General features: G+C 61.0%; 49 protein-coding genes and 1 tRNA gene (1 of these 50 running past the window's edge). 23 read left to right on the plus strand and 27 right to left on the minus strand.

Features of this window, described 5'->3' with window-relative positions:
* The 6 genes from KGJ62_11250 to KGJ62_11275 form a co-directional block, all read left to right on the plus strand.
* Positions 1–523 (plus strand): hypothetical protein (locus KGJ62_11250; protein ID MDE2127157.1); only part of this gene is annotated, 523 nt, incomplete at its 5' end.
* A gap of 30 nt (positions 524–553) precedes the next feature.
* The gene (locus KGJ62_11255) at positions 554–1492 is read left to right on the plus strand and encodes a ribokinase (protein ID MDE2127158.1); all 939 of its coding nucleotides are present in this window, start codon (positions 554–556) and stop codon (positions 1490–1492) included.
* Between the two features lie 73 nt (positions 1493–1565).
* Positions 1566–2042 (plus strand): hypothetical protein, encoded by a 477-nt coding sequence (locus tag KGJ62_11260; GenBank protein MDE2127159.1) that lies wholly within the window; start codon positions 1566–1568, stop codon positions 2040–2042.
* A complete protein-coding gene (locus KGJ62_11265; protein ID MDE2127160.1) occupies positions 2039–3034 on the plus strand; it encodes a Gfo/Idh/MocA family oxidoreductase in 996 nt (331 codons plus the stop codon). Before KGJ62_11260 ends, KGJ62_11265 begins: the two co-directional genes overlap by 4 nt.
* A gap of 140 nt (positions 3035–3174) precedes the next feature.
* Positions 3175–5841, plus strand: coding sequence for a pyruvate, phosphate dikinase (gene ppdK, locus KGJ62_11270; protein ID MDE2127161.1), 2667 nt, complete (start codon positions 3175–3177; stop codon positions 5839–5841).
* 53 nt (positions 5842–5894) lie between these two features.
* A tRNA-Arg gene (locus tag KGJ62_11275) sits at positions 5895–5967 on the plus strand.
* Between the two features lie 36 nt (positions 5968–6003).
* Here KGJ62_11275 and KGJ62_11280 read toward each other — a convergent pair.
* Positions 6004–6678 (minus strand): Bax inhibitor-1 family protein, encoded by a 675-nt coding sequence (locus tag KGJ62_11280; GenBank protein MDE2127162.1) that lies wholly within the window; start codon positions 6676–6678, stop codon positions 6004–6006.
* Between the two features lie 198 nt (positions 6679–6876).
* Between KGJ62_11280 and def the strand changes: the two genes are divergently transcribed.
* Positions 6877–7440, plus strand: coding sequence for a peptide deformylase (gene def, locus KGJ62_11285; protein MDE2127163.1), 564 nt, complete (start codon positions 6877–6879; stop codon positions 7438–7440).
* 1 nt (position 7441) lies between these two features.
* A complete protein-coding gene (fmt, locus tag KGJ62_11290) occupies positions 7442–8389 on the plus strand; it encodes a methionyl-tRNA formyltransferase (protein ID MDE2127164.1) in 948 nt (315 codons plus the stop codon).
* Here the strand turns inward: fmt and KGJ62_11295 are convergent.
* From KGJ62_11295 to KGJ62_11305, 3 genes are read right to left on the minus strand one after another with little or no spacing between them, the layout of a single operon-like run.
* Positions 8384–10396 (minus strand): ATP-dependent DNA helicase, encoded by a 2013-nt coding sequence (locus KGJ62_11295; GenBank protein MDE2127165.1) that lies wholly within the window; start codon positions 10394–10396, stop codon positions 8384–8386. The genes fmt and KGJ62_11295 overlap by 6 nt on opposite strands.
* 34 nt (positions 10397–10430) lie before the next feature.
* Positions 10431–10931: an NADH-quinone oxidoreductase subunit NuoI gene (gene nuoI / locus KGJ62_11300; protein MDE2127166.1), complete on the minus strand. Its 501-nt coding sequence runs from the start codon at positions 10929–10931 to the stop codon at positions 10431–10433.
* Between the two features lie 53 nt (positions 10932–10984).
* Positions 10985–11554, minus strand: a complete 570-nt coding sequence (locus KGJ62_11305; protein ID MDE2127167.1) for an NADH-quinone oxidoreductase subunit B — start codon at positions 11552–11554, stop codon at positions 10985–10987.
* A 74-nt stretch (positions 11555–11628) separates the two neighbouring features.
* Here KGJ62_11305 and asnB (KGJ62_11310) point away from each other — a divergent pair, with 74 nt between their 5' ends.
* The 5 genes from asnB (KGJ62_11310) (at position 11629) to queC (ending at position 17572) form a co-directional block, all read left to right on the plus strand.
* The gene (gene asnB, locus KGJ62_11310) at positions 11629–13620 is read left to right on the plus strand and encodes an asparagine synthase (glutamine-hydrolyzing) (protein MDE2127168.1); all 1992 of its coding nucleotides are present in this window, start codon (positions 11629–11631) and stop codon (positions 13618–13620) included.
* A 138-nt stretch (positions 13621–13758) separates the two neighbouring features.
* Complete coding sequence (locus tag KGJ62_11315) at positions 13759–14766, plus strand: NAD-dependent epimerase/dehydratase family protein (protein ID MDE2127169.1); 1008 nt, start codon at positions 13759–13761, stop codon at positions 14764–14766.
* Positions 14767–14884: 118 nt separating this feature from the next.
* Positions 14885–15505 carry a sugar transferase gene (locus tag KGJ62_11320; protein MDE2127170.1) on the plus strand — a complete coding sequence of 207 codons (621 nt, stop codon included), beginning with the start codon at positions 14885–14887 and terminating at the stop codon, positions 15503–15505.
* Positions 15502–16890, plus strand: a complete 1389-nt coding sequence (locus KGJ62_11325; GenBank protein MDE2127171.1) for an MFS transporter — start codon at positions 15502–15504, stop codon at positions 16888–16890. The genes KGJ62_11320 and KGJ62_11325 overlap by 4 nt, the downstream gene beginning before the upstream one ends.
* A gap of 25 nt (positions 16891–16915) precedes the next feature.
* The gene (gene queC / locus KGJ62_11330) at positions 16916–17572 is read left to right on the plus strand and encodes a 7-cyano-7-deazaguanine synthase QueC (GenBank protein MDE2127172.1); all 657 of its coding nucleotides are present in this window, start codon (positions 16916–16918) and stop codon (positions 17570–17572) included.
* A gap of 39 nt (positions 17573–17611) precedes the next feature.
* Here the strand turns inward: queC and KGJ62_11335 are convergent, their stop codons facing one another.
* The gene (locus tag KGJ62_11335; protein MDE2127173.1) at positions 17612–19579 is read right to left on the minus strand and encodes a polysaccharide biosynthesis protein; all 1968 of its coding nucleotides are present in this window, start codon (positions 19577–19579) and stop codon (positions 17612–17614) included.
* Positions 19580–19696: 117 nt separating this feature from the next.
* On the opposite strand from KGJ62_11335, the gene KGJ62_11340 reads away from it, so the two are divergent.
* On the plus strand, positions 19697–19966 hold the full coding sequence (locus tag KGJ62_11340; GenBank protein MDE2127174.1) for a hypothetical protein: 270 nt from the start codon (positions 19697–19699) through the stop codon (positions 19964–19966).
* 73 nt (positions 19967–20039) lie between these two features.
* On the opposite strand, the gene KGJ62_11345 is transcribed toward KGJ62_11340, so the two are convergent.
* The 7 genes from KGJ62_11345 to KGJ62_11375 form a co-directional block, all read right to left on the minus strand.
* A complete protein-coding gene (locus KGJ62_11345) occupies positions 20040–21293 on the minus strand; it encodes a glycosyltransferase family 4 protein (protein ID MDE2127175.1) in 1254 nt (417 codons plus the stop codon).
* Complete coding sequence (locus tag KGJ62_11350) at positions 21290–22378, minus strand: glycosyltransferase (GenBank protein ID MDE2127176.1); 1089 nt, start codon at positions 22376–22378, stop codon at positions 21290–21292. The genes KGJ62_11345 and KGJ62_11350 overlap by 4 nt, the downstream gene beginning before the upstream one ends.
* Before the next feature lie 6 nt (positions 22379–22384).
* Positions 22385–23161: a methyltransferase domain-containing protein gene (locus tag KGJ62_11355; protein MDE2127177.1), complete on the minus strand. Its 777-nt coding sequence runs from the start codon at positions 23159–23161 to the stop codon at positions 22385–22387.
* Positions 23154–23681: an acyltransferase gene (locus KGJ62_11360; protein ID MDE2127178.1), complete on the minus strand. Its 528-nt coding sequence runs from the start codon at positions 23679–23681 to the stop codon at positions 23154–23156. The genes KGJ62_11355 and KGJ62_11360 overlap by 8 nt, the downstream gene beginning before the upstream one ends.
* A gap of 59 nt (positions 23682–23740) precedes the next feature.
* Entirely contained in the window at positions 23741–24916 is a 1176-nt protein-coding gene (locus tag KGJ62_11365) for a glycosyltransferase family 4 protein (GenBank protein MDE2127179.1), read from the minus strand.
* 7 nt (positions 24917–24923) lie between these two features.
* Positions 24924–26273: a polysaccharide biosynthesis C-terminal domain-containing protein gene (locus tag KGJ62_11370; GenBank protein ID MDE2127180.1), complete on the minus strand. Its 1350-nt coding sequence runs from the start codon at positions 26271–26273 to the stop codon at positions 24924–24926.
* A gap of 236 nt (positions 26274–26509) precedes the next feature.
* On the minus strand, positions 26510–27697 hold the full coding sequence (locus KGJ62_11375) for a family 10 glycosylhydrolase (protein MDE2127181.1): 1188 nt from the start codon (positions 27695–27697) through the stop codon (positions 26510–26512).
* Positions 27698–28220: 523 nt separating this feature from the next.
* Between KGJ62_11375 and asnB (KGJ62_11380) the strand changes: the two genes are divergently transcribed.
* Positions 28221–30098, plus strand: a complete 1878-nt coding sequence (asnB, locus tag KGJ62_11380) for an asparagine synthase (glutamine-hydrolyzing) (protein ID MDE2127182.1) — start codon at positions 28221–28223, stop codon at positions 30096–30098.
* Between the two features lie 79 nt (positions 30099–30177).
* Here asnB (KGJ62_11380) and KGJ62_11385 read toward each other — a convergent pair whose 3' ends face one another.
* The gene (locus tag KGJ62_11385) at positions 30178–31584 is read right to left on the minus strand and encodes a hypothetical protein (protein ID MDE2127183.1); all 1407 of its coding nucleotides are present in this window, start codon (positions 31582–31584) and stop codon (positions 30178–30180) included.
* A 222-nt stretch (positions 31585–31806) separates the two neighbouring features.
* Between KGJ62_11385 and KGJ62_11390 the strand changes: the two genes are divergently transcribed.
* The 4 genes from KGJ62_11390 (at position 31807) to KGJ62_11405 (ending at position 35489) form a co-directional block, all read left to right on the plus strand.
* Entirely contained in the window at positions 31807–32430 is a 624-nt protein-coding gene (locus KGJ62_11390) for a 50S ribosomal protein L25 (GenBank protein MDE2127184.1), read from the plus strand.
* 184 nt (positions 32431–32614) lie between these two features.
* Positions 32615–33613, plus strand: a complete 999-nt coding sequence (locus tag KGJ62_11395; protein MDE2127185.1) for a Gfo/Idh/MocA family oxidoreductase — start codon at positions 32615–32617, stop codon at positions 33611–33613.
* Between the two features lie 17 nt (positions 33614–33630).
* A complete protein-coding gene (locus tag KGJ62_11400; GenBank protein ID MDE2127186.1) occupies positions 33631–34266 on the plus strand; it encodes an N-acetyltransferase in 636 nt (211 codons plus the stop codon).
* 17 nt (positions 34267–34283) lie between these two features.
* Positions 34284–35489, plus strand: a complete 1206-nt coding sequence (locus tag KGJ62_11405; protein MDE2127187.1) for a DegT/DnrJ/EryC1/StrS family aminotransferase — start codon at positions 34284–34286, stop codon at positions 35487–35489.
* Between the two features lie 109 nt (positions 35490–35598).
* On the opposite strand, the gene KGJ62_11410 is transcribed toward KGJ62_11405, so the two are convergent.
* The 3 genes from KGJ62_11410 to KGJ62_11420 all read right to left on the minus strand — a co-directional run bounded on the left by KGJ62_11410 (position 35599) and on the right by KGJ62_11420 (position 40376).
* Positions 35599–38373 carry an IPT/TIG domain-containing protein gene (locus KGJ62_11410; GenBank protein ID MDE2127188.1) on the minus strand — a complete coding sequence of 925 codons (2775 nt, stop codon included), beginning with the start codon at positions 38371–38373 and terminating at the stop codon, positions 35599–35601.
* Positions 38374–38645: 272 nt separating this feature from the next.
* Entirely contained in the window at positions 38646–39488 is an 843-nt protein-coding gene (locus KGJ62_11415) for a VCBS repeat-containing protein (protein ID MDE2127189.1), read from the minus strand.
* A gap of 93 nt (positions 39489–39581) precedes the next feature.
* Complete coding sequence (locus KGJ62_11420; protein ID MDE2127190.1) at positions 39582–40376, minus strand: SOS response-associated peptidase; 795 nt, start codon at positions 40374–40376, stop codon at positions 39582–39584.
* Here KGJ62_11420 and KGJ62_11425 point away from each other — a divergent pair.
* The 3 genes from KGJ62_11425 (at position 40355) to KGJ62_11435 (ending at position 45112) form a co-directional block, all read left to right on the plus strand.
* Entirely contained in the window at positions 40355–41905 is a 1551-nt protein-coding gene (locus KGJ62_11425) for an alpha-L-fucosidase (GenBank protein MDE2127191.1), read from the plus strand. The two genes, KGJ62_11420 and KGJ62_11425, sit on opposite strands and share 22 nt — an antisense overlap.
* Before the next feature lie 196 nt (positions 41906–42101).
* Positions 42102–44507, plus strand: coding sequence for a hypothetical protein (locus KGJ62_11430; protein ID MDE2127192.1), 2406 nt, complete (start codon positions 42102–42104; stop codon positions 44505–44507).
* On the plus strand, positions 44468–45112 hold the full coding sequence (locus KGJ62_11435) for a CDP-alcohol phosphatidyltransferase family protein (protein MDE2127193.1): 645 nt from the start codon (positions 44468–44470) through the stop codon (positions 45110–45112). Before KGJ62_11430 ends, KGJ62_11435 begins: the two co-directional genes overlap by 40 nt.
* Before the next feature lie 59 nt (positions 45113–45171).
* Here the strand turns inward: KGJ62_11435 and KGJ62_11440 are convergent, their stop codons facing one another.
* The 6 genes from KGJ62_11440 to KGJ62_11465 form a co-directional block, all read right to left on the minus strand.
* Entirely contained in the window at positions 45172–46308 is a 1137-nt protein-coding gene (locus KGJ62_11440; protein ID MDE2127194.1) for an aminopeptidase, read from the minus strand.
* 45 nt (positions 46309–46353) lie between these two features.
* Positions 46354–47673, minus strand: coding sequence for a hypothetical protein (locus KGJ62_11445; protein ID MDE2127195.1), 1320 nt, complete (start codon positions 47671–47673; stop codon positions 46354–46356).
* Positions 47663–48337 carry a response regulator transcription factor gene (locus KGJ62_11450; GenBank protein ID MDE2127196.1) on the minus strand — a complete coding sequence of 225 codons (675 nt, stop codon included), beginning with the start codon at positions 48335–48337 and terminating at the stop codon, positions 47663–47665. The genes KGJ62_11445 and KGJ62_11450 overlap by 11 nt, the downstream gene beginning before the upstream one ends.
* Positions 48338–48360: 23 nt before the next feature.
* Positions 48361–48771, minus strand: coding sequence for a PepSY domain-containing protein (locus KGJ62_11455; protein ID MDE2127197.1), 411 nt, complete (start codon positions 48769–48771; stop codon positions 48361–48363).
* A 257-nt stretch (positions 48772–49028) separates the two neighbouring features.
* Complete coding sequence (gene polA, locus KGJ62_11460) at positions 49029–51806, minus strand: DNA polymerase I (protein MDE2127198.1); 2778 nt, start codon at positions 51804–51806, stop codon at positions 49029–49031.
* A 34-nt stretch (positions 51807–51840) separates the two neighbouring features.
* Positions 51841–53835: a hypothetical protein gene (locus tag KGJ62_11465; protein MDE2127199.1), complete on the minus strand. Its 1995-nt coding sequence runs from the start codon at positions 53833–53835 to the stop codon at positions 51841–51843.
* 88 nt (positions 53836–53923) lie between these two features.
* On the opposite strand from KGJ62_11465, the gene KGJ62_11470 reads away from it, so the two are divergent.
* A complete protein-coding gene (locus KGJ62_11470; protein MDE2127200.1) occupies positions 53924–54175 on the plus strand; it encodes a Fe(2+)-trafficking protein in 252 nt (83 codons plus the stop codon).
* An 11-nt stretch (positions 54176–54186) separates the two neighbouring features.
* Here KGJ62_11470 and KGJ62_11475 read toward each other — a convergent pair whose 3' ends face one another.
* The 5 genes from KGJ62_11475 to KGJ62_11495 all read right to left on the minus strand — a co-directional run.
* Positions 54187–55167 carry a clan AA aspartic protease gene (locus KGJ62_11475; protein ID MDE2127201.1) on the minus strand — a complete coding sequence of 327 codons (981 nt, stop codon included), beginning with the start codon at positions 55165–55167 and terminating at the stop codon, positions 54187–54189.
* Positions 55154–55618, minus strand: coding sequence for a type II 3-dehydroquinate dehydratase (gene aroQ / locus KGJ62_11480; GenBank protein ID MDE2127202.1), 465 nt, complete (start codon positions 55616–55618; stop codon positions 55154–55156). The genes KGJ62_11475 and aroQ overlap by 14 nt, the downstream gene beginning before the upstream one ends.
* Entirely contained in the window at positions 55615–55872 is a 258-nt protein-coding gene (locus KGJ62_11485; protein MDE2127203.1) for a Trm112 family protein, read from the minus strand. Before KGJ62_11485 ends, aroQ begins: the two co-directional genes overlap by 4 nt.
* Before the next feature lie 71 nt (positions 55873–55943).
* Positions 55944–57074, minus strand: a complete 1131-nt coding sequence (locus tag KGJ62_11490) for a glycosyltransferase family 4 protein (protein MDE2127204.1) — start codon at positions 57072–57074, stop codon at positions 55944–55946.
* A protein-coding gene (locus tag KGJ62_11495; protein ID MDE2127205.1) for a glycosyltransferase family 4 protein crosses the window boundary here: on the minus strand, positions 57071–57671 show its 3' portion. 485 nt of this gene lie beyond the right edge of the window; the window shows 601 of its 1086 coding nt (coding positions 486–1086); its start codon lies off the right edge, out of view; it ends in the stop codon at positions 57071–57073. The genes KGJ62_11490 and KGJ62_11495 overlap by 4 nt, the downstream gene beginning before the upstream one ends.

Here is a 57671-nt window from a genome sequence, read left to right on the forward strand (position 1 = left end):
CGATGCCAGCCTCTACTACAAGGGAATCAAAAACCTTACACTGGGCTTGTGGGGCGGTACCAACGTCGGCCAGGTTCACCTGGCCGAGGCGCGCGACCGATTCGGCGCCACCTTTCACTGGGTCGCAGGTTCGAACGACCTGGAGGTTGAGGTCGCCGGCGCTCGCGATTACGCGGCAGGCGCACCGGCGCCGGGAAAAACGGGAACCTCGTCCGCCGGCGGCTACCTGACGTTTGGGCACCGCTTATCGCCCCTGTGGCAGTTGGGAGCTCGTTACGATATCTGGAACCCGGATTCACACGAGGGCGAGAATGGCACGTTCGACACGACGGAGGACGGCATCACACTCGCCAGTTCCAACCACAAGCTGAAGGAGTACACCTTCGGCGTCAATTACAATCTGCCGCGCGAGCACGCGCGCATCATGCTTGATCTGATCCGTGACGACGCCGAACAGAACGCCGCTCCCTTCTTCGGAAAGAGCCGCACAATCCTGCTCTCCAACTTCCAGGTGACTTTCTAAGCGGGGAGTTTGGAAGGGCGGAGGAGACCTATGAGCACCGCTGGCCGGCCAATTCTGGTGATCGGCAGCGCAAATATGGACCTCAGCGTCTGTGCGGCCGCAATTCCCGGCCCAGGAGAGACGGTACTTGGCGCCAACTTTGCAGCCTCACCGGGCGGTAAAGGCGCCAATCAGGCTGCGGCGGCTGGCCGGTTAGGCGGCGATGTCCGATTTGCCGGGCGTGTCGGCAGCGACCCGTTTGGGGCTCAACTCCGAGTGAGCTTGGAGGAGTCGGGCGTCGATTGCCGGCTGCTCGACGTTGCGCGAGACGTGGCCACGGGCGTGGCCCTGATCACCGTGAGTAACTCCGGTGAAAACGCCATCACAGTGGCTGCCGGTGCGAATGGATGCATGGATGAGGCCGCCGTAGCGCTGCTGGCTGACGAGATACTCGACTGCGGCCTGCTGTTGATGCAGCTCGAGATTCCGCTGGCCGCCGTTCGGGCCGCCGCCGGGCTTCCGCGTAGAACCGGCAGTCGGTTCATCCTCAATCCTGCGCCCTACAACGCCGGGATCGAACTCGAGTGGTTGAGCGGCGTGAGCCTTATCACACCGAACGAGCATGAAGCTGCCGCGCTCCTTAAGTGCAAGCCGGCCGATATCCTGCGGGATCCCGGCGCTGCTGCAGCCGAGCTGCGCAGACTGGTAGCGGATGCTGCGATAATCACACTGGGGTCGCTGGGATACGCCATTGCCGGACCTAATGGCGTACACCTTGGTCCGGGCATGGTCACAAACGAGGTAGACACCACCGCAGCCGGCGACTGCTTCAATGGCGCACTGGCTGTGGCTCTGAGCGAAGGCGCTGAGCTTTACGAAGCCGCACACTGGGCGAACGAAGTGGCTGCAATCTCCGTGACGCGGCACGGCGCACAGGCCTCCCTGCCATGGCGGTCAGAGGCGCCTGTGCTTGTCCGAAGGGCTAATTGACACCGCGGCTCCCGGTTGGGTAACCTCAGCGTAAATCGGGCAGACCGGCCCAGGTTCGGTCCGCAGGAGATTCGTGACGCACGCGGCAAACACAACCCAGCAGATCGTGTACCTTACCACACACGATATCACGTGGATCAACACGACCGTAACGGGCAGGCCGAACCATTTTGACTGGGTGAAACTGGAGGCCGCGATGGCGGCGCAGTACCAGTATGGCGAGACCCGCGATATTGTCGACCAGGCTGCCGGACTGCTCAACGCCCTTCTGCTCCAGCCGCCATGGCGGGTCGGACGGCGGCGGACGGCGCTTATAGCCATCACGACGTTTCTAACCGCTAACGGCGTTCAATGGACCGCTACGCCGGAGATTCTCGCAAGCCGCGTTGCCGGAGTCGCGAGCCACCAATTGGGTGCGCGACAGGCTTTGTCCCAGATACTGGAAGGCGGCACCTTTGGCCCGCCGCCGGACGAGTCGTTGCGGCAGGTGATTGCGGACCAGTGTGCGGCGCTGGCAGATAGTCTGATCTCGCTGGCGGAGGGAGATTGACCGGAATCCCTGCGACCCGCGCACACGAACTACGAGTTGCCGTTACCGGAGCCGATGATGCCATCCTTCACCACATCGGCCTATGGCAGCGCATACCCGGTGTGCACGTCGCAGCATTCTGCGACGCCGACCGTGAGCGGTTGCTGCAAGCCGTAGATCTGGCGCCCGGCGCGGCCGCATTTACCTCTAACGAAAGCCTTCTTACTTCCGGACTGTTCTCGGCACTCGATATTTGCGCACCGACCGCCGAGTACACGGCGCTGGTGGAAACAGCCCTGGCGGCCGGTTTCGATGTGCTTTGCCGCGCGCCCGTGTCAGGCGACCAGGCAGCCGCGCGCGCTTTCGCGGCCGTGACGCTTCGGGAGGGTCAGGTCTTCCTTCCCGTGCCGTCGTTGCGGTTTCACCCTGCTATCGCGTTTCTACGCGACATGGTCGAGAACGATGATCTCGGCGGAGCGCTGCACATCCAGGTCAGCGTTTCCGCGGAACAAACGCCTGCAATCGGCGAGTCGCTGGATGCGGCAGCGATCGCAGGCATCGATCTCTTTGCGTGGCTGACAGGCCATATAGGGAGCGCCCGATCGGCAATTGGGGCCGCATCGGGATTCCCGGACGCGGCGGCGATTGCGATCACGTCATGTCACGGAGCAGTCGGATCGATCCTGGCCACGTGCGGTCGACCCATGGCCGGCACCTCGGTAGCCGTATCCGGAAGTGCGGGCGCTGCCGATGCTGTTGTGGGTACGGGTCTTGTGCGATTCCGTACCGCAGAGTCGCCGGTATGGCTGACGCATGACGCTGGGGTTGGCGACCCGGATGAGGCGGCGATCCGTCACTTCGCGGCTTGCATCCACAGCCATTCGCAGCCACTTTGCACCGCGCGAGATGCTGCCACCGCGGCCGCTGTCTGGGCCGCAGTTTGTGCGCGACCCGTTGCGAGTGGCGGCTGGACCACGCTGCCCGACGGGTACAATAGTGCTAGCTACCGTTGAGGTAGATACGCACCCGTGGTAACCCAGATTCCTGTTTTTGATCCGACCCCAATCCCGCATTCGAGCCGGCAGCATAGGGCGCGGTTGCCATTGGTTGACGCGTTCACAGCGGGACATGGACGAGAAGGAGCGATTTTGAGATGACGAAGCGCGTGTACATGTTTCACGAGGGAAATGCCCGGATGCGCGACCTGCTTGGCGGCAAGGGCGCAAACCTCGCTGAAATGAGCAATATTGGGCTTCCGGTACCGCCAGGCTTTACGATCACCACGGCAACTTGCAACGAGTACTACGCAAATGGCACACAGCTGCCGACCGGCCTGATGGAGGATGTTCGAACCGCGCTAGCCGCTGTTGAGCGCCAGATGGACCGCAACTTCGGCAGCGAGAACCGACCGCTGCTGGTCTCGGTACGATCCGGTGCAAGGTTCTCCATGCCGGGCATGATGGACACGGTGCTCAATCTCGGCCTCAATCGCACTACGCTAGCTGGATTGATTGAGGAAACACAGAATCCCCGCTTTGTTTGGGACGCGTACCGGCGGTTTATCATGATGTTCGCCAACGTGGCCTTTGACATCGACAAGAAGATGTTCGATGACACGCTGCGTGATTACAAAAAGACGCGAGGCGCAGACTCGGATTTGGACCTGACGGCCGCCGATCTGGAGCACATGGCCGGTGTGTTCCTGGAGATTGTTCAGAACCGTGCCGGGCGTCCATTTCCGTCCGATCCATATGAGCAACTGCAGTTGGCCATTGAGGCGGTATTTCGCTCGTGGAACACCGACCGTGCTATTGTCTACCGACGCAAGGAACAGATCCCGGATGACCTGGGCACAGCCGTCAACGTGCAGACCATGGTGTATGGGAACGCCGGCAGCGACTGTGGTACGGGCGTAGCGTTTACTCGGGATCCCGGTACGGGCGAGCGGCGGATGTTTGGCGAGTACCTGATGAACGCCCAGGGCGAGGACGTTGTGGCCGGCGTGCGGACACCGGTTCCGATCTCGGCCCTCGAGACTCAAAGCCCCGAGATTTACCGGCAGTTTGCCGACCTGTGCGACCGGCTTGAACAGCACTATCGTGACATGCAGGATATCGAATTCACGATCGAGCACTCCAAGCTGTTCATGCTGCAGTGTCGCGCCGGCAAGCGTGCAGGTCCTGCGGCGGTCAAGATTGCCGTCGATATGGTGCGTGAAGGCACCATTACCACCGATGAAGCCATCTGCCGGATCACCGGTGAACATCTCGATCAGTTGCTCCATCCACGGCTCGATCCCGCCGGCGTCGCCAATGCGACAGCGCTGGCAAAGGGAATCGCCGCATCACCCGGCGCCGCTGTAGGCATCGCGGTGTTCGATTCGCACACTGCCGCTGAGCGTGGGGTTCACGGCGGCGCGGGTGAGAAAGTCATTCTGGTTCGCGACGAGACCAATCCGGACGACGTGGAAGGCATGCTCGCTTCGCAGGGTGTCCTGACCGCCCGTGGCGGCAAAACCTCGCATGCCGCAGTTGTGGCGCGCGGCTTCGGCATCCCCTGCGTAGCCGGAGCCGAAACGATTCGCGTGGATGATCGCAACCGGCAGTTTCAGGTTGGGGGGGTAGTCGTTCGCGAGGGGGACCTGATATCACTGGATGGAAGCACCGGCGAGGTGTTTCCAGGCGCCCTGCCATTGCTCCCGGCTGAACTGGGAGCCGACTTCCGCGAGTTGATGACGTGGGCTGATCCGAAGCGACGATTGCGCGTACGCGCCAATGCCGACAACCCGTCCGATGCGCGGACTGCGGTTGAGATGGGCGCTGAAGGCATCGGACTGTGCCGAACCGAGCATATGTTCTTCCAGGAGGATCGCCTCCCAATCGTACAGGAGATGATTCTGGCCGGCAGCGAGCCGGACCGGGAGGCGGCCCTCGCACGACTGCTGCCGATGCAGCAACTCGATTTTGAGGGCATTTTTGAGGCGATGGATGGTAAACCTGTCACCATCCGTCTCATCGATCCACCCCTCCACGAGTTTCTGCCGAGCCACGACGAGCTGCTGGAACAGGCGACTACGATGCGGGTACGCGGCGAAACCGGTCCCGAGCGTGACCGGGTGGAACACCTGCTGTCGGCAGTCAACGGTATGCGCGAGGCGAACCCCATGCTCGGACTGCGCGGTGTGCGTCTTTCGATCGTGATGCCCGGTATCGTTGCCATGCAGACGAGGGCGATTATGCAAGCGGCGGTTGCGGTGAAGAAGCGCGGAGTGGACGTGCAGCCCGAGATTATGATCCCACTCGTGGGGCACGTCAGTGAACTGAAAACGGTTCAGGAGCAGCTGGAAAGGGTGGCGCGCACCGTCCTTGCCGAAGCCGGCTCTGATATTCCTTACACGTTCGGCACCATGATCGAAGTGCCCCGAGCCGCACTGACGGCTGGAGAGCTTGCGGAGCTTGCGCAGTTCTTCAGCTTCGGAACCAACGACCTGACTCAGATGACGTTCGGCTTTTCACGCGACGACGCGGGTAAGTTCCTGGCGCCGTATGTGGAGAGCAAGATTCTGCCGGCAGATCCGTTTGAGACGATTGATCAGGCGGGCGTGGGCCGCCTGATGCGCATCTGTATCGAAGATGCGCAAAAGGTTCGACCGGAGATAAAGCTGGGCATCTGTGGCGAGCATGGTGGTGACCCGGAGTCGGTAAAGTTCTGCCACAAGCTGGGCCTCAACTATGTGTCGTGCTCGCCATTCCGAGTGCCGATAGCCCGCCTGGCTGCCGCTCAAGCCGTGGTCGAGAACGCGGCTGAGCGCGACCGGTAGCACCGCGCCATTCGTTGACAGCCGGAGCGTCGCCGGGTATAGTGCCTGTACTCGCGCCTGTAGCTCAGTGGATAGAGTGCTTGCCTCCGGAGCAAGAAGCCGCAGGTTCGAATCCTGCCAGGCGCATTTGGGTTCCCAGCGATGCCTCCCGCGCCGCCAGCCTTAATTCCGGCGGTTTGAAAGCAGGCGAAGGATGAACCAGAACAGGTTGAGAGCATCCAGGTAGAGGCTCACTGCCCCGGCAACCGCGTCGTCCGGACCAAGCCGATGTTGGATCCGTGACGTGTCGTACAGCACGAATCCGCTGAATATCAGCACCCCGGCATAGGTGTAGAGTGAGCTGAGGAACGGCAGCCGAAAGAAAAAGAGCACCACCATAACGACCAAGAGTCCAAGCAGGCCAACCGTGAGGATACCGCCCAGGAAATTGAAGTCGGTCCGGGATACCAGCGCGTAGCCGGCAAGACCGCCGAAAACGACGGTGGTGAGAACGGCCGCCTGGAGGGGCACGCCTGGTGCATGGGCGCCAACCAGGACGAGTACCGGTCCGAGTATCGCGCCCTGAATCGCAGAATACAGGTAGAGGAACGCATAGTTCACGCCCTGGACGCGGCTGAGAAAGACCATCCCGATACCCACGCCAAGCCCAACGAACAGCAAAACCATGAAGTTGTTGAGGACGGCAATCGCCAGGTTGGCCTGACCGGCAACGTAAGCTCCGGCCGCCACCGAAACGAGGACGGACGAGAAGAATATCCCAAATACCTTCCGGACAAAGGCCGCCCGTACATCCACGGGTGCGTCGATTACGCGATATCCAACGGCAGCGGTTTGCATAGGTTCTGATTTCCATTCACCCTTGTGTGGGTGGGCAAACGGTTGATTTGACACGATTCTACCCCGAAGTTTGGCACGGCGTCGCGGTACGGGGCAGCGGTTGCCTTGCGGCTGACGCGGCGGTTCGGGTAAATTACCATACGTACGAACGGCCCTTGGATGCGCCGACTCCGCCAGCGCGTTGATCGCTTGTAGACTATGCCAGACACTGTTCCCTGTACCGACCCCACCCTGCCGCCTCCTGAGCTGATTCCCGCATGGGAGCGACACCCGGAGATCGTGAAGATTGGTGATCCGGTACTGCTGGCAAAGGCGGCGCCGGTAAAGCGCGCTGACGCCAGCCTCTCCAGGCTTCTCGCTGAGCTCCGCCGTCTGATGGTCAAGGCCGACGGCGTCGGTCTGGCTGCGCCGCAGATTGGTGTGTCGCTGCGCGCGCTGGTCTACGATTCCGGCGACGGCATCCGCGCGCTGGTCAACCCCCGGATTGCCAGTTACCGCGGCGAACAGCTTGAGCCGATGGAGGGCTGTCTCTCGATTCCGGGGCTCCGGGGTACGGTGAAACGGGCGATGGAGATACGTGTGAAGGCGTTGGATGACCACGGTCGGCCGATAACTGTGCGGGCCGAGGATTTCGAGGCGCGCGTGATCCAGCACGAAATGGATCATCTGGACGGGATCCTGTTCATCGAGCGCGCTGAACCCGGCACCCTGGTATGGCTAACCGGCGTTGGCGAAGACCACGAAGAGTCTCCGGAAGAGTAGCTTGGCTAATCGCCGCCTCCGCGTCCTGTTTATGGGTACCTCGGAGTTTGCACGGCCCACTTTGGAACGGGTGACGGCGGCCGGTCACGACATTGCCGCGGTTGTTTCGCAGCCGGATCGACCATCTGGCCGCGGGCGCCGGATGCAGCCCACACCGGTTTCCGAAGCGGCCCTTCGGCTTGGTTTGCCGCTATTGCGCCCGGAGAGGGTTCGGCGAAGGGCGTTCCTGAATGAGACTCAGGCGCTCGCTCCGGAGATTATCCTCGTTGCCGCCTTTGGCCAGATCCTGCCGCAAGCCCTACTCGATATCGCATCGATCGCGCCGGTAAACGTTCACGGCTCGCTGCTCCCGGCCCTGCGAGGGGCAGCACCGATCCAGCGGGCGCTTATGCAGGGTGCAGCGGAAACCGGCGTCACTACGATGTGGATGGATGCAGGAATTGATACCGGCGACGTGCTGATGGCGGAAAGAGCAGCGATTCTGCCGGACGATGACGCGGGTTCGCTGGGTGCGCGGCTGGCAGAACTCGGCGCTGCGCTTACGCTGAAGACTCTGGACCAGTTGGCTGCGGGGACGCAGGTGCGCCTGCCGCAGGATGGAAGAGGCGCCAGCTACGCACCGAAGATCGATGCCGCAGAGCAAGAGATAGGATGGGACCGGCCCGCCGGAGAGATCATCAACCGGGTGCGTGGTCTCTCACCCCTGCCCGGAGCGTGGTTCGCGTTCCGCGGAACGCGGGTTCGCGTCCAAAGGTGCTCGCATGGCGAAATCATGCGTTCAGCGAATGCCGGTGTATGCGTGGCCGTAAACAACCGCGACGGTTGGGCAGATATCGCAACCGCCGACGACGTCGTCCGTCTTTGGGAGGTACAGCCCTCCAGCAGAAGCGCCATGCCGGCAGCGGTGTGGGCGCGTGCTGCGGGATTGCGCGCCGATATGGCGTTATGAGCTGGATCGCAGGCCGTGACAGAAGGTTTGGGCCACGGACCAATCGCTGGTAAAGCGGGCCGGAGGAAGCGAGTCGAGAAACGCCTGGCCGTAGCGGCGGTTCAAGAGACGCGTGTCGAGAATGCAGACGATGCCGGTATCGGCCGCCGTCCGGATCAGGCGACCGAAGCCTTGTTTGAGCCGCAACTGCGCTTGCGGAACGCTAAAACCCGTAAAGCTGTCGATGCCGTCGGCTTCCATAGTCCGGGTGCGCGATACAGTAACCGGAGAATCCGGCACGGCAAACGGAATGCGGTCGATAATGACGCACGACAGCGCTTCACCGCGAATATCCACGCCTTCCCAAAAGGTCTGCACACCCAGCAGCAGCCCATTGCCCGACCGTGTAAACAGTTCAATGAGCTTTTGCGGCGGCAGGTCACCCTGTCGGAAGAGCGGCAGTGAACTGAGTTGTTGCAGGCGCGGGTAAGCGGCGTTGAGCGCGGCCCGCGACGTGAACAAGGCAAACGCCCTGCCCTGCGTTGCGTCGGCGATGCGTGCGATCTCACCAGCAACCGCACTACTGTAAGCCTCATCTGCACCACGTTTCGGCTCGGGCAGGTGCCGCGGTACGTAGAGCATCGCGTTATTGCGATAGTCGAACGGGCTGCCCACAACACACTCGGCCGTGCCATACGGCAAGCCCAATTGCCGTCGCGTGTAGTCGCAGGCTTCGCCGTTGGCCAGTGTGGCAGAGAGCATGACCGCGGCGCCGCCGGCGGCTGTCAGCGGTGACCACAACTGCGACTCCAGCACACCGCCAACACTGACAGGCGTGGCGCTGAGAGTCGTAACTGCGGTATCGCGGCGACGGCTGAAACCGGCGTCTACGCTTCCCCATCGGACTGTGTTCGTGTCCTCGTCCGAATACACGGCGGCAAGGGCGGCTGCGAAGGCTTGCAGCTGCGTACTAGCCCCTGCCAGTCTGTCTGCCAGCAGTTCGTTCTCGGGGATCTGTGTCTCCACACTCCTTGCAACGGCGGTAACTGCGGCTTGTACCTCTTCAACATCCCCCTGGCGAACGAGGCACCGCTCGCGCGCGTCGCTCATAAAGAACTCGCGCCGTTCCATCGAGCCGAAGCTGGCGAAGATCCGATTGGAGAGCCGCGCCAGTTCATCAAGCGCTGCGGTGTCAAGATCTATGCCGACAAATCGCTGCAGCCGTGCTGCGAGCGCAGGTATCTGGAGCGAATTCACCGACCGGGAAAAAGCGTCGGTAGCTGCCGCTTCCAGGTGGTGCGCTTCGTCGAAGACCACGTACCGGTACTCCGGCAGCAGCTTGGCGCCCTCGTCCTCGGCCCGCATCGCCAGATCTGTGAAGAACAGCGCGTGGTTCACCACCAGTATCTGACTCTCCGCCGCGCGACGCCGCATGTTAAAGTAATGGCACCGGCTGAACCAGTCGCAGCTCATTCCGCGGCACGTCTCGGAGTTGGCTGCTACGTCGTACCAGCCGTCTACCAGGAAATCGAGGGTAGCCCGATCACCGCTCCATGCCGGATCCTCTGCCCACGCCTGCAGCCGAGCGAAACCCGGGTCGCTGCTCATGAACAGAGATCGTCGCGCCGTGTCGTAGCCTTGATGGCAGAAGTAGTGGCCGCGCCCCTTCATCAGCGTGACCTTGATTTCCGCGCCCGCATTACCAAACAGCCGCTGAACCAGCGGTATATCGTGCTCCATCAGCTGCGTTTGCAGGTTGATGGTATAGGTGCTGATGACGGTTCTCTCGCCACCGATTGCCGATTGAAACGCGGGAATGAGATACGCCAGCGATTTGCCCGTTCCCGTTCCGGCTTCGCAGAGGCAGTGCTCGCCGCGGCGGAACGCGCGTTCGACAGCCTCGGCCACGTGCAGCTGCTCGGTACGGGTCTCGTATTCAGGCAGGAGCGCGGCCAACGGACCGCCCCGGTCGAAGATTTGAGACAGCGTGAGGCCGGCCGCGTCCCGCCTGCCTTCTGGGGAAGTCATCCGCCGTTGTGATTACGCGGCCGTGAACCGGCCGTCAGCGTGAGGACCCGGACTCGCTATGTGAAGTGCTCGCGCGCTGCGCAGGCTCCAACAACATCTCTTTGGTGTAGAGGAAGTCTTTCCGCGTGTAGTCGGCCAGTTCAAAATCCTTGCGCAGGGTGATGGCGCCGGTTGGACAAGCGTCCTGGCAGTAGCCACAGAAGATACAGCGGGCCATATTGATCTCGTACCGTGCCGCGTAACGCTCACCCGGTGAGTAGCGGCGCGCGTCGGTATTCTCTGCCGCCTCAACATAGATGCAGCGGGCCGGGCATGCGCCGGCGCAAAGGCTGCATCCGATACACTTTTCCAGCCCGTTGTCGTAGCGGGTCAGCACATGCCGCCAGCGCGTTCGGGGGAACTGCTCGCGCCGCTCTTCAGGATACTGAACCGTGCCGGAAGGGCGCGTGCGCAGAACCTGCTGCGCGTAGTGCTTCAGCGTGATTCCAAGACCGGTAGCGATCGCCTGCGCTCCGCCAACCGTCTCATCACCCATTCTCTGCGGAGCGGTCAGTTTGCGAACGAGGTCGCGGGAGAGGAATGAGGGCTTCATACCTCCTCACCACGGTTCCGTGCCATTAACGGCTTCAGTTCCAGGACTTTGCCACTGCCGCCGGCCTTGATCTTCTCCTGCAGTTTCATAATCCCATAGATCAGCGCATCCGGACTAGGCGGGCATCCGGGCACGTAAACATCAACCGGCACAATCTGATCAACACCCTGGATAATCGCGTAGTTGTTATAAACGCCGCCCGTTGAAGCACAAGCTCCCATGCTGATGACCCACTTGGGATTCGGCATCTGGTCGTAGATATGCCGTAGAACCGGTCCCATCTTGGTGGAGACCCTGCCCGCGACAATCATCACATCTGCCTGACGCGGAGTGGCGCGGAACACTTCGGCGCCGAAGCGGCTGAGATCGAACCTTGTAGCCACGCTGGCCATCATCTCAATGGCGCAGCAGGCGAGTCCGAATGTGAGCGGCCACAGGCTGTTTCGCCGTGCCCAGTTCACAAGCTCCTCAAGCCTTGCGAGTACGAACGGCTCGCCGCCCGGTCCGAATGCCGGCGTAGGTGAAGCCGAATCGTGCACCGTTATCTCGGTAAATGTATTAGCCATCTTCTCCCCGGTTCCGGCGCATTGCACGCGATCGTGCGCACGCCCTATTGTACCTCGGAGAACGTGCGGCGCTCATGCCGGCAGGTACAATGGCAGGCGCGCTGCCGATCACCCACCGACGACAGCACCACGAAAGGCGACTACACCTCATGTGCGGTATCGGGGGCTGGCTCGGCTACGTTGAAGACGCATCCAGCCGGGCTGCCGTATTGGCTCGGAAGATGGAACACCGCGGCCCCGATGGAACCGGGATAAAGCTTTGGCCTGCCGCCGCGCTTACCCATAACCGTCTGCAGATTATCGACCTCTCGCCCCTCGGCGCGCAGCCGATGTCAAACGAGGATGGTACCGTCTGGATCGCCTTGAACGGCGAGATATTCAACCACCATGCCCTCCGCTCCCGCCTGGAAGCGGCGGGCCACACGTTTCGGGGACGATGCGACTCGGAGGTGGTCCCGCACCTTTACGAAGAGTACGGCGCCGGGTTTGTGGACCACCTGACGGGCCAGTTCGCGGTAGCGATCTATGATGTCCGGCATGACCTCTTGCACCTTGCCAGAGATCGATTTGGCATCAAACCACTCTTTTATTCGGTAAAGCCGCACCTGCTTGCATTCGCGAGCGAGATCGGCGCTCTGCGTACGCTTCCCGGCATTGGCGCTTCGATCAACATGCAGGCTGCGGCCGACCTGGCCGCGATGTGCTACGTGCCTGCACCCGACACGTGGTATAGAGATATTGCAGCTTTACAGCCTGGATGCCATCTGACGGCCAGGTTGAATGGCGAGCGCGTGGAGTGCCGCGACCGGCGGTACCACACCTGGTGCGTGGCGCCGAATCCGGCCGCACGGCTGGGGGCGTCGGTAGATTGTGCCTCGAGCCTGATCACCGAGGCAGTAGCCAGCCAGATGGAGAGCGACGTGCCCCTCGGCGCGCTGCTGAGCGGCGGAATCGACTCGTCACTCGTGAGCGCCGCCGCCGCGCGCGCGCTGCGCGGCGATCTGCACACGTACAATGTCCAGTTTCCAGATCGCGACTATGACGAGACCTGGGCAGCCGTCGCCGCGGCGGAATCCATCGGCTCTCACCACGAGACTTTGGAAATGACGGCGCTTGACACCTCGTGGGAATCGATCACGAGCATGCTGATCCATGCCGGCCAGCCCTTTGCCGATACCTCGCTGTTCGGTGTGAACGCCGTCTCGCGCCTGATGAGGTCTCGCGTTACGGTGGCTTTGTCCGGTGACGGCGGGGATGAAGCTTTTGGGGGCTACGACGCCTTCTGGCAGGTTTCCCAGGCGGCGCGCATTCAGGCGATGCCGCGGATCGTTCGCCGGGCTGTTGCGGTAGGCGCCGGCGCAGCCGGCAGCGTCGGCGCCATTCCGGCCACATGGCCGGTGCGACTGCGCGAGATGGATGGCCTCGGTGCGGCCGGGCTGCTTGCCAATGCCTGCTGCTGGATGCGCCCTGCTGAGGCAAAGACCTGGCTGGCATTTGACGGGGCCGAGCCCGTTACGCGGCTCTTTGAACCTCAGTGGCGCATCGAACTGCCCGCCGGCTGCAGCAAAACAGAGGAGCTATCTGCGCGCCTCACCGAAGTGTTCGGCCGGTTGGTGCTGCCGAGTGACTTTCTGTTCAAGGTCGATTGCGCTTCGATGCGCGAAAGCCTGGAGGTGCGGGTGCCGATGCTGGATGAGCGCCTATTTGAATATGGTCTCACGATGCCGCACGCACTGAAGGTGCGCAAAGCCGAGGCAAAGCGCGTTCTGCGGGGCGTTGCGCAGCGCTGGCTCCCGCCGGCCGTGGCGCGCAAGCCGAAACGCGGGTTCAGCGTACCGATGGACCGCTGGACGACCGATGCCTTCAAAGCACAGTTACGGGAGGAGCTGCTCTCGCCAAATTCGCCGATCGCGGCGCTGTATCGGCCGGAAAAGTACCGGCCGGTGGTTGAGGCGTTCTGCGCCGGCCGCAGCCTGCCCGGAATCTCGCGCCGCGGTCTATTCCAGCGCACATTCATGCTGCTTTCCGCACACCTCTTCGGCGGTACGACGCCACCCACCCCATAAGGTATACTCGGACACCGCCGGACGGTCAATCGCGCCGCTTACGTGCCGCGGCGATTCGCCGAATTGAGTGCGGCCCGACTTGCGCCACCCCGGCCGGTGCCTGCGAGGTCCTATTACTGCGCCCATGATGATCATTCGATGAGTCCCGTTCTTGTGACCGGCACGGCCGGGTTCATTGGGTACCACCTAACTCGCGCGTTGCTGCAGGATGGCGAAACCGTAGTCGGCTTGGACAGCGTCAACGACTACTATTCCGTTCAGCTGAAGCGGGATCGGCTCGCCAATCTCCGTGGCATCGGCGATTTGCACATGGTGGAAGCCAACCTGGCTGACCGGGCAGCGGTGCAGCAGCTGTTCGACCGTTATCGACCGCGGGTCGTGGTGAACCTGGCTGCACAGGCCGGCGTCCGTCACTCGCTCACAAATCCACACGTGTACGTTGAGAGTAACGTAACCGGGTTTATGAACATTCTGGAGAGTTGCCGCTACACCCATGTGGAGCACCTGGTGTACGCATCGTCCAGCTCCGTATATGGCGCCAACCAGCAGATTCCGTTCTCGGTGCTGGGACCGGTGGATCACCCGATCAGCATCTACGCAGCCACCAAACGGGCCAATGAACTGATGGCCCACACGTACAGCCACCTGTACGGGCTGCCAACCAGCGGCCTCCGTTTCTTTTCTGTATACGGGCCGTGGGGAAGGCCGGACATGGCTTTATTCATGTTCACCAGGTCGATCCTTGCGGGAGAACCTATCGAGGTATTCAACAATGGTGAATTACGGCGCGACTTCACGTACATCGATGACATTGTGAGCGGTATCCGCGGTGTAATGGCGCACATTCCGGTCGCCACCGACGACCCGAATTCGCTAACTCGCCCGGATCAGGGTACAGCCCCGTACCGCGTCTACAATATCGGCAATAACACGCCCGTGCAGCTTATGGATTTCATCCGCGTGCTCGAAGAAACGCTCGGACGCGATGCCGAGAAAGTCTTTCTCCCGATGCAGGTTGGTGACGTCCAGGAGACTTTTGCCGACATCGATTCTCTCACCGACGCAACCGGATTCGTTCCAACCACCACCATCGAAACCGGCATTCCACGCTTCGTTTCGTGGTATCGCGACTACTACGAGGTCTAGGCGGCAGAGATCGGATGATGGCGGTTCTCTGCTCACGCAGCCGACCGACATGCCCGGGCATTGGTTGCGCCAAACTACTGAGACATCATGGCCGAGGAGCAATTGGGGGGATGGCTGGATGAAGCGCGCGTTTGACGTTGTGCTCTCTGCATTCGGTATCGCGCTTGTTTCGCCCATTTTGCTGATAGCGGCCATTGCTGTCCGGCGGTCGTCACCCGGTCCCATCTTCTTTCGACAGGATCGTGTTGGTCTTCGTGGCGAGTTGTTCAAGGTCTACAAGTTTCGTTCCATGACGGTAAACGACGCTGCCGGCCCTGCCGCATACGCCGGTGAGGCTCGCGTTACGGCGGCCGGGCGTATAATACGCCGCACGAAAATCGACGAGCTGCCCCAGCTCTTCAACGTGTTCCGAGGCGAAATGAGCCTCGTGGGCCCGCGTCCACAGATCCCACACTATGTTGCGATGTATACGGCGGAGCAGCGGCAGGTATTGACGGTAAAACCCGGTGTGACGGGGCCCTCGCAGATCGCCTTCCGTGACGAGGAGGCCATTCTGGCACGCGCAGCCGACCCTGAACAACTCTACATCAGCCAGGTCATGCCGGCAAAACTGGCGTTGGACCTGGGTTATGTGCGGCACCACACGCTATTCGGCGATCTGGGCCTGATTTTGCGGACTTTTACCGCCATCCTCCTCCCGATGGTACCGGGATTTCGGCGCAAGGCGCAGACGGATTGACGACGTACCAGCCGCCGCCACGTGGTTTCCGTACATTCAGGATCCTCTGGCTGACGCAGTCGGTCTCTGTATTTGGCAGCGCGCTCACGTATTTCGCCATTAACATCTGGCTGGCGCAATCGATGTATCCGCTGCCGGCACAGAAGCGGTTGCTAGCGTGGTCCATCAGCGCCGTCAGCCTGGCGTTTGTGCTTCCCACGTTTATTGCACCGCTGGCCGGCGCGTGGGCAGACCGGCATGACCGCAAGCGGATCATGATTGTGATGGACCTCCTCAGCACGTGCTTGAGCAGTACCCTGGCATGGCTGCTCCTTGAGCACAGGTTGGCGATCGCTCCGCTGCTGATTCTCACCGTGCTGTTCGCACTCGCGGCGCAGTTTCACGGCGCTGCCTTTGATACGTGCTACTCGATGCTGGTCACTCGGGAACAGCTTCCTCGCGCAAATGGGATGATGCAGACGATGTGGTATCTATCGAGCATGGCATCGCCGGCCGTTGCAGCTCTCATCATTTCGGCGCCGGCGCTCCTGCGTCACACATCGTCGCCGTCGCTGATACCGCATTGGTTAAGAGCCATGCCAAACGGGATGCCTCTGGTCGTATGCGTGGACGCCGTTACGTTTCTCATGGCGGCCCTGACGATGACGATGCTCCATGTACCTTCGCCGGAACGGCACGACCTGATGCATGCCGACGGCATCACGCGCAAGTCGATCTGGGACGACGTCCGTGACGGTGCGCGATTTGTGTTGCAGCGCAAGCCTCTGGTCTGGCTGCTCTCCACATTTGCGGTAGTAAACTTTGCGGCCGCGCCGGCGATGGTATTGGTTCCGCTGCTCGTGAAATACCAGTACGCAGCGGATTGGGCGCGGCGCCACTATACATTCGCAGCAGCCTTAGGCCTTTTAGCTACTATAGCCAGCGTCGGTGGATTCGCGGGCGGACTCGTCGTGAGCTTATGGGGTGGTTTGAGGCGCCGCCGAGTCGCGGGGATCCTCCTCCCACTGACAGCGAACTGCGCGCTCATCGTGGTTTATGCCACCACACACTCCTACCCGACCGCGGTGGTCCTTACCTTCTGCATCATGGCGACCGGACCAATCGCCAATGCGCACAGTCAGGCGATCTGGCAAGGCGAGACGCCGCCCCCCATGCAGGGGCGCGTATTCTCGGTGCGGCGGCTCATCGCCCAGTTCACGGCGCCGCTCTCTACTTCGGTGGCCGGCTGGGCTGCCGGCCTTTACGGCGCGTCACCGGTTGTGGCCGGAATGGGCCTCTTCGGAGCGGTATGCTGTGCCGTGCAGTGGCTTAATCCCGTCATTTGGCAGGCCGGCACGGGATCGGAGGGCGGCGCGGCCCTGACCACGGGGCACGCCGTTGAGTAGCTCGGTAGTGCTGGTATCCGGCGGCATGGATAGCTGCGTCACGGCTGCTATCGCCAAAACAGAATCGGATGCTGTGGCGATGCTTCACGTCAGTTACGGACAGCGCACTGCAAGGCGCGAACTGAAGGCGTTTCGGGACATTGCCTCCCACTACGCAATCCCAGATTCGCATCGGTTGGAGTGCAGTCTGGAGCATCTGACACAAATCGGCGGGAGTAGTCTCACCGACCACAATATTCCGGTTGCACCGGCCGACCTGGAGAGCACCGCCATACCAGCCTCGTACGTACCATTCCGGAACGCCCATCTCTTGAGCATCGCCGTTTCGTGGGCCGAGGTGCTTGGCGCCACACGTGTGTACATCGGCGCCGTTTTCGAGGATAGCAGCGGATATCCCGATTGCCGGCCCGCCTATTTCGACGCGTTTAACCGGGTGATTGAAGCAGGTACTGCCGCCGGAAGGATCCGCGTGGTAACGCCGATTATTCACCTCTCCAAACAGCAGATCGTTGAACTGGGCGTCCGACTGGGGGCGCCACTGGCGCTGAGTTGGAGTTGTTACCAGCGAGAGGACGCTGCGTGCGGTGAATGCGACAGCTGTGCTTTGCGCTTGAGGGGTTTCGCGCGAGCCGGCCTTGAGGATCCGTTGCCCTATGCGGTACGCGCCGATTGGGCCGACTAACCGCGACCCGGCCGTTCCACTGGGCGGAAGGCCACCGGTTTAGCTGGGCGGGATACCGGCGCCATCGCCGATTCGCTCGTCATCATCACCGGAGCGGCCACCGGGGGCAACCCGAACATTTGCGCGGATTGCGCTTCTGCGAACATCGGTTGCGATATGCTGCTCGGCGCGGTCTTCATCGGAAACAAACTCCGGAATAAGTTTCTTCAGACAGTCCAGGATCGGCTGACGTCCGCCCATTAGTACTGCGGCTTCAAACTCCTGAAGCGGCGCGTCCATGTTGTCCGGAATGAAGTCGGTGGCGTTACGCACAATGCGGATCTTCTCATGGCCCGTACTCTCGTAGCGCTCTCCTTCAATCCACAGGTCTTCCCGAAGTTTCTCGCCGGGCCGGACACCGGTACATACGATGGGAATCTGGACGCGCGGTTCGAATCCGGAGAGCCGGATCAGGTCTTCGGCGAGATCGACGATTCGGATTGGCTCGCCCATATCCAGCATCATCACTTCAGCGCCGTTGCCCAAAACGGCGGCCTGAAGCACCAACTGCACGGCCTCGGGAATCGTCATAAAGAATCGCGTCATATCCTCGTGGCTGATGGTAACCGGGCCACCGGCCGCGATCTGTCGCTTGAAGATAGGCACCACGCTGCCGCGGCTGCCGAGCACATTGCCAAAACGAACGGCCACGTAGTGCTTGCCGGTCCGTCGCGCGGTGTTGAGCACCAGCATCTCTGCCGCCCGCTTGGAAGCCCCCATAATGCTGCTGGGCTTAACCGCCTTGTCGCTGGAGATCATCACCAGGTGCCCGACATCGTTTTCCTCTGCGGCGCGCAACAGGTTGCGAGTACCGAAAACGTTGTTGGTGATCGCCTCGGAAGGGTTGTTCTCCATCAGCGGCACATGCTTGTGGGCTGCTGCGTGGAAAACGACATCCGGTCGGAATTCGGCCATCACCTGGGCAATTCGGCGCTCCATTCGAATGTCGGCGATCACCGCCACGATCTCCGGCCGATCATCGCGCTGCGGATACATCGCGGCCGCCATCTTCACGAGCTCATTCTGCGCTTCAAACACGGAGTTCTCGCCGTGGCCAAGCATAACGAGGCAGCGGGGCCCTGCCTGCAGTATCTGGCGACACAACTCGCTGCCAATGGAGCCGCCTCCGCCCGTGATCATCACGCACTTACCCGAAAGAAACTGACGAACGGCCTCAGTATCGGTCACGATAGGGTCCCGGCGCAGCAGGTCTTCAATATCCACCGGCCGAAGCTTGCTGAGTGTGACTTTCCCTCCGAGGATTTCGTACATGCCCGGCAGCGTTCGAACCGGCACGCCGGCCTCCTCGCAGATCGTCACAAAGCGCCGTACCGCCGCACCGGAAGCTTTTGGCATCGCCACAATTACTTCAGCAGCGCTCTTGTCAATGATGCATTGCCGGAACGCATCCGCGCCACCAAGTACGGGCAGGTTCTCGATCTCCAGCCGTTGCTTCCGGGGATCATCGTCAATGAACCCTACGGGCCGCATGCCGAGCTGCGGATTCCGGCGCATTTCAGTCGCCACCAGCTGTCCGGCCGATCCTGCGCCGACGATGAGTACGTTATGGCCACCCTCCACCTGTGGCTGCCTGAGGATCGTGTCGGCAAGGCGCGTGCTGAGCCGCAGGCCAATCATCACGAGAGATGCAAACAGGCAGTCGATGAATGGAACGCTTCGCGGTACGTGCGTCCGTTCCGGAGTGAGCAGACTGTATGCGCCGTAGATGACGTAGATGGCGACCATGGAGACGGCGCCGGCCTGCGCCGCCTGTACCAGCGCGAGCACGCTGGCCTTCGGCCAGAACTTGTTGTACATCCGATAGACGCGCTGAACAACGAGGCGGATAACCAGCCCAACCACCGTGTAGATCGCCAGTGCGGACCACAACCCGTTAAATGACTTGTGGCCTTCCAGCCGAATACCGAGAGCAATCGCCGGCGAAAGGAGGAGGACCACAATGTCCATCGCAAAGAAGTGTCGATTGTGCAGCCCGGCAATCCGGCTCCACAAGCGCGACGGAGCGCCATCGGTGTGTTTGGTATCGTTCTTCATTGCTTCGTTTTCCGGGAGATGCGGTCACGTGTGCGACGCAACCCAAACTCCATGCGCTACGGCATGGCAACCTATGTCTCGCTGGGCAATACAGAGGTTGCACTCGGCCGCCATCAGGGGCGCAAGCATGCGATCGACCACGCCCATCCCGAGTTGGCGCTATGTACCGGCAGAGATGAACAAAAACTCGCCCATGCGTTAGACGCGGTGCAAGTTGCATTGTTCAGCCAACCCGATGTTTCGGACCAAACTTCTGTCCATTATACCCGGCTGGACGCCGGAATTGATACCAAAACCTAGTTCGGCAGCAAACATAAGGGGCATTTTTACCCCGTCGCGACGCCAATGCCGGTGTTGACGCCGTCCTGGCAAGTCAGGACGCGCGGCGGCTTGCCAACTCAGCCTGCTCCAGTTGTTCGAGCCAGGCTGCAACCAGGTGATCCCAGGCGAGGTGCTCCCGTATGTACTCGCGGCCTCGCGAACCCATCTCGACAGCCAACTCCGGATCCTCGAAAAGACGCTTGATTGCTGTGGCGAGCTCACGGGGATCGGCAACGCCGGCCACGAGGCCGGCTCTGCTGTCCGCGATTAGCCGCGCTCCCTCACCACGCCCGGAATAGACTACCGGCTTGCCGCACGCCATGATGGGGAAGGTCTTGGCCGGACGGATCTCCTCGGCCATTGCAATATCGGCGACCGTGGAGAGTCCGGCGAACGCCAGGGAGTACAGGCGAGGTATCACCTCCTGAACCACCGGGGCGCGGAAGTGAACGTTGGTGAGCTGCATATCGCGGGCTCGCGCAACCAGCGTCTCTTTCTCGGATCCCGAGCCGAAAAAGACGAACTGTATCGGGGTGTCCGCCAGCATCGCGGCGGCGTCAAGCGCCACGCCGAGGCCATGCGCGAATCCGTGCGTGCCGGTATACAGAAGAATCGGGCCTTGCGGAAGATCATACTCTCGGCGTACCTCTTCATCGGGTGGCGCCGGCGCGTACAGGTCCAGATCCACCCCATTCGGCAGGAAGAGCACCTTACCCGCCGGTACGCCCTTCTCGGCAACGAGCCGTTCGGATATGCCGGTGGTAAGCGAGGTGATCCGCGCCGCCGATCGATAGCTCCACCGCTCCAGCCGCTGGGCCAGCCGCAATGCGCGTCCCGGTTTCATCAGGCCAAGCGCAACGATCGTGTCGGGCCACATATCGGCGACGATCAGGAGTACCGGCATCCGCTTCAGGCGGGCCACAAGGACGGCCGGAAGCATGATGAACGGCGGCGGTGACTCCACCAGAAGGTAATCGGCTCGCCGGCTGAACAGGAGTGGGAGAAAGCAGGTAACGGTAAATGACAGGTAGTTAAGAAGGCGCCGTATTCCAGCCCCGGCGCTGGCATACAACCAAACGCGTGACACAGCGATCCCATCGATCTGCTCCTTCATAACAATGCGTCGACGGTATGGCGGGAATATGATGCCGGTTGGATGGTTCGGCATGCCGGTAAGAACCCGCACAGGGTGACCGGCTTCCGCCAGGAAGCGCACGAATGCCCGCAGCCGGACCGCGACGGCGCTCACCTCGGGCGGGTAGTACGGGCTAAGTAGAATGAATCGCGCCGGCGATGAAGGCTTCACGCCTGTGCGCCCGCGGTCATACCCGCATATACGGCCATCATCTTGTCAACGCTGGCCGGCCACGAATAGGCATCGCACACCCATCTCCGTCCGGCGGCGCCCATCGCAGCGCGACGCTCCGGATCCGCAGCTAACCCCGCGATTGCCGCCGCCGCTGCGTCCACGTCCTCAGCTGCACAAACTACGCCCGTTTCACCGTCGCGAACCACCTCGGGCAGGCCACCGACGTTGGATACAACCACCGGCAAGCCGCAGGCCGAGGCTTCCAGCACGGCCACGCCAAAGCTCTCAGAGCGACTGAGGGCAACGTAGATATCCAGTTGGTGCATTCTCGTGACGACCTCGTCGTGTGGTACCTGGCCGTCGAATTGCGTCACCGGCGCTACGTTCTGCTGAAGCGCGAGCGCCTCCAGCGTAGCCCGGTCCGGGCCACCACCCACAATTCGCAGACGCAGCCTATCGGCAGCTTGCTTCGACGAAATCTGCACGGCTTTTGCGAAAGCCTCTATGAGTAGATCGACGCCATATACCGGCTTGAGCGTTTTGATGGTGCCGACCGTGATCTCGTCGCCACAGGTCGCTGGGCCTGTGCGAGGCACAAACCGCCGGGTATCAATGCCGAACGGCGTAATGTGCAGCGGCGGCGCTTGCGGCCACAAGGCGCGCACTCGATCTGCCATGGCCTGACTTGTGGAGCAGATTTGATCCGCCGCGGCCAGATTCTGCAACAAGGTGCGGCGGTTGCGATCCGATTGATCTGGAAAGATGTAGACGTCGCTGCCCCAAACCGATAGGAGAGCTGGGTGGAAGCCGCAGCGGCGGCCGAGCGTGCCATAGCCGCTTGCGTAGTGCGTGTGGAGTAGATCGGGTCGAATCCGACGCAGCAACTGCTTTAGCGACACGCTGTTCAGGTAGTAGCCCGCCGGGGCCGGTATTGGCAGGCGATGCGGCGTGACGCCCGGCGCCAGTGGCTCAGTGCCGGGGTGCATGGTAATGAGGTGAACCTCACAGCCACGCTCCGCCAGTCCATTTGCCCACCGTGACCCGTGGCCGCCAGCCCAGGCCGCAAGCAATGCAACACGCATAACCGGCTAGCCGCTCGCGGCGCTAGCCTGGCCGGCTTCCATGTCGATCGGCGACCGCGCCAGGACCGTGAGACAGACGCCACCGAGTGTCCGCTGCAGTAGAAATGGCGATATCGCATGCAGCAGCTGCCGCAGGGGATACATGAGCTTGAGCATCTTCGTTGCCCTGCCGCTTGGCGCCCGAAAAGCCGGGTCGATGTTGTAGGCCACAACCCGCAGGCCCGACAGCGTCACCAGATTGATTGCAGACGGGATATCGAGAATGACGAGGTGGCCCGGGTAGTCGAGCTTTTTGGCTGACTGGTTGCGGAGAGAGTTGAGCCACGTGTTGTCAAGCGGGATATGCAGGGCGACCCAGCGCGCCTTATTCGCCACCTGCCGCATGAAATCTGCCGGCGCTGGCACGTGCTCGATCACGTCGAGGAGGATAGCAAGGTCAAAAGTCGCCTCTTTAGTGGCGCAAAAGTCGCCCTGGATGAATCGCGTGCTGTCATCCCCCTGAATCTCGTTTACGTGCGGGTGCAGGTCATAACCTACCGCCTGGGCCTGCGGGAACCCAAGGTCGCGAAGCATATCGCGCAGCAGAAAGGTCGTCTGTCCGGTATCGCAGCCGATGTCCGCTGCCCGGTTGAACCGGAAGTTGTACTTGCCGCACAGCGGACCAATAAGCTTCCTCAACTCCGCAATTTTGAATGCTGCATCACGAGCGCCTTTCGATTCCGTGTAGAACTTGCCTGTTGTGTACATTGGGTCAACGATGGACCCAGTACCGACCTCACTCATCTGCAACCTCCTTGAGTACTCGCGCTGGAATGCCGCCTGCAATGGCGTTGGCCGGAAGGTCACCGGTCACAACGGCGCCGCCAGCCACCAAAGTGCCTGGTCCGATCGTGCGGCCGGCCGTCACGACCACGTGCGCGGCCAGCCACACGCCGCGACCGATCTCCAGTGGTCCGGGCCGATGCTTGCCGAATCGGTATGATCCGTCGGAGCGCGTGTGCTCGGCAGACACCAGAACGCAGTACGGGCCGATCAGCACTTCATCGCCGAGGCTGATCGGCTCCTCGGCCGCTATCCAGGTTCCCTGCGCGATATAGACGTCGTTTCCAACGGACAGTTGGCCGGCGTTAAGCACCGTTACATTACGGCCAATCTGCAGGTTGCGGCCCGCTGAGCGCAGAAATGGCCGCATCAGCGCGCCTCGCAGCTGCAGGCACGGCCGGCTATCCGGGAGCCAATTGACGGCCAACATCACGAAGTGCAGCGGCCACTCCCGCCACAGCGCGTTAAGAAGCCGCCGCATCGCTACTCCTCCGCCTGCTGCGGTCCGAGAGCCCTTGCCCGCGGCGGCAGTTGCCGCGCTCACACATCGCCACGAAACGTCTGCAGCAACCGATTGAGATGCTCCATCATGACGTCTACCTGCCGCTCTTGCGTATTCTGCCGCGCAAGCGCCAGGCCGCCGGCAATCATGGCTCGCCGGCGCACCGGGTCCTCAACGACGCGGTTCATGGCGTGCGTGATCGCCTCAATGTCTCGGGCCGGCGCCAGTTCGGTGATCTCACCCACGAGCGCCGGTATTGAACCAACCTCGGTTGAGACAACAGGGACTGAGTGCGCCATCGCCTCCCAGATCGTTCGGGGAAACGACTCGTCCCACGACGGCAGCAGGTAGATGTCTGCGGTTCTGTAATACGCGAACAGGTCGGGTCCAGCCGCTCGGTATCCGTGGAATGTTACCTTGTCGCGTATCCCAAGGCGATGCATCGCCTCATCCATCTCGGCCAGAATGGGCGTGCCTTCAGCCGGCCAGCCCACGATATCCAGGTGGGCGTCATGCCCGCCGGCAACGAACTGAGCAAACACCTCTAATGCGTCCAAAGTCCCTTTCGCACGTTCAAGGCGGCCGGTAAGCAGCACGTGAAGTGGCGCGCTAAGGCAGGTATCCGGCCGTTCCACGAAGTCGCCTTCCGAGAGCGTGGTGGTCCGTATTTCAATCACGCGGTCCGGCCCGCCCGTGAGCCCGTGGCGGAGCTGTGGGCTGTTGATAAACGTCAGGTGCCGACTGGCGCGCCGGGTTTGCTGCGCGGCGCTGTAGCTGGCCCACATATGTAGTAACAACCGGCGTACCGGTCCGCGGCGCGACCTGCGTGCCGCCGTGTAGAGGTTGCCGACCAGCAGCAGAGCCGTGGGCCGCTTGCCGCGAACGTCGCAAAGCGCCGGCAGCAGCGGGCATGGGCCGCGAACCACCAGAACGTCGGGCTCCATCAGCTCCTTACGAATCCGCGAGATCCAGCGGCTCGGCGTGAAGGTGCCGCGGAGGGCGGTTGGCGCCGGTCCGGCGTTTACAAACCGGATATTCGACGCCTGCAAACGGTAGTCTAGCGCGAGATTGCCTCGCGCACCGGTATGCATAAAGCACACGAGTCGGGTATTGGCTGCCGCGACCGCATCCAGAAATCGGCCAAAAAAGCCGGGTACCCATACGCCGCCGTCCCGCTCCTCGGCAAGGATGTGATAGTAGATCCCGAGCTCCATATCTGCGTTAGAGCCTCTCCCGGTCGTTGCCGTGCGGAATGGTGCTGCGCAGCACAGTCAACCTCGCCAGCGCCCACTTTGGAGGTTCTGCGAGAGTGCCTGTGAGCAGCTTTCGGAACGGCATCCGCCCCACCCTTGTAAATATAGCTATACTAACTATAGCTGCCAGCGAATAGGCCGCTGTACTGGCCCATGCGGCGCCGAGGATGCCATAACGTGGAATCAGTGTGAAGTCGAGCGCGGCAGTGGCGACGAGCCCACACGCCACAGCAACGGTGTTGCAGCCGGGACGCCCCAGACCGGAAAAGGTGCTGCCCATCACATTGAGGACCGCTACGGACCACATCCCGGGCAAGAGCCACAGGCCCGGCGCTATCGCGCCTTGATAGGCTTTGCCGTACAGCACCATCACGATGAACGGCATTCCGATGCCAAGCACCACCGCTGCGCCAGCCACGAGATAGAGCGTGGCGCCCAGCGCGAGCGGCGCCGATTCGACGCCGCGCGCTTGACCTGAAGAGGCCACCCGCGGCATCTGTACCACCGAGACCGCTGCCGGAATGAGCAGCAGCACCTGCGCTGCGGAAACCCCGGCGGAGTATACCCCCACGGCCGCCCCGCCCATTATGGCGTTGACGATCATTGTGTCGAGGCGGTAGTTCATATGCTGCACGAAGACCGTCGTTGCGCCTTTGGCGCCGTACGCCAGGTATGTCTTGCGCCAATCCGGTGGAAGTGGCGCCCTGCCCGCCGGATGCTTCCATAACACAAACTGCATCGCCACCGCGACCGCCACAATCGTAGCAAACAGCTGGATGAGCACGAGTTGAAGCGCGGTCGGATGCAGGCGCAAGAGGATTACCACCAGTATCCCGGCCAACAGCACGGCTGACGCAAGGACGCTGATGAGGTTACGCATCGAAAACGCCTGCAGGCCGACGAGCACACCATACGCCACGCGATAGATGAGAAATGCCACCGATAGCGTGCACGAAGCAACGACAACCTCCGGGCCGAGGTCGCGGATCACAATGGAATGGGCGAAGCGCTGAACGGCCAGGTAGACGAGTAGAATCGCCGCAATGCTCACCGGCACCCACCGAACACACACAGATCGGGCCTCGGACATTGAGTTCCGGTCACCGTGCTGCCGGGCAATGTTATACGCTACGGCGTCGGATAGCCCAAAGTCGGCCGCCGACGCGATGAGCACTGCCACGAAAACGGCAACCACCATGACGCCGCGCTGCTGGGGGCCAAGAATTCTGGCAGCGAGAATCGCTGTTGCGGCCTGCGTGCCGTAGACCGCTATTTGCGTGTTGAGTACGCCAAGTGCTTTCCGGGCTGCGGCTGGCATCGGCTAGCGATCGGCCCGTCGATCGGCACCGGACACGCCGAAAAGCTCGCTCGCATCCGCGGCTATGGTCGACGCGACAGATTCTCGACGCTGGTTGTTCTGGCCTTGGATGTGATTACGTCTCGGTATCGACAGACGACGGATGCAGAGGCACGCGCTTGGAGAGGTTCCAACGGCCGCGACAAAGCGCGCCGACTGCCCGACACCGCCCGCATTGCTAACAGGAGATGCCGCGCCTAAGGTGGCGCAAACTTGAGTAGTGGCAGCCCCACCGGGCTCGTGAACAATGAAGAGTGTACCTGCGTGAAAATCGTGTCGGTAATGTCCTTACCGCTGAAGAGGGCTTCACCGGCCACTCCGTCCGTTCGCAATGCAGAAATCTCCTGCGTTATGGTCACCGGAGAGTTCTTGGCATTTGGCAGCAGCTTGCTAGCGTACCACCCAACGCCAACGAGTATTACAACCGGGCAGTACAAGCCCATGGTATTCACCACCTGCGCGACATGGGCGTTGAAGCCAGGCAGATCGCTCTGGTAGACCTGGCCGACATAGAAATCGATCAGACCGGCCTTGGCCCAGTTCACCCAATCGCTGCCGAGTGTTGTCTTGGCGGCAGCGAAATCATAGCCGCCGTTGGCAGATAGGCTCAGCCCCGGATATTTGGTGTTCATGAGTTTGCGGAGCGCCTGCAGAAACTGCGTGACACCGATAATGCGAACGTACTGCGCTGCGGCAGATTTCAGGTCGGGCGTTCCGGTGATGTGAAACTGGTCCTTGTAGATCTGCATGCACGCCGTGCAAACACAGAAGTCGTTGCTGCTGTAGCCAGGCTCCTCAATCTGGATTCCGGAGACGCCCTTGTAGTGCTGCAGCATTTTGTCGATGAGGTTCAACTCGAACTGCCGCGCCGCTGCCCAGGACAGGCAGACCACCGTCCATGGCTGAACGATCGGTTTACCGGTTTTGGGATCGATGCTGCCCTGATTCGGCCGCTTTACAGCCCAATCCGGATTGCCGCCAAGGCGAGTGACGAACTCCGGGCTTGCCTTGGACTTGTATTTGGTCACCGAGTAGGTGAGATCGACCTTTATACCGGCTTTGAGCGCCGCATTGATGAACAGGCCAACCACATCGAACTTCGCTTTCGGCACGGTCTTCTGATAGGTTGCGTCGGTGAGCGCCGCGAAGTACTCGCTGCGCACATAAACGAAGAGCAGATTGAAATTGGCTGCCTGCAGCTTCGCCACAAAATCGGCAATCTGCTGCGTGGCCGTTTTCTCGTCAGGGCTGAATTGCGCTTCCGGCACGATGTAAGCCGCACGCACCTCGGCAGAGTTCTGCCTCGGCGCTGCCAGTGCGCCACTGGAGATAAGCAGCGAGGCGGCGCAAGCGCCGATCCACATAGTCAGTGACTTGAGTTTCATATAAGGGATCCTTAGATTCACAGCTCGGTATCGGACCACCGGCCACTGCGACATGCCATCGCACTATCAGACGGCGGCTGTTGATCAAAGTGACACCTCGCGCCGCGCTTCGTTTAACGCTCGCGGTCCAAACAACCGGCAGTCCATCCGCAACAACTGTACCCGGTTAGTGCGACACAGGCGAATCTTGCATCAGAGCCGGTTTAGGAGACCGACCGCCGCCGGTCGCAAGTCAAGTGGTATTCTCTTCAGGCGCAAAGGGATGGTCGACCGGAGGCAGCATGCCACAGCCTGTTCAAATGACGACCGACCGCGAGAGACGCCGGCAGTTACCCACCGTGAACGCACGAACGTAACGGCTGCCACCAGTTTGGATACCCGGTTGGCGATCGGTTCGCTGCGCGCCGCTGGTGGTTTCCAGAGTTGGGTATCGGCAGTCGTAGCGTGGATTGCTACGCCGACTCACACATGAACGCGTTTGAAAGGGATTGTGCCTATGTGTGGTATTTGCGGTATATATAGATTGGATGCCGGCCCGGTGAGCCCGGCGCGTACCGAAGCCATGACGGCGCAGCTTGCCTATCGCGGGCCGGACGGCATGGGAGTTGCCACCGGTCCGGGGTACTCCTTTGGGCATCGGCGCCTTTCGATCATCGATCGGACGGAAGCAAGCGCGCAGCCAATGTCGGATTCAGCTTCGCAGACGGTACTAACCTACAACGGCGAGATCTACAACTATCGCGATCTTCGGTCGGAACTGGTGAAGCGTGGCGCCACCTTCCGGTCCGAGGGCGACGCCGAAGTCCTTATCAACGGCTATCTCGAATGGGGTCTCGCCGAGCTGCTCCAGAGAGTGCGCGGCATGTTTGCCTTTGCGTTGCTTGACCGGCGCGACCACAGCCTTCACCTGGTACGTGATCCCGTCGGTAAAAAGCCGCTCTTTTACCATCAGAGTGAAGGTGAGGTGGTCTTCGCCTCTTCAGCCCTGGCCCTGGTCGCCGGTCTCGGCTATGTTCCGGATGTGGACCCAATCGCCGTGGACGAGCTGCTATGGAACACCTACATCCCGGCTCCGCGTTCCATATTTGTGGGTGTAGAGAAGGTACCGCCCGCTACGGCTGTGTCCATTTCAACGGACGGCGATACCAAAAGCAGCGTGTACTGGCAGTGTGACTTTGGCCGAACGGACGCCGGCATCGATCTTCCGGAGTGGATGAACCGTACCGAAGAGGCGATCACTACGGCAATTCGCCGGCGGTTTGTAGCCGATGTACCGGTTGGCATTACGCTCTCCGGCGGCATCGACTCCGGTCTTGCGGTCGCCCTTGCCTCGCAGGCGGTCGGACGCGTTAGCACCTATACGATCCAGACGGAAGACAAGGTGCTGGATGAGAGCGACCGGGCCGCGATGGTTGCAAAGCGGTACGGAACGGATCACCACGTCCTGCTGATTGAGGCGGATATGCGGAACGACCTGCCGTCGCTCGTCAACGCGCTCGGTGAGCCGCTCGGCGACAGCTCCGCTGCAAACCTGTTTATGTTGGCGAAGATCGCCAAACCACTGGTATCGGTACTGCTCACCGGCGATGGCGGAGACGAGACCTTCGGCGGCTACGGCGCAATGTATGCCGGGTACATGGGCAACAGGATCGGTCGCTGGCTCCGCGGGCCGCTGCGCCCGATGGGCCTGATGTTGGCAGGTATTCTGGACCGGGCTCCCGGGGCAGCGCGCAGAGGCGGCACACTGATGAGGTATGCCAGTTTGCCGCCGGAGCAGACGTTTGGGCGCACGAGCATCATCACGGACCAGCTGCGGACCGAGTTGCTCACCTCCGACATGCTCGCTCGCGTTGGTGAACACACTCCGTGGCTGCACTACGACGAAACACTCGCGTCTACGAAGGATTTGCCACTGGATGCGCGCGTGATGGATGCATACTTCAACACAATCCTGCCGGGCGATTTGCTCCAAAAGGCTGATTGTTCCACCATGGCGGTGGGTCTCGAAGCACGTTCGCCATACCTGGACCTGGATGTTATCTCACTGGCGCAACGGATGCCGGGGAGCGTGCGGTTTCATGGCGGTCAAAAGGGGCTGTTGCGCACGATTGCAAGAAAGTACCTCCCGGCGGAGATTGTTGATCATAAGAAGCAGGGATTCGGCGCACCATTTGCGCACTGGCTGCGCAACGAATGGACGGACCTGGTGGACGAGTTTGTATGCGGCCCAACCGTCGAAGAGCGCGGCTGGGTTCGTCGCGAGTCGCTTGAGCGGGTTTTGGCAAGCTTCCGCGCCGGTGGGCCGCGCGGACCGCTATTGTGGACGCTCCTGATACTGGAGTTGTGGCTGCGCCGCGCTGCTGAGATCGCGCGGACGAGCCCGGCGACGGCTGGCGCCTGATAACCTCGCCAAGGGGTCCGGCGGTGCGCTCCCAACACCGTCCTCTCGACAAATGTGAACTGACCTTGCTACCCGGGTGTCACGCCTCTAAAGCAGCGGCAGTCACGAGATCATCCGTGGCCGCTGGTGCAGGCTCATTCGGCAGCACCGCTGCGCAGCTCAGTCCGAATAGAACACCCGGTGCAACGGTCCTCATCGCAGAGACGCACATGTAGAGCCACGCCCACACGAGCCACGCCACAGTTAGCGACCGGTTTTCCACGCCATTTGCGCTGCGGATGTTCCGAACGGTGATGACGAGGAGAATGATGAGCGCCGATACGCCGAGGAGGCCATGCTCAGCTAGATCGCGCGTCGGCTCCGTGTGCGATTCTTCGGCTGCTCCCCTCTGGCTGCGGAAGTGCTCCTTGGTAGAAAGGCCAACCCCGACGCCGAAGAGCGGGTGCTGCAGAAAGGTGTTCACGTCGTCCAGCGCCAGCACATCGCGATGGGTCACACCGCTCTGCTCGAATCGCTTGACCAATGCGCCCTGCGTAAAGCTATCGAGAATTGGCAGCACAATAAACACGCTGACACCGACTGCGACGGCGCCAACGAGCACCACCTTCAGCATGTTGCGAAAGCCGTTCGCCATGAACACGACCCCTGATGTAATGCTGAGGGCCGAAAGATAGAGCCCGGTGCGTGAGAACGTTATGGCGCTAAGCGCCGCCATGCCGATGCTGCATGTAAACAGGACTACCCGGATGCTGAGCTGCCGGACATCCTGCAGTGCATACATAAAGGCCACCGTAACACCAAGCCCCATGGCGCCGGAGACTTCATTTGGGCCGTATCCGGCGCTAGCCGCGAAGTTGGAAGCTTTGCCGAAATCGATGTGGGTGGATGTTGCCAGGTTTACCACAAGAATGGTGGCAAGACCCAGTGTGGGAGCGATGAGGCAGCGAAGCGCGCGCAGCAGAGACGCTCGCGTAAGTCGCACGTTGTAGAAGAACCAGCAGCACACGGCGAGAGCGATTGGGCCGGACATGTCGAACGCCAGAAAGGCGTGCGCGCGGCTTCCGGAAACGCCGAACAGGGTATAAATCGCGGCCGGAGTTAGCAGCGCGATGTACGCCAGCGGCAGCATGCCCTTTCTCAGACGCCCGTTCCAGATGAGGTAGATCGACAACAGAACCGTGATGGAATACTCAGCGAACTCCCACGGCAGACCGGGCGCCTGCGACAACCGCCACATCACCTCCGACCCGGCGATGTAACATGCGATGCCGGCCATGTACGCGGGAGAGCGACGCGACACGGCCAGGAACAACCCGGTGACGAACACGATGCCGGCATGTATTGAAGCGATTATCGGCACCTGCCACATCAGGATCGCGAGCGGCGCGTGCATGCCGAAGAACATGTACGGGCCAAACTCGGGAATGCTGAGCCTGCGTGCCCGCTTTGAACGGAGGCCGCGAATTGGCCGCGCTTCCGTTACCATGGCGGTAAGTCGTCGCCGGCGTGGCGGCAACTGGCTGTTGTTGGCGGTGAATCGGTGGTGGTCATAACCTGGTGCCTGCCGGATAGTATACATCAAGGCTAAACCGGCAGCCGCCATGCCACAGCGGGATCGCAGGCAGCCGTGGGGTATAACTAACGGGCACATTTGATCTGGAGCCGCGCGATGGCAGGCGGCCGCACAGAACGCGGAGGAGATGTTTTGATGGTATCGACGTTGGTGGCCCGGAAAACAACCACTGTGACAAAAGGCGAGGTAAAGAGGCTGCGTCTCGCAGGCTATGTTCCCATCTCGGTTCAGCATAAGGGTGACGAGACCGTGCACCTGGAGCTGCATACTGCAGAGCTGGAGCGCTTCCTGCAGGAGCATGGCGAGTTCAGCCTGCTGGAGCTTGAACTGCCGGACGGAAAGAAGAAGACCGCCATCGTAAAGTCGCAACAGCGCGAACCCGTTTACCACAAACTGCTGCATGTAACCTTTCAGGCCGTCTCGCGCCACGACAAGATCACGGCGCACATACCTCTTCGATTTCATGGCGAACCGGAAGAGGTACGAAACCACGTCGCCGTGCCGCAGCATGTACTGGAGACCGTGGAGGTTCGAAGCCAGGCCGATCACCTGCCGGACCATATCAGCGCCGATGTCTCTGCCGTTTCGACAGGACAGGCTCTTCGCGTCCGCGATCTCGCTGCGATTGCGGGTGTGGAGTACCTTACGCCAGGAGACACTGTGCTCTACACGGTCTCTCATCTGCGCGCGGAGGTGGCTCCGGCCGTGGCTGAGGCGGTCGCCGCGGAAGCCCCAGAGGCGGCGCCGGAGTCCGCTTGACGGCAGCGTTGGGTGGCGACGCCTGCCATGTGCATCAGTCCGACAGTTTGACGCCTTCGCCGCGGCGCGGGTATGATGCGACGTGGCTGGCATCGGCTTCGCCGCAGCAAACCGGTAGCGTTTGCGTACCGCGGTTTTTGTGGCCGCTCTGCTGAAATCCTGACGTTGGCTGGGAGGCCGGGTTATGGGCGAATCGACGGCTTCCGTTGCCGTAATCGGGTGCGGATACTGGGGCAAGAACCTCGTTAGAAACTTCGCCGAGATGGGCGTGCTGTCAGCCGTGTGTGATACCACGGAAGCCGGACGCACGACGGCCCGTGCGATCGCACCGGACGCTGCGATCTACGACAGTACCGAGGAGCTGCTTGCCAGCGGCGTACAGGCCGTAGCGATTGCTACGCCGGCTGAGACTCATACGGCCACGGTGCGGGCAGCGCTATCTGCCGGCAAAGACGTATTCGTTGAGAAGCCGCTTGCCCTGAGCCGCGCCGACGGCGAGAGGCTGGTAGAGCAGGCGCACCAGGCCGGGCGAATTCTCATGGTCGGGCACGTGCTGGAGTACCACCCCGGCATCCGGCGACTGGTGGAGCTGGCTCAAACCGGGGCATTGGGCCGCCTCCAGTACGTCTACTCCAACCGGCTGAGTTTGGGCAAAATCCGTCGGGAAGAAAACATCCTGTGGAGCTTTGCGCCACACGACGTAGCCGTCATCCTCAGGCTGGTCGGCGGGCTTCCGGTCGAGGTATCGGCAGCCGGCGGTTCCTGGGTAACTGCCGGCATCGCTGACGTTACGGTGACGAATTTGCGGTTTGCCAATGGTGTGCGCGGGCATATTCACGTAAGCTGGCTTCATCCATTCAAGGAGCAGCGGTTGGTGGTCATCGGCGATGCCGCGATGGCAACCTTTGATGACGTGGGTAAGAAACTGGTTGTCTATGACCAGCACGTGAGCCTTGACGAGGGAGTGCCGTTGCCTCACAAGGGTGAAGCTCACGAGGAGCAGTATCCTGACAAAGAGCCGCTCCGGCTGGAGTGCGAGGCATTCGTCCACGCCGTGCTGACCCGTAACCCACCGCTCACCGATGGCGTCAGCGGCGTGCGCGTACTCGCGGTGCTGGAAGCCGCCCAGGCATCGCTGACTGCCATGGGCCAACCCAAATCTGTTCCGGCATACGGCGTGTAGGCAGCCGCTCATCTACTATGACCAATTCTGAGACAACCGCCTTTTTTGTACACCCCACGGCGATCATCGATCAGCCCGTTTCAATCGGCGCGGGTACCAAGGTCTGGCACTTCAGCCACATCATGTCGAACGCGGTTCTGGGCGAGCGCTGCATTCTGGGTCAGAACGTGGTGGTGGCGCCCGGCGTCGAGATCGGCAATAACGTCAAGATTCAGAACAACGTCTCCGTTTATGCCGGTGTTGTCCTTGAGGACGATGTGTTCTGCGGACCGTCGTGCGTGTTCACCAACGTTATCAACCCACGGTCACAGATCGTTCGGCGCGACCAGTACCAGGAGACGCGCGTTTGTCGCGGCGCCACGATCGGCGCCAACGCAACTATCGTTTGCGGAGCGGTGCTCGGTCGGTACGCGTTCATCGGCGCCGGCGCGGTGGTGCGGGGCGATGTACCCGACTATGCCCTTATGGTGGGTGTACCCGCTCGACAGATCGGTTGGATGAGCCGGCATGGGCACCGGTTGAGGCTGGATGCCGACGCCACTGCAGTCTGCCCAGAGTCGGGATGGCGTTACCGCGAAGTTTCGCCGGGCGTACTTCGGTGTGTCGATTTCGATGAAGATGAGGCGCTGCCGCCAAAAGCGGAGCGAGAGTAAATGCGGAAGGATGTTAAATGACCAATACCATACAAGCCGGATCACCTCTGGTGACTGAGAAGATCGCGCAGCCGGTTCCCCTGCTGGACCTCAAGGCTCAATACGCGGAGATTCGTGAGGAGATTGCTGCCGCCATCCAGCGTGTACTGGATTCACAGCGGTTCATCCTGGGCCCTGAAGTTGAAGCGTTCGAGAAGCAGATTGCCGAGTACTGCCAGTGCCGGTGCGCAATCGGCGTGAGCTCCGGCACCGATGCGCTGCTGATTGCGCTGATGACGCTCGGCATCGATCATGGTGACGAGGTGATCACGCCTTCGCACACGTTCTTCGCCACTGCCGGTGGAGTTGCCCGCCTTGGCGCGAAGCCGGTATGCGTGGATGTGGACCCCTGGTCGTTCAACCTTGACCCAACCAAACTTGAAGCCGCCATTACGTCACGGACGCGTGCCATCATTCCGGTTCACCTGTACGGCCAGACTGCCGACATGGCGCGAATCACTGAGATCGCCGAGCGACACCACCTCCCAGTTGTGGAGGATGCAGCGCAAGCGATTGGCGCCGAGTATCACGGCAAGCGCGCAGGTTCGTTGGGTACGTTCGGTTGCCTGTCGTTCTTTCCCAGCAAGAACCTGGGTGGATACGGAGACGGCGGCATGGTGGTTACCAACGACGAAGAACTTGCCGACCGCGTTCGGCTTCTGCGCACCCAGGGCTACCGTCCGAAGTACTACAACAAAGCGGTTGGCGGCAACTTTCGACTCGATCCTCTCCAGGCGGCTGTGCTGGCAGCGAAGCTGCCGCACCTGGACGCATGGACGGCGGCACGGCAGCGTAATGCCGGCACCTACAGGAAGCTGTTCGCCGAAACCGGCCTCGAGATCGACGGCTGGAATGGCGAATCCGTGGCCGGTGTCAAGGGGATCGTCCAGCCGGCTGATATGGGATTCGGCCGGCACGTTTACAACCAGTTCGTTATCCGCGCCGGTTTCCGCGATGAGCTGATGGCATGGCTGAAGCAGCATAACATTGGGTCGGAGATCTACTACCCGGTCCCGGTTCACCTTCAGGAGTGCTTTGCCGCACTCGGATACAAGCGCGGAGACTTTCCGGCTAGCGAGCATTCTGCCGAGGAGTCCCTTGGCCTGCCGATCTACCCCGAGCTTACGGCGTCACAGATCGAAACTGTGGTCTCAAGCGTCGCCGATTTCTACCGGCAAAGGTAGGCCGCTTCTACCGAACCCGAAGACGAAGACCGAAGAGCCGCCCTACGGATCGCTCCGTAAGGCGGCTCTCGGCGTGTTCACGACCCACGCATCCCAAGCGCAGTGCGGGCTACTTCACCTCAAATGGCCAGCCATTTGAGGTGCCGCCACCCGGCGTGGGATTGGTGACGGTCAGCGTGACTCGGGCCACCGATCCAACCAGCGGCGCCGGTACAACGGCGGTGAGGTGGGTTGGCGAGATAAATGTAGTTACCAGCTGCGTGGTTACCTGTCGCTCCGTGAAGCTTACAACGGCGCCTTTCACGAACAGACTTCCGAAAACGTGCAGCGTAAACTGCTGGGAGCCCGCCGCCACGAAGTGTGGCAGGCTTCCGACCAGCACCGGTGTGCCGTTCGTCACCGTCAGCGTTCGTGGTGCCGCCGTCTTACCGCCGGTTTGAGCTGTTATATGGAAGTGTCCGGGGCGAAGTAGCAGCGAGTTCGGCACGATGGCCATAACCTCGGCCGAGGATACCCAGGTGGTGGAGAGCGCAGTACTCTCGAAGAACGCTTGCGTGTCCTGGCCAAGCTCGCGACCGGTGATCGTCAGCGTGACAGGGCCTGAGCCCGCCGGCACGTTCGCGGGCAAAAGCGCGCGAATCCAAGGTGTGGCGGCGCCAAGCGCAACCTCCCAGGCGGAGCGACCGTGGGTGTAGGCTTCCAGAATGTTCTCGGTGGTATTGAAGGCCAGGTCCGACACGGCGACGCCTGCCGGCAGACCGGTTCCGAACAGGCTCCATTGACCCTGCACCGTAGCGGTGTACACACCCTGATCCGTACCGACCCAAACCTGCCCATTTACCCAGTTCACTACGACAGCGTTGGTCGGTTCGTCCGGCAGGTTTCCGGTGACGTCCGTCCAGGTTCCGCCTGCGTCGCTGGTAAAGAACACATGGCCCACGCCACTTGCCCCAGCGAACAGATCGCGTACGATGTATGCCTCCTTGGCGTCCAGCGGATTGACGGAGATACCCTCGAAGTGGTCGGAGAATCCCGGCACGGTTGTTGCCGTCCATGTGGCGCCGTCATTGGTTGTAACGTAGATCGTGCCTCCAGCAGCGGCGTAGACGGTAGTCCCAGAGACACCGATGCAGTTGACATTGGTTCCCAGGTTATTGAATCCCCCGCTCCCGGCGGTCCCAATCTCTTTCCAGCTCGTTGTCGAGTCTGTGGTTTCCCACACGCCGGTCGTTGGGTAGAGAAGGCGGGCTGAATTGCTCGGATCCATCGTGAAATGCGGATAGAAGTCGGATCCTTCGCTGGTTGGTGGCGTTGCGTCGTTCCACGTGGTGCCGCCATCGGTGGATTTTGCGAGGTTTGTACCGGCATAGGTGTGGTACATCACCAGGGGATTAGCCTGATCGATCTTGCAGAATCCACCGTCACCGCCGTCGATGATTGGCCATGTGATGTTGTTGGTGAACATCTCGGTGCCATTATCCTGGCTGCCTGCAATAGCAACCAATGGATTGACGGGATGCATGGCGCCGCCAGTGAACTGGATCGTTCCCAGGTTGCCATTTATCGACTCCCACTTCAGGGATGACGGGCTAAGATTGTCGAGTCGCCAGATGCCGCCATCACACCCGTTGAGAAGCCGTCCGCTGGCGTCAAACGTCAGCGAATGCTCATCAGTGTGCGGCCCATTGTTGCTCGCATCGGCCTGAACGTTGTTCCACGTCGTTCCGCCGTCGGTTGTTTCGGCCACGTTTTCGCCACTGAAATCGCCGGCTCCCGCCAGAAAGACGACGTCGGCGTTGGTCGGGCTGCACGCGATGGGCATGTCGTACCAGGCTTGTGGCGAAGCTGTATCCGGTGCGCTGGCGAGCTTCACCCAGGTCGTACCGCCATCGGTGGACTTGAAGACGCCAAACACACCGTTCGTGTTGATGTTCTCCACCGTGCTGTAGAGTGTGCTCGGGGATGACTGCGCGATCGCCAGATGTATCCAGCCGACGTTCGCGGCTGCAGCCCCGTTCGGATGTCCGGAGAGCAGACTCCAGGTAGTTCCGGCGTCGGTCGACTCATAGACCCCGTTACTCGCGCTACCGCCCACGTTACCGACGGCACAGTAGAGCGTGCTTGGCGTTGTGGGGTTGATCACCACGTCGCTGAACGGGTCGGTGGTGGATACCGCTGCTGTGGTGTTTGCCCACGTAGCGCCGCCATCGGTCGACTTGTATATTCCGGTGGTGCCAAACTTGCCGTTTGCGCCGAAATCGGCCATCGCCGCGTACACGGTCTTTGCATCTGCCGGATCGACGGCAATTCGCGATGTGGTGAGGCCCACGAAGGCGTTGCTCGGTCCGGTTTCCAGCGTCCAGGTTGCGCCGGCGTCGGTAGAGACCAGTATGCCCAGGCCATACCGTGAATCACCGGCATTGTTGGCTTCACCGGTACCGGCATAGATGACACTGGCGTTTGAGGGCGCTACGGCTATGGCGCCCATGGCGAGATCCGGCTCAGCGTCGGTAAGCGGAGTCCAGAGGGCGCCGCCATTCGTGGTTTTCCACACACCGCCGCCGGCAGAAGCCACGTAGATCGTGTTGGCGTCCGTCGGTGAGCCTGCGGCGTCGACAACCCGCCCAGACATGCCCGATGCTACACCGAAATCGTTGGACTCCGTGAGGGGCGACGGACCTATACTCGTCCAAACTCCACCGATATTTGGCCCAAAAAAGCCAGGTCCGCTCGGCGGCGGCACCGGCTGACTGGTGTTGCGGGAACCGATATGCATCTTGTGCAGCACAGGATGGTGCACCTGAGCGGAGGTAACGGTACTGACCCCGAGGCAAACTGCGAAGAGCACGGCGCAATTCAGGTAGGCAGCTCGTAATCTGATCATAATGGCACTCCATTAATCATGGAAACGGCACTCTGTCTCGCACTGCGGATGCGATTGGTCGTATTACGACCGCAGATCCACGTGGACGCCGGCGGCCGGCACGGGCCCGACGACAGGCAGCGCCAAACTCGTGATACACGGTTTGCCGCGCTGCACCCATATATACCACACCTAAACGTTAACCGCACAGTCTGGTAAGGCGCATGAAAATGCCCCGGCACACAGGAGTGGCCCGGCATTTCCATGCAGACTTCGTTACTAACGGCTGCGGGTCAGCGCAGACCGGCAATCTGCCAGTTCAGATCCACGCCCTGGGCGATGTAATCTTCGCCTTTTATGGCGACCCCGTTCAGGAGCCAGTATGCCACGTCTCCCGTGCTTGAGTTCTCAAAGACGATATCGTCTTCGCCGTCGCCATCCAGATCAATCGTGCCGGCTATGTACCAGGAGGTGTCAACACCCTGAGCAATGTAGCCGTAGTCGTAGGATTGAACTCCGTTCATTAGCCAGTAGACGACATCGCCGGAGGTGCTGTTCTCCCACAGGATATCCGGTGAGCCATCCTGATTCAGGTCGGGCGTCCCAACAATCCGCCACGAGGGGTCAACACCCTGGGCGATCCATCCCGAACTCACCTCTGTCGCGCCATTCATAATCCAGTAGGCGACGTCGCCGGTACTGCTGTTCTGCCACAGGATGTCGGGCTGGCCGTCGCCGTTGAGATCGGGCGTACCCACCACGCGCCAATTGGGATCGATTCCGTACGCGATGTAGCTACCCTGCACAAAGTTGAGACCATTCATCTGCCAGTATGCCAGATCGCCCGTTTGGGTGTTCTGCCACAGAATGTCCGGTTGGCCGTCACCATCCAGATCGGGCGTCCCGACGATCACCCAGGATGGGTCGATGCCGTAAGCGATGTATTGGCCCTGCAGAACCTGCGTCCCCTGCATCAACCAGACGGCAACGTCGCCGGTTGCAGAGTTTTCCCAAACGATATCCGGATACCCGTCGCCGTTGAAATCGGCATCCGCCCTGGCTGTGCGACCGGTCAGGGCAATCAAAGCCAGGCACGATGTAAGAGCGGCAAATGTGGCAAACCGGAGTTTCATCATTCGGGTCCCCCTTATCATGCCGTAAACGAGCCATCGGCAACTGTGTGACGCCTGCGACATAGATATCGTTCCTCAACCTGAGCGGAACGGCTTTTAGCGACCGACGCGGCTGAGCAGGTCCGAACCCTCCTCCGAAGCGCGGCCGATACGAGCTCCCACCGGCCATTTCGTGAGAACACCGTCGGAGGCCGGCGCGAGCAACGGCATCAGGGCATCGGTATCCGTAATCCCTGTATCCAGCCAGATCGACCTTGCCTGCCGGGTTAGAACAACCGGCATGCGATTATGAACCGGCCTCATGAGTTCGTTGGCATCGGTGGTCAGGATCACGCAGCATGGGGGTTCGCCCTGGGTTTGCGGCGCTTCCCACAATCCTGCCAGCGACAGCAATCCGCCCTCGGCCTTGCTGAAATAGAACGGCTGTTTCCGGCTATCCAGCTTCTGCCACTCGTAGAACCCATCCGCAGGAACTATGCAGCGGCGCTGGCGAAAAGCAGCCGCAAACGTTGGCTTTTCTGCGGCTGTCTCGGACCGTGCGTTAATAAGCTGCGAAGCACCGGCTCGTTCGCGCAGCCATGCCGGGACGACGCCCCACCTGGCAGGCTCGAGGATATTGTGGCCGCCCACTTCGCGCACCATAAGGATGGTTGAAGATGGCGCGATATTGTAGCGGGCCGTGAGCCGCGGAATTGGCGACGCCTGAAACTCCGCGGCAATCACATCTGCAGGAGTAAAGAGGACAAATCGTCCGCACATACCAGCCTCCTCGGCACAGGCATCCGGCAGGATTGCCGGCAGCCGCTGTCGTAGTGCGCCACAATAGAGCAATCGGCGGACCGCAAGGAGCGCCACGGCCAAAGGATACCATGCCACCAAGTCACGAAGCAATCACGCGGCGCACGCTACTGCAGGCCGGCGCCCTTTCGGTTGGTATCGGGCGGGGATTACAACAACCGGCGCCCTACTCCTCCACCACCGCGATCAACTCCGCGCTGGAGGCGGTGCGCTCGGAAGCCGATTTAGGCCCGTATTCGCCATCGTGGCCCGGCATTACAGGCCAATTCGGTGTGCCACAGTGGTACAAGGATGCCAAGTTCGGCATTTTTATCCACTGGGGCGCGTACTCGGTGCCCGCATTCGGCAGCGAATGGTATCCCCGGATGATGTACATCCAGGGATCGCCCGAGTACCGGCACCACATCGCAACGTATGGCCCCCAGACGCGCTTCGGTTACAAAGACTTTATTCCAATGTTCCGCGCCGCCCGGTTCGACGCCGCCGGGTGGGCTGCGCTATTCCGGCAGGCGGGCGCCCGGTTTGTAGTGCCGGTAGCGGAGCACCACGATGGGTTCGCTATGTGGAACAGCGCCATAACGCCGTGGTGCGCCGGAAAAATGGGCCCGAAACGTGATGTGATTGGCGAGCTTGCCGCGGCGGTCCGGGCAGATGGGATGACGTTCGGGGTTTCGTTTCATCGTGCAGAGCACTGGTGGTTTTTCAATGGCGGGCGAACGTTCCCGAGCGATGTGCAGGATGCACGCTGGCGCGGACTGTACGGCCCGGCAGCACCGGACAACGTACAGCCGAATGCACGGTTTCTCGACGAGTGGCTGGCCAGAGCGGGAGAACTTGTCAATCGCTACAACCCGCAGCTCTTCTGGTTTGACTGGTGGATCGAGCAGCCCGCATTTCAGACCCGGCTCCAGCAATTTGCCGCCTGCCTGTACAATCGCGGCATCCACAATCGAATGCCCGCCGCGATCAACTACAAGGGAACCACTTTTCCGGGCCGTGCAGCGGTACTCGACCTCGAGCGAGGCCAGCTCGCCCAAATCCGACCAACGCTCTGGCAGACCGACACGTCGGTCTCCACTATCAGCTGGGGCTACATCCAGAACGACCGCTATAAGCTCGCCGGCGACATAATCCAGGATCTGGTGGACATCGTCAGCAAGAATGGCGTGTTGCTGTTGAACATCGGGCCGAAATCCGACGGCACCATAGCCGCAGGTGAGTCAGCCGTGCTCGTTGAGATTGGCAAGTGGCTGGCCGTAAACGGAGAGGCTATTTACGCCACTCGCCCGTGGATTATCTTTGGCGAAGGTCCGAGCAACGTCGTCGGTGGCTCGTTTAACGATACCAAGCGAACTGCGTTCACCGGCAGTGACATCCGGTTCACTCAAAAAGGCGGTCGACTCTACGCGATCATCATGGCGTGGCCCGGGTCGTCGGTTACCGTCACGAGCCTTTCGAGCAAGATGGCGCTCGCGCCCGCGCCGGTCGCGACAGTCCGAATGTTGGGCTGTCCGGAGCCGTTGGCGTGGACGCAGGACGACCGAGGCTTGACCGTTCAGATGCCGGGGCAGCGCCCATGCGATACGGCATACTCATTGGAGATCACTTTTCGTACAGCGTGATCCACAGCCAGAAAGCATCAACACGACCGGCATAACCGCGCCATTTCACGACAATCTGCTCGCCTGACCGGCGCTCCACCCGGCTCTACTCGAGCGTGTCTGGTCGGCTATGCCAGCGCGATCATCGTTGCGACTATGGCGAAGCCGCCGGGATGCGCCTCGGTGGCACATTGCCGAACTACTCCCGAGAAGCCCTATGAAACATCTGGTAAACCTCATCGCGGTGCTCTGTTTGGTGTCGCTGCAGTCTCCCAATCGGTCCGTCGCGTCGTCCGCGACAGCATTAGAGCCCCACTCGGTGCTCATCGGCAACTATCTTGTCACTGTGCCGAACGGCATCGCCTTCGTCGTGGATGGTAAATCGGCGTTTGTCCTGGACCCGGGTGGCGAGTATTACGCCGGCGAGGCAGCGCCAGATGACAGCTATCACCACGCGCGGTTCCATATCAAGGGCGCATCCGTTGATTTCACCTGGGGTCGTATCGGCACGTGTGCCATCGGCCGGCTGACTGCCAACCAACCATTGAGTCTCGCACTGCGCCTCTCCAGCGGGTGGCCCGGTTTCTCCAGCACCTTCTCCCCAACTGTCGACGGCGTAAGTGGCTCATCGATGGACGGTCGAAAGCAACTGACCTGGCGACTGCGGACTTCGCCCTCACCGGAGACAGACGACGGTGACTCCCTGGTACTGCGTATCGGCCCATTGGCTCCTGCATATCTGTCCGCTGGTTTCGGCGTACTGCCGCCAGTCCAGACCATCACAAAAACCCTGGCGGTCGCAAAGGCGCGTTACGAGCGCCGACGCCCGAGTGCATCCGGCGATCACGGCGACTTCCTCGGCGCCATTGAGGCCAACCTGAACAACAGCCGTGTCTTCAGCTCCGATACGAACCGTGTCGCGCATACGGTCAGCCGTGGCTGGGCCGGCGGCAAAGCGAACAATGCGCCGCTGTTTTGCTGGGACAGTTTCTTCAACGGTAACCTGGCGAGCCTGGATGACCCAACCGGCGCGCGGAGGACCGTGCGCGCGATTCTGCAGTGGCAGACAGCGGCCGGCATGGTTCCGAACTTTGGACACTGGGGCACAGCCGGTCAGCGAGCAAGCGATGACCGCTCCCAACCGCCGGTAGGAGCGTTGTGTGTGTGGAAGATGGAGCAGCGGTGGCCGGACCTCAAGTTTCTTCGGTGGGTGTATCCGAAACTGAAGCGTTGGCATGCCTGGTGGATGCGAGCGAGAGACGGTAACCACGATGGCTTGCTGGAGTGGGGAAGCTCTTCCGCGGGCGCACAGGGCGCGCGCTGGGAGACGGGATGGGACGACACGCCCCAGTTTGATGGCGCCAGAATGTCGGGAGAGACGCTGGATGCCGACGCGGTGGACCTGAACGCGCTATACACGATGGATGCCGAGTATCTGGCGCGCCTTGCCAACGAGCTCGGTTATACTCGCGATGCCTCGCGATACCGGGCGGAGCGATCTGCGATGATCCGTAGGATCAACAGGCGCCTCTGGAACCCGGCAGTTGGAACGTATTGCAGTCGATTGTGGCATGCCGAACGACAGGTTCCAGTGCCTCAATCAGCGTTTGGCACGGGCTTTGATGTTGTGTTCTATAACCGCGAGAATCTCGAAAGCCCTGTTGCTCGGATCAAGTCGCCGGCAATTCAGTTCGATTGGAATGGCAAACCGCCGCTGGCCGGTGTGCCGGCAGACCACTGGAGCGCGCGCTTTACGGGCACATTTACGCCGCCGAAACCCGGCAGGTACCTGTTCAAAACCTCTGCGGACGATGGCGTTCGGCTACTGGTGGCGGGTCACAAAGTGATTGATGACTGGTCCGTCCACGGATTGGACGACCAGGAGACAGTCGCGACATTCGATTCCGCGTCACCGCAGCCAGTCTCTTTGGAGTACTTCCAGGCTGCCGGCGGATCGGCGCTCACGATGACCGTCGCGGAGCTCGAGCCCGCGCCGGCAGCCGCGGAGTTCCTGACGCGCCTGACACCTATGAATTTCTATCCGCTGATCGCGGGCATTCCGGACGCGTCCCGGACAAGGCAGATGCTGGCTCTCTTGACCGATCCGCACCGTTTCTGGGGAACCTGGATCGTGCCAACCCTGAGTTACAGGGACCCGCTGTGGCCGCAACAGCGGTACTGGCACGGTACGATTTGGGGCCCGGTGAACTACCTCCTGTTTCAAGGGCTGATGCGCGACGCGCCGGCCAGGATACAGAACCAGATCGTCGCCCGGAGCTTGCATCTGTTTTTACGCAACTGGGATCGAAAGCGTGTGTGTGGCGAGAACTTCCTGAGCACCGATGGCGATCCGGGCGGCGATCTGCACTATACCTGGGGCGCACTCCTCTGTCTGATGGGCGTTGAGAATCTGTGCGACTTCGGGCCCAACGGCACGGTGCGCTTGAATGGTCTTCAGACCGAAACCGTGGAGTTACGAAACCTGCCAATCCACGGCCTGTTGTACACAGTCCGCGCCAGGCCGCACGTGACAAAACTTCTCCGAAACGGCCGGGTCGTTGCCACAGCCCGCAAGCGCGTCGTATGGGTCAAACTGCCTTCCGCATTGAGCAACTCACATTGACCGCCTGGGCTCGCACCACGTCGAGAACCCTCAAGTACGGCTCACCAATGGCGCTCATTGCGCTGCGCGCCCTGCTCGGCCCGGCGATCCGGTTTGGGTGCACCTCGCGATGGCCAGGGTGGCTGCTCGGCGCATGTGCGTTAACGGCGTGCCTCACCGACATATTCGATGGCGTCATCGCGCGAAGGCTGGGCGTGGCTACGGATCGCCTGCGCATGGCCGACAGCATCGTGGATGGCGAGTACTATCTCTTCGTTGCCTGGGGTATATGGCTGGCCGACCAATCGGTCTTGCAGCCATATACCCCTGCCCTGTTGGCGCTTTTCGCCGTACAAACAGCCTCCTACGTCTTCTCATGGCTCCGGCTGCGCCGCATCGGCGGCCTTCACGCCTACAGCGCGAAGGTCTGGGGCCTTTCTCTGTGCGCAGCGTCAATCTGGCTCCTGGCCTTCCGCTCACCAGGCATTTGGCTGACGCTCATGATATTCTGCGGGTTCCTGAGTAACCTCGATGGGATTCTCATCATCTGGTTGCTGCCGGAACGACGCATCGACGTGCATGGTGCGTGGCATGCGCTTGCGTTGAGGCGCGCCGACCGGCGGTGATTGCCCGCGCACGCGGGCAACGTGACGAACCATCGCACTACCTTGAGGTCTGCAACAGGTTAGCTGCCCGGCTGCACACCAAGCACGTCGGGGTTGAGCATTGCCAGTTCCGGCAACACAAACAGACCGTCTTTTCGGACCAGTTCGTCGTCAAACCAGATTTCACCGCCGCCATGTTCCGCGGACTGCAGGCAGACCATATCCCAATGCACCTGGCTCCGGTTTCCGTTATCTGCTTCATCGTAGGCCTGGCCCGGCGTAAGGTGGAAGCTTCCTGCTATCTTCTCATCAAACAGAATGTCCTTCATCGGTTTCGTGATGTAGGGATTGAAACCGAGCGACCACTCACCGATATAGCGCGCGCCCTCATCGGAATCGAGAATCTCATTAAGCCGGTCGCTTCCTCCATCAGCCGTGGCCTCCACCACTCGACCCTTACGGAAAACGAGACGGATGTTGTTGAATACCACGCCTCGGTACAGCGTTTCGCAGTTGTACTGCATAACGCCCTCCACAGAGTCGCGAATCGGGCAGGTGAATATCTCCCCGTCAGGTATGTTTCTCTCTCCGGCACATGAAATGGTGGCTATTCCCTTCTTGCTGAAGGTCAGGTCGGTACCCGGTCCGGTTATGTGCACGCGATCGGTTCGATCCATTAGCTGCTTCAGCGGAAGGGCCGCCCGGGCCATGGCGGCATAATCGACCTCGGCGCATACCTGGAAGTAGAAGTCCTCAAAAGCTTCTGTAGACATTCCGGCCGCCTGCGCCATGCTCGAGCTTGGCCATCGAAGGACAACCCAGCGTGTTCGCTTGACGCGGACTTCGCTGTGTACCGGATACCACCAATGTCGGTCGTACAGCGCCATCTTGTCGGCGGGTACGTCCGATAGCTCGCTGATGTTGTGGGAACCTCGGACGCCGATATAGCACTGGACGGACTGCATCAGCTCACGTTCCAGCGAGCCCACCGCTTCCATTTGTTCTACGGTGGCCACACTGTACAGCGCCCTCAGCACCTCCTGGTGCCGGGTGCTGACGAGCGGTATGCCGCCAGCGGCAGCCACGGTGCGAATGAGCGCCGCCGTAAACGGAGGCGGTATGTCAAACGCCTCGATGTATACCTTTTCGCCGCTTTGCACGCTGCACGAATGAGAAACGAGTACCGATGCCAACCGATCGAAGCGCTGGTCCTTCACTCATGCCTCCAGTAGTGCGCCCGCAGCAGAATGGTATTGCACACCCTAGTGCGCCGTAGGCGTTTCGGTGTTGAACCGGATTGTGGCACAAACCTGCCCACCGGAAGCGGACAACGATACCTGCCATCCGTTGACATCCGCGATGGCCTTGCAGATGGCTAGTCCAAGACCATGGCCACCCGTCTCGGAACTGCGGGAGGTGTCGGGCCGGAAGAACGGTTCAAACAGGCGCTCCGGTTCTACCGGCAGTCCGCCGTGCGCCGAATTCGTGATCATCAACGACTTTGGTGACATTCCCAGGTCTGCTCGAACCACCGTTCCGGAGTCGGCATACTTGACGGCATTCTCCAGCAGGTTGCGAACCAGCATCTCGACATGCATCGGTGGCGCCACGAGCGAGACATCGTCATTCAACTCCATCGTCAAGGTGATGGAGCGCGAGCGCGCAAGCGTCTGGAGCTGGTTGGCGATGCGGCGGCATACGTCAGAGAGATAGACTGTTTCGGGTGGCGCGCTGGGTCCGACCTCTAATTGATGCAAAAGCAGCAGATCCTGCACCAGGCGCGTTAGACGTTGTGACTGAAGTGATGCCTCACCAATCACCGACCGATACTCCTCAACGGAACGGCTCTTGCGGAGCGCGAGTTCGAGATGGCCGGAAAGCGCCTGCAGCGGAGTTCGCAGCTCGTGAGATGCGGCCGCATAGAATCGGCCGCGGGTTTCTGCGGTTTCGGCAACGCGCCCCAAAAGCCCATTCAGAGTGGCGACCAACTCTACAAGTTCTGCATCGCCTGATGGAGGATGAAGCGTTACGCGCAGGTCGTGGACGGATGCATCGTCAGCCTGCCCGGCCAACTGATGAATTGGCGATAGGGTTCTACCGACCAGCATCCAGGCGCCCAGGCTTGACAGCGCCAGAATCAGAAGGCTGAGGATGATGAGGACGGCAGCTTCCACCCGGAGGCGGTGCGACGTTGCTCGCCATGGAAGTCCGAGGACGATGGTACCGCCCTGTGTTCGTATTACACGGGTTCTCCATTCGCCATCATGGCGAACCGGCCAGGTCGGCACCCGTTTTTGAGATTGGTACTCCACCTTGCCGGAGGTTCCGACAACGAGCACAGCGATATTGAGGCGGCTCGCGTCGTCGTCGTCGTCCAGCAAGTGACTGAAGTCGTGGTTGTCATCGGGATCGGTGAGCTGATGGTGCACCTTGTGCACGGCCCGGGACAACAGCATCGTAGCCGACATGGAAGCTTCACGCCGAGCATAGAGGATCAATGCGGTACAGGCCGCGGCCAGGAAGACGAACAGCGCCGCAGAGAACGCCAACGTCATGCGCGTTCGCATCGAGCTAATCGGCATGCGGGTCCATCCGGTACCCCACTCCTCGCACCGTATGGATCAGCGGTTCGGCCTGCCCACGATCCAGTTTGCTGCGCAGGTAGCTGATGTACACGTCCAGGACGTTATCGTTTCCGCCGAAGTCGTACTCCCAAACGTGCTCTAGAATCATCGCACGTGTAAGAACGCGGCCGGCGTTACGCATCAGGTACTCCAGCAGTGTGTACTCGGTCCCTGAGAGCGATACGGTTCGTGAACCGCGCGTCACCTTGCGTGACGCTGGGTCCAGAACCAGGTCGCCGACGCGCACCGACTGGGCGCCGGCGCCGCTCCGCCGTAACAATGCGCGCAGCCGCGCTAGCATCTCCTCCAACTGAAACGGCTTGACGATATAGTCGTCCGCGCCACTATCCAGCCCCTGTACCTTGTCGGCCAACGCATCGCGCGCTGTGATGAGGAGGATCGGCGTCGCCACGTGTGACTGGCGAAGCAGTTTGCATACGCTGAATCCATCCAGATGCGGCAGCATCACATCGAGAAGAATGGCGTCGAACGCGCGGCTCAGCGCAAGTTCCACGGCCTGTTGACCATCGCCAATCACAACGGCGGCGTAGCCCGCTTCCTCAAGAGCCTGCTTGAGGAAACGGGCTACGCTACCGTCATCTTCCACTATCAGAACATCCATGGGTAATCTGCCAAACCAGGTCATCAGCCTCCGGCGTTGGACTTCACCTCTGCCGGAGCTGCCTTGCCACCGACTGCATGCAGGAGCTCAGCCCGCAGTTCGCTGGCTTCTCCCTGCGGATCGACCGACTCGCTGTCGGTAACCTTACCGCTTATGGCATCCAGTTCCACTTCCTTGAGCTTCTTACCGGTAACGATTACCACATCGTAGTCGGGTCGTGCGCCATCGAACTCGTAGGTGGCCTGCAGTGCACGGCCCGGGACCTTTCGCAAGGCGATGCGAATAGCAGCCCACGGCGTGATTCTTCCCGTTGGTATTGATGCTCCACTACGTACCTGGCCACTGGCCTGCAGGTGGGCAACGGCCACACTGAGAAGCGCCGCACATGCGACCGCAGCGATAGTCACGGGTCGTTTGCGTAAAAACATCCTCATAGTTGGAAACTCCTTTGGCGCCGCTCGGGCCTCGATGGCGGCGCGATGCCCTGAGCGTACCAGCGGCACCTTAGATGCATCTGTGAGTGGGCTGAGAGTCTTCTAACCAGGCGGCTGCGCGTGCGGAACGACGTTCCGTTCGCCAAAGCGCCCAGACAAGGGCGGAGTCTTGCCCGCGGAGGCTAGTTCGTCACGGTTTCAAGCCTGGACCGACTCCTGAGCGAGCGACCTCCGACCTGGCGCGAACGCGCACGTTATCAGCCCTTACAGCTGAACCAGTCGCGACCGATGCCCGATTCGGCGCGCAGCGGCACGGTTAGCTCCATGGCGTGCTCCATCTCCCGCCGGACAACCTCGGCCATACCTTCCGCGTGCTCATACGGCGACTCGAGTACAAGTTCGTCGTGTATCTGGAGGAGCATTTTCAGTGGCAGTCTGTCATCGTCGATCCGCTGTTGCAAACGTACCATCGCCAACTTGATCAGGTCCGCCGCGCTCCCCTGTATCACACTGTTGATCGCCAGACGCTCTCCCAGCGCTCGCCGAGTCGGGCTCGACTCCCGAAGTTCCGGTATCGCCCGGCGCCGTCCCATGAACGTGGTGACGTAGCCGTGTTCCAACGCTTGATCCACGCACTGGCGCAGGAAGCGGTCGATGCCCGTAAAGCGCGCCTTGTAGTCCGCAATCAGTTTGGAGGCGCCGGCTACGTCGAGCTCCTCAATCCGCCTTGCAAGACCGTAGGCGGTTACGCCGTAGATGATGCCGAAGTTGATTGTCTTGGCACGGTCACGCATTTCGCGCGTAACCATCTCCAGCGGAACGCCGAAAACCTGGGCCGCGACGGCAGCATGAACGTCCTGCTCCGCCATGAAAGCGGCCGTCAGCGCCTCATCCCGGCTGAGGTGCGCCAGTATCCGCAGTTCAATCTGCGAATAGTCGGCGCAGATCAGCATGCCGCCATGCGGTGCGCGAAACGCTTTGCGGATTTGGCGGCCCGTCTCTTTACGGATCGGTATGTTCTGCAGGTTGGGTCCCTGCGACGCGATGCGGCCGGTTGCGGTCACCAGCTGATGAAACGTCGTGTGGATGCGGCCATCGGCCGGATCGATGGCCGACTTGAGGTTTCCAAGGTATGTACTGATCAGCTTGCTGAGCTGTCGGTACTCCATGATGAGGCGCGGGACCGCGGTGCGCGGATCATGAGCATCCTCCTGATCGGCAAGCTTTTCGAGCACCTCGACATCTGTGGAGCGTCCGGTTTTCGTTTTGCGCACTACCTTGAAACCGATGAGGTCGAACAGGACGTCGGCTAGCTGCTTGGGCGAATTGAGATCAAACTCGGTTCCGGCCGCAGCGAACACGGAGAGCTTCAGTTCATCTACGCGCGTCGTCAGCGCGTCGCCTTGCCTTGTAAGCTCTTCAGGATCGCACAGGATGCCGTTGGCCTCCATCCTGGCCAGCACGAGCGAGAGCGGTGCCTCCACATCTGCCAGCAGCGATGCCATTCCTGCGGATTCCAATTCCGGCTGCATCAATTGGTACAGCCTCAGGGCCGCGTCGGTATCCTCCGCTGCATAATGGGTCATCGCTTCCAGATCAACGGTATCCATCGAGGCCTGTTCCGAGCCCGTGCCGATGAGTTGCGATATAGCCGTCATCTGGTAGCCCAAACGCCGGGCGACCAGATCGTCGAGCTTATGACTTGCCTCGGAGGCCGCGAGCAGGTTGCTGGCAAAGAGCGAGTCGAAAACCACGCCGCGCAGCGTACAGCCGTAACGTAAAAGCACGCGAGCATCGAACTTCAGATTGTGGCCGCACTTCCGCACGTCTCGCGATTCCAGGATTGGGCCAAGCGCGCGCATGACGGGCGCAAGGGCTAGATGGAGGTGCGCTTGTGGAGAGCGAATCGGCACGTAGGCCGCTTTGCCTTCGGCCCATGCGAAGCTGAGCCCGCACAGTTGGGCATCCCGCTCGAGCCCGGTGGTTTCGGTATCGAACGCAACAAGCGCTGTGGTTTGCAGCGTGCTCGCAAGCGCTGCCAATTCCGACGCGGTGCGGATACAGGTGTACTCCTGCTGCCAACGCACGGTTGGAGCTTCACCGTTTTCCGGCAAGGGTTGTTGCTCAACCGAAATGAACTCCTCTTCAAACAGGCCCTCGCCACCTGCGATTCGACGGGCATCATCTTTAAGCCGATGAAAGTCCAGCCGCTCAAACAACGGGAGCAGGCGCGCCAGGTCTGGTCGCGCCGGTCTCGTTGCCTCCAACTCGAACGGGAGTTCGGGATCGCAGTGAAGCGTAACCAGCGCCCGCGAGAGGCCAATCGTTTCGCGCGCGGCCTCGAGGTTTTCGCGCTTCTTTCCGGTTATTGCGTCGAGGTGCGAATAAATGCCATCGATGCTGCCAAACTCTTTCAGCAGTTGTGACGCGGTTTTGGGGCCAACGCCGTCAACGCCGGGCACGTTATCCGACGTATCGCCGGTAAGTGCAAGCAAATCAATCACCTGATCGGGCCGAATTCCTTTTGAAGCCATGAGCGCCGATTCGTCTACGATGGCGCCGGTGGGCACATCAAACATAGCAACGCGTGGTCCGACCAACTGTTCCAGGTCCTTATCCTTGGAGAGGATCCGGATCTGAACATCCGTCGCCTCAGGGTCCGCGAGCACCCGCTGCACAACAGTCGCAATAATATCGTCTGCTTCCAGGCCGGTCTTCAGAATTACGGGCACTCCAAAGCCCGATAGCATTTCAAATACCAACGGTATCTGCGATACCAGATCGTCCGGCGTCGCTCGACGTGTCGCTTTGTAATCGGCATATATCTCGTCGCGATGCGTCTTTCCGGGTGCATCCGCTGCCGCCACAATAAAGTCCGGCCGTAGATCTCCGAGTACTTTTACCATCAGGCCGGCCACGCCGAACACGGCGTGAGTTGGCTCTCCGGTCACGTTGCTGCGCATGCCGTTTCGAATTGCGTAGTACGCGCGGAATATCTGGGCGAACGTATCGATTATGTAGAGGCTACGCGCCACGTTTGCCATCCTTTCTCGTACCACCGGCGGACCATCAGGCGCCGAAGAAGTTATATGTGCGCATGCCAAGCGCCAGGCTTGCAAGGCCCCAAATACTGCCCATGATGCAGTCACCGAGAATCAGGCCGAGAAAGAAAGGCAGGTACCTTCGGTAGGTGCGCAAACCACCGTACCGCATACAGAGCAGCTTTAGCGCCCATGCTATGAAAAGCGGCATCCAGACAAGGTTGATCGCCCACGACGACGCAATTGCGTATCCGAGCGGATGGAGCGGGAAACCAAAAAAGCGTAGGCGCAGCACGAACAGCGTGATGACACACAAGAATCCAACCGCCATCGCCATCATCGCCGGCGTACTCGGCCGCGGATTCAAGGTTGCCCCAACCCACTGTGACATGCGGTTCAGCGCTTCTTGAGGCATTGGCGTAACGTCCCTCATTTTGCTTGCCGCGCCGAGACGATATGCCTGAGTTTCAGAGGCCCAAAATGTAGCAAGCGTGCCGATGAGCACAGCAAGCATGATTGCCCCGAGCATCCGGCGCGCCTGCATGCCCCGCAACCGCGCCATCTGCAAGCCCTCCATGCCGGCCGGCATCGTGTCGCTCCGGTGTGCTCGCGTAAAGGAGTATCCGAACGTCATAAATGCCATATCATGCTGTGAGAAGACCTTCATCCCGGTAATCCGTGGGATCATGGCGTCCGGTCCCATAAAGTGGAAATCGTGCACCGGCGAGCCAACCTCGGCGCGAACGCGAGTCACGACGATGATGATCGCAAGGTAGATTCCGAGCCAGGCTGCGATCACCCACGGGGTGACATCGGCTGCGAGGCAGAATATGATGATTCCGCACAGGCCCGCGACAAGGCCCAGCAGCGCCATTCGTGGCGAGAGTGCCTCGTGAGCGCCATTGGCTGCCACCTCATCGCGGCCGCCACCGCGCGAAAGCGCGGAACGCCATATCGCCGCATAGGCCTTTCTGCCGCTCCATATATAGAAGCAGAATAAGCCCATAAGCGCCCCGAATCCCTGCTCTGGCGCGTAGGGGAAGTTTGCGTCGGCGTCCCACGCCATTGCGCGTGTTACCACAAGTTGCATCTTCCAGAAGATATAGAAGAACCAGCAGGAGAAGAGGAGATCGAGCGGAAGCAAGAACCCCAGACCTATTACCAGCGGGTAGAACGTGATCGGCGTCCAGTCGATTCCATCCCACGGTTTGACGGTGAAGAAAGGCTTGAGGTCAACCACACCTACGTTGATGGCCGGCAGCGACGGATAGAGGAATGCTATACCGTTCCACAGCGTGAGGCCCGCCGCTACCGCGAATCCGGCCCACATCAGGCGGCTGCCGAAAAACGCTTTGCCAGTACCGTCTTCCGTCATCTCCATTGGCAGCCATACAACGGGAAAGGTCAGGCGCTCACTATCGGCCCATTGGCGGCGCAGCAGGACATTGATGCAGTTTGCACACCATAGCACGAGGACGACAAACAGCGTCCAGAAACAGATTGGGCGTAACCACGCTTTAAGGATCGCCGCGCGATAGAAGGAGCTGTTGCCGAGATAAAAGCCGCGCAGCACCGAGCGGTTGGTGATCACAAGCCACGACGGGAACGCCGGCAGGAAGTGGTTCCAGCCGTTCGACTTCGACGCAAACCAAGTCCCGTGGCCGATGATGCCATTGAGGATGGGTATTCCATCGATGCCGGCGATTCCTGTGGAGATGGTCAGCATCGTCCAAAGCACCAGCAACTCAGCCTGCGAGAACGCGAACCTCGGCGCCAGGCGGCAGACGCCACGATTCAGCGCGAGCAAAACCGCCAGGACAAATACCACGTTGGCGCAGATGGGCAGCTGCGACGGATACGGGCCATACATAACCCGCTCCATCTGCAGTACCCAGAAAACGTTGGGAGGAATCAGGATGCAGCCGAGCGAGAGAGCGCGCCAGGTAATGCCGGTCGGTCGCTTTTCCGTCGTGGGATTGGATGACTCATCACCCGATGCGTGGGGCGCGGAAAGCTGTTGCATCGGCGAGGCCATTGGGCACTATTATGGCGTAAACTCTGGTAGATCGCCGGTCGTCCGGCGCCAGGTGATGCAGCAAGGAGGCCGGCGCATGGCGAAGATTGAGTGCCTACATTGCTTGACAACGCAGGAGGCGATGGATGCGGCCCCAGTCGGCGGCTCACTTGGCGAGCTGCTGCTCCGTCACACATGCCGCAGTTGCTGGCAGCTCTGGGTCGACCAGCAGTTGCTGATCATCAACCATTACGGTCTGCAGCTTGCCGATCCAGAGGATCGTAGACAACTCACGTCAACGATGAAGGAGTTTCTCAACCTGCCCGAACCACCGGGCAACAAGGCTTGACTCCACGAGCCTCATTTGTGTTTCCGGGCAGGCTTTGAAGGAACCGACGCTGGTGGGGCAATCGACATAACCGGCTCCAGAAACGCGTGCTTTGAGGCGTAGTTGAGCGTGACCTTGAAGTGGCTTAAAAAGTTCACTCCAAGGACTGCGGACGTTTTGTCGAAACCGGCCGGCGCATCTACCGAGAGGAAGCCTACCATAACCTTATGGACGACTGCCTTTCCCATCGAAATGGAGGGGACGACCGCGAAACCAACCTTCGCCAACCTGCCGCCTACGCCCGAGATAGCCGTAACGGTTGCCGGTTTGAGCTTGAGTTGCGCTGCAACCGCAACGGGTATCAATGTGCCCGGGCAGCCCGTATCGAGCAAAGCCTGAACGGTAGCCTTACCGACCTGAATCTTCACAAACGGACGCCCGTCGCGCATGAATAACGGTACAGCGATCGATGCGGCCGGCGGTTTGGTCTTGATAGACATGAGGACCAATGCCGCTTCAGGGTAATCTACAGTGACCTGAAATGCCGACAGAAACGGTGTTCCCAGCCATCCACTGGGCGCCTGTGGCGCCCCGGAAGCGCTGACCAGCGATGACACGTCGATGAGGGCTGGCGTAAGATTGCTGAGCGCAACGGATCCCACGTGGAGCGATGCCAATTTGGCCTGCATCGCGTCGGTTGTGGTCTGAAAGACGCTCAATCGAACCCGGGTAGCCACCGCCTGAAGGCTTTGCGACTTGTATACTGCCGGGCTGATGGTAATGGCGTTAAGACCGCTATCAATGGCGAACGTAGCGAACGCCTTTTGGTTGATAAAGCAGTCGACAACGGGTATGCCCTGCCAGTAGCGAATCGGCACCACAGCCGGCAACTGCACCGAGGCTGGGATTGGGAGCGGGGCAGGCTGGATTGGGAGTACCTGTCTGGTGGTGGAAGCACCCAAACCGATAACTGTGGCTGCCATAACGGCGCGTAAGCAACTAATCCGATTCATTTGTTGCAAGCTCGATGCGCTCTTGCAGCGCGTCCATCGCGAGCAGGTAGCCATGCGCTCCCAGGCCGCTGATCTGGCCAACGGCGGCGGGCGCTGTAACGGACCGACTCCGAAACTCCTCGCGAGCGTGGATATTGGAGAGGTGCACTTCCACAACCGGCAAACCTACGGCCGCCAGCGCGTCACGGATAGCGTAGGAATAGTGCGTGTAAGCCCCGGGATTGATTACGATTCCATCGGCCCAGTTGCGCGCTTCGTGAATCGTTTCGATGATATGCCCTTCATCGTTATGCTGGCACACTCGAACGGTGATGTGCCGTAGTTCGGCGTGCGCCTTGATGCGGGCATCGATGTCGGTGAGCGACTGGCTGCCGTAAATGGTCGGCTCGCGTGTTCCGAGAAGATTGAGGCTCGGCCCGTGGATGACGCTGATGCGTACTTGCCGGTTCACGACTTGGACGAGGCCTCTGGCGTTCCGGCATCATGATCTTCCGGGTTGGCATTCGGGTCGCGGAGAACCGCCTCCTCCACCAGCAAAACCGGCACGCCATTATTGACGGGGAAGGCATATCTGCCGCATGCGCATACCAGCACACCGGCTTCCTTATCGAGATGTACGGAGCGCCTCTGCGGACACGCTGGGCAAGCGAGCAGGTCCAGAAACCATTGCTCCAATACCTGGGGTGGCGGATCGGTGTTATTCATCTTGACAGGGCACCACGGCAGCACAGATTAGATGAACAGAATACCTGCAACCGAAGTGCCGGCGCGCCAGCCTAACTTGCGGTTACATCTTTGTATGCCTGGATGGTTCGAGCCGCCGTTGAGCGCCACGTAAAGCGTGCTGCGCGTGGTGGGCCAAGCGCGGCAAGACTCTCCCTCAGAGCCGGATCGGTCATCATGCGCACAAGAGCCGATTGGAACTGCTGCTGTTCGAGCGGTGCGATTAAGGCCGCATCGCCCACAACCTCCGGCATAGCGGGTCGGTCGCTCACCAGCACCGGCGTACCGCATGCCATCGCCTCCAGGGGAGGCAGACCAAAACCCTCGTACATCGCTGGATGGCAGTAGAAGAGGGATGCCGCGTAGAGTGCAGGGAGGTCCCCATCGGGTACATAACCCAGGAGACGCAGCCATGCGGGATCTGCTCCATTGTTCGCAGAGCGAGCCCGGTCCACGATCTCCTCCGCCGAGCCGCCCCACCCCGGCTTGCCGGCGATCACCAAATCCATCCCGCCAGCCGCCGACTGACGGGCCACCGCAAACGCCTCTGCAAGAAAAGCAAGATTCTTGCGTGGCTGCAGCACGCCGACTGAGAATACGAACGGTGCATCAAGGCCGTACGTGGCACGGACCTGGCTGAGGCTCTCTGCAAATTTATCGCGCGGATTCAGAAACTCTTCGGGCAAGCCGAGCGGAGTAGCGATAACCAGCCCTGGGTCCAAATCATACAGTCTCAGGATGTCGCGGCGCGAGCTTTCGGAAACGGTAATCACCCGGGCGGCTCGGCGCATCGAGGCGGCTGCGAACATGTTGAGCAGCAAGCGATCGTACGGGCGGTACCACTGCGGATAGAGACGGAATGAGACATCGTGAACCGTGGTGACGACGGGACACGGAATCCGAGGAGGAACGTTGTACTGCACGTGGAGGACGTCCGGCGGCTTCGCCTGTATCGCTCTCGGCAGGACGAGTAGCGACCAGACGCGATCATTGGCGGCCGGAAGCGAAATGAACTCGGCTTGCCCCAGCCATGCTGCCTCCGCAGCATCGACCGGAATACGGGTGTAGACAGTAAGCTTCGGCGGATCCGGCGCGCTCAGCATCGCGCGGATCAGGTTCCGCCAGTAGGTCCTGTCACCCGTATAGCGACCCGTGATGGCTCGGCCATCCACAGCGACATTCACTGCAGGGATGCTCGCTGTCGCCGAGGCGATGCAGCCACAATCTGCGCGTAGAGAGCGGCCAAGCGAGATGCCATAGCCGCGTAGCTGTTGCGGTCTGCGTAGGATGCGCAGGCTGCCGTAAGCCCGGCCCGGCGGGCGGGAGAGCCGATCAACTCGCGAAGTTCCTCGGCGAATCTGGGCGTACTATCTAGAGCAGCCAGCGCCACACAGGGATCACCATCTGCCGCGATTTCCCGGTGCGGAGGTATGTTGCTGGCGAGGATCGGCCGGCGATACGCGATAAGGCTGGCTAGCGAGCCGGAGCCGGACATCTCGACATACGGTGCGATAGCTACGTCGGTTGCGGCCATGGCAAACGGCACATCCGACGGCTGAAGGTAACCCGTGATGTGAACGCGGGCCGACATGCCCTCGGCCAGTATGCGGGCACGAAGCTTCGCGCCGGTATCCGTATGGTCGTCTGGATGATCGCCGCCGGCGAAGAGTAGGTCGACATCGGGCGGCAGAAGTGGCAACATATCGAGGGCCAGATTGTGACCCTTTCGCGCCGTAACGAATCCGAAGATTGTCACGGTGTGCTCGTTGGTGAGACCGAAC

The organism is Armatimonadota bacterium (assembly GCA_028871815.1).
GTDB lineage: Bacteria > Armatimonadota > Chthonomonadetes > Chthonomonadales > Chthonomonadaceae > REEB205.

Excerpts from the sequence above, each read along its gene's own strand:
- KGJ62_11455 (MDE2127197.1), bottom strand. The coding sequence starts at position 48,771 with ATGAGGATGTTTTTACGCAAACGACCCGTGACTATCGCTGCGGTCGCA.
- KGJ62_11450 (MDE2127196.1), bottom strand. The coding sequence starts at position 48,337 with ATGGATGTTCTGATAGTGGAAGATGACGGTAGCGTAGCCCGTTTCCTC.
- KGJ62_11375 (MDE2127181.1), bottom strand. The coding sequence starts at position 27,697 with ATGAAACTCAAGTCACTGACTATGTGGATCGGCGCTTGCGCCGCCTCG.
- KGJ62_11465 (MDE2127199.1), bottom strand. The coding sequence starts at position 53,835 with ATGCAACAGCTTTCCGCGCCCCACGCATCGGGTGATGAGTCATCCAAT.
- KGJ62_11385 (MDE2127183.1), bottom strand. The coding sequence starts at position 31,584 with ATGGTAACGGAAGCGCGGCCAATTCGCGGCCTCCGTTCAAAGCGGGCA.
- KGJ62_11315 (MDE2127169.1), top strand. The coding sequence starts at position 13,759 with ATGAGTCCCGTTCTTGTGACCGGCACGGCCGGGTTCATTGGGTACCAC.
- KGJ62_11405 (MDE2127187.1), top strand. The coding sequence starts at position 34,284 with ATGACCAATACCATACAAGCCGGATCACCTCTGGTGACTGAGAAGATC.
- KGJ62_11365 (MDE2127179.1), bottom strand. The coding sequence starts at position 24,916 with ATGGAGCTCGGGATCTACTATCACATCCTTGCCGAGGAGCGGGACGGC.
- KGJ62_11400 (MDE2127186.1), top strand. The coding sequence starts at position 33,631 with ATGACCAATTCTGAGACAACCGCCTTTTTTGTACACCCCACGGCGATC.
- KGJ62_11350 (MDE2127176.1), bottom strand. The coding sequence starts at position 22,378 with ATGCGTGTTGCATTGCTTGCGGCCTGGGCTGGCGGCCACGGGTCACGG.
- KGJ62_11320 (MDE2127170.1), top strand. The coding sequence starts at position 14,885 with ATGAAGCGCGCGTTTGACGTTGTGCTCTCTGCATTCGGTATCGCGCTT.
- KGJ62_11360 (MDE2127178.1), bottom strand. The coding sequence starts at position 23,681 with ATGCGGCGGCTTCTTAACGCGCTGTGGCGGGAGTGGCCGCTGCACTTC.
- KGJ62_11390 (MDE2127184.1), top strand. The coding sequence starts at position 31,807 with ATGGTATCGACGTTGGTGGCCCGGAAAACAACCACTGTGACAAAAGGC.
- ppdK (MDE2127161.1), top strand. The coding sequence starts at position 3,175 with ATGACGAAGCGCGTGTACATGTTTCACGAGGGAAATGCCCGGATGCGC.
- KGJ62_11255 (MDE2127158.1), top strand. The coding sequence starts at position 554 with ATGAGCACCGCTGGCCGGCCAATTCTGGTGATCGGCAGCGCAAATATG.
- asnB (MDE2127168.1), top strand. The coding sequence starts at position 11,629 with ATGCCGGCAGGTACAATGGCAGGCGCGCTGCCGATCACCCACCGACGA.
- KGJ62_11485 (MDE2127203.1), bottom strand. The coding sequence starts at position 55,872 with ATGAATAACACCGATCCGCCACCCCAGGTATTGGAGCAATGGTTTCTG.
- KGJ62_11335 (MDE2127173.1), bottom strand. The coding sequence starts at position 19,579 with ATGGACATTGTGGTCCTCCTCCTTTCGCCGGCGATTGCTCTCGGTATT.
- queC (MDE2127172.1), top strand. The coding sequence starts at position 16,916 with ATGGATAGCTGCGTCACGGCTGCTATCGCCAAAACAGAATCGGATGCT.
- KGJ62_11435 (MDE2127193.1), top strand. The coding sequence starts at position 44,468 with ATGGGTCAAACTGCCTTCCGCATTGAGCAACTCACATTGACCGCCTGG.
- KGJ62_11370 (MDE2127180.1), bottom strand. The coding sequence starts at position 26,273 with ATGCCAGCCGCAGCCCGGAAAGCACTTGGCGTACTCAACACGCAAATA.
- KGJ62_11295 (MDE2127165.1), bottom strand. The coding sequence starts at position 10,396 with ATGACTTCCCCAGAAGGCAGGCGGGACGCGGCCGGCCTCACGCTGTCT.
- KGJ62_11355 (MDE2127177.1), bottom strand. The coding sequence starts at position 23,161 with ATGAGTGAGGTCGGTACTGGGTCCATCGTTGACCCAATGTACACAACA.
- KGJ62_11415 (MDE2127189.1), bottom strand. The coding sequence starts at position 39,488 with ATGATGAAACTCCGGTTTGCCACATTTGCCGCTCTTACATCGTGCCTG.
- def (MDE2127163.1), top strand. The coding sequence starts at position 6,877 with ATGCCAGACACTGTTCCCTGTACCGACCCCACCCTGCCGCCTCCTGAG.
- KGJ62_11425 (MDE2127191.1), top strand. The coding sequence starts at position 40,355 with ATGCCACCAAGTCACGAAGCAATCACGCGGCGCACGCTACTGCAGGCC.
- KGJ62_11445 (MDE2127195.1), bottom strand. The coding sequence starts at position 47,673 with ATGCCGATTAGCTCGATGCGAACGCGCATGACGTTGGCGTTCTCTGCG.
- KGJ62_11280 (MDE2127162.1), bottom strand. The coding sequence starts at position 6,678 with ATGCAAACCGCTGCCGTTGGATATCGCGTAATCGACGCACCCGTGGAT.
- KGJ62_11410 (MDE2127188.1), bottom strand. The coding sequence starts at position 38,373 with ATGATCAGATTACGAGCTGCCTACCTGAATTGCGCCGTGCTCTTCGCA.
- KGJ62_11475 (MDE2127201.1), bottom strand. The coding sequence starts at position 55,167 with ATGAATCGGATTAGTTGCTTACGCGCCGTTATGGCAGCCACAGTTATC.
- KGJ62_11305 (MDE2127167.1), bottom strand. The coding sequence starts at position 11,554 with ATGGCTAATACATTTACCGAGATAACGGTGCACGATTCGGCTTCACCT.
- KGJ62_11395 (MDE2127185.1), top strand. The coding sequence starts at position 32,615 with ATGGGCGAATCGACGGCTTCCGTTGCCGTAATCGGGTGCGGATACTGG.
- KGJ62_11430 (MDE2127192.1), top strand. The coding sequence starts at position 42,102 with ATGAAACATCTGGTAAACCTCATCGCGGTGCTCTGTTTGGTGTCGCTG.
- nuoI (MDE2127166.1), bottom strand. The coding sequence starts at position 10,931 with ATGGGTGATGAGACGGTTGGCGGAGCGCAGGCGATCGCTACCGGTCTT.
- KGJ62_11470 (MDE2127200.1), top strand. The coding sequence starts at position 53,924 with ATGGCGAAGATTGAGTGCCTACATTGCTTGACAACGCAGGAGGCGATG.